The sequence below is a fragment of the Flavobacterium chilense genome, from assembly GCF_001602525.1.
GTDB classification, from domain to species: domain Bacteria; phylum Bacteroidota; class Bacteroidia; order Flavobacteriales; family Flavobacteriaceae; genus Flavobacterium; species Flavobacterium chilense.
Window position 1 is genome coordinate 115,343 of record NZ_LSYT01000010.1, and the last position, 57,671, is coordinate 173,013.

At 33.5% G+C, this 57,671-nt stretch carries 56 protein-coding genes, 3 tRNA genes and 1 pseudogene (2 of these 60 running past the window's edge); 34 read left to right on the forward strand and 26 right to left on the reverse strand.

Going from position 1 to position 57,671, the window contains the following annotated elements; translation table 11 throughout:
* The 10 genes and pseudogenes from A4F88_RS21040 to A4F88_RS21085 form a co-directional block, all read left to right on the forward strand.
* Positions 1 to 76: the final stretch of a glycoside hydrolase family 13 protein gene (locus A4F88_RS21040; protein ID WP_068844738.1), read on the forward strand. 1,802 nt of this gene lie to the left of the window's left edge; 76 of the gene's 1,878 nt are visible here — the last part of the coding sequence; its start codon lies beyond the left edge, outside the window; it ends in the stop codon at positions 74 to 76.
* 108 nt (positions 77 to 184) lie between these two features.
* Positions 185 to 1,851, forward strand: a pseudogene (locus tag A4F88_RS21045) (alpha-amylase family glycosyl hydrolase).
* Positions 1,852 to 2,029: 178 nt separating this feature from the next.
* Positions 2,030 to 2,707, forward strand: coding sequence for a glycerophosphodiester phosphodiesterase (locus tag A4F88_RS21050; RefSeq protein WP_068844739.1), 678 nt, complete (start codon positions 2,030 to 2,032; stop codon positions 2,705 to 2,707).
* A 236-nt stretch (positions 2,708 to 2,943) separates the two neighbouring features.
* Complete coding sequence (locus A4F88_RS21055) at positions 2,944 to 4,245, forward strand: AAA family ATPase (RefSeq protein WP_068844740.1); 1,302 nt, start codon at positions 2,944 to 2,946, stop codon at positions 4,243 to 4,245.
* On the forward strand, positions 4,246 to 4,893 hold the full coding sequence (locus A4F88_RS21060) for an HNH endonuclease (protein ID WP_068844741.1): 648 nt from the start codon (positions 4,246 to 4,248) through the stop codon (positions 4,891 to 4,893).
* A gap of 86 nt (positions 4,894 to 4,979) precedes the next feature.
* A complete protein-coding gene (locus tag A4F88_RS21065; RefSeq protein WP_068844742.1) occupies positions 4,980 to 6,188 on the forward strand; it encodes a BaiN/RdsA family NAD(P)/FAD-dependent oxidoreductase in 1,209 nt (402 codons plus the stop codon).
* A 6-nt stretch (positions 6,189 to 6,194) separates the two neighbouring features.
* Complete coding sequence (locus A4F88_RS21070) at positions 6,195 to 6,842, forward strand: HAD family hydrolase (RefSeq protein ID WP_068844743.1); 648 nt, start codon at positions 6,195 to 6,197, stop codon at positions 6,840 to 6,842.
* 3 nt (positions 6,843 to 6,845) lie between these two features.
* On the forward strand, positions 6,846 to 7,418 hold the full coding sequence (locus A4F88_RS21075) for a Crp/Fnr family transcriptional regulator (RefSeq protein ID WP_068844744.1): 573 nt from the start codon (positions 6,846 to 6,848) through the stop codon (positions 7,416 to 7,418).
* Between the two features lie 60 nt (positions 7,419 to 7,478).
* A complete protein-coding gene (locus A4F88_RS21080) occupies positions 7,479 to 8,147 on the forward strand; it encodes an MBL fold metallo-hydrolase (protein WP_068844745.1) in 669 nt (222 codons plus the stop codon).
* An 83-nt stretch (positions 8,148 to 8,230) separates the two neighbouring features.
* Positions 8,231 to 8,965, forward strand: a complete 735-nt coding sequence (locus tag A4F88_RS21085; RefSeq protein WP_068844746.1) for a hypothetical protein — start codon at positions 8,231 to 8,233, stop codon at positions 8,963 to 8,965.
* Here the strand turns inward: A4F88_RS21085 and A4F88_RS21090 are convergent.
* Both A4F88_RS21090 and A4F88_RS21095 read right to left on the reverse strand, forming a co-directional pair.
* Entirely contained in the window at positions 8,949 to 9,926 is a 978-nt protein-coding gene (locus A4F88_RS21090) for a tetratricopeptide repeat protein (protein WP_068844747.1), read from the reverse strand. The two genes, A4F88_RS21085 and A4F88_RS21090, sit on opposite strands and share 17 nt — an antisense overlap.
* A gap of 50 nt (positions 9,927 to 9,976) precedes the next feature.
* A complete protein-coding gene (locus tag A4F88_RS21095) occupies positions 9,977 to 10,453 on the reverse strand; it encodes a TspO/MBR family protein (protein ID WP_068844748.1) in 477 nt (158 codons plus the stop codon).
* Positions 10,454 to 10,605: 152 nt separating this feature from the next.
* On the opposite strand from A4F88_RS21095, the gene A4F88_RS21100 reads away from it, so the two are divergent.
* The 6 genes from A4F88_RS21100 (at position 10,606) to A4F88_RS21125 (ending at position 15,978) form a co-directional block, all read left to right on the forward strand.
* Positions 10,606 to 11,712 (forward strand): diphosphomevalonate decarboxylase, encoded by a 1,107-nt coding sequence (locus tag A4F88_RS21100; protein WP_068844749.1) that lies wholly within the window; start codon positions 10,606 to 10,608, stop codon positions 11,710 to 11,712.
* A gap of 28 nt (positions 11,713 to 11,740) precedes the next feature.
* Positions 11,741 to 12,091, forward strand: coding sequence for a four helix bundle protein (locus A4F88_RS21105; RefSeq protein ID WP_068844750.1), 351 nt, complete (start codon positions 11,741 to 11,743; stop codon positions 12,089 to 12,091).
* A gap of 30 nt (positions 12,092 to 12,121) precedes the next feature.
* Positions 12,122 to 13,060, forward strand: coding sequence for a mevalonate kinase family protein (locus tag A4F88_RS21110; RefSeq protein ID WP_068844751.1), 939 nt, complete (start codon positions 12,122 to 12,124; stop codon positions 13,058 to 13,060).
* A 65-nt stretch (positions 13,061 to 13,125) separates the two neighbouring features.
* Positions 13,126 to 13,716: a DUF502 domain-containing protein gene (locus A4F88_RS21115; RefSeq protein WP_068844752.1), complete on the forward strand. Its 591-nt coding sequence runs from the start codon at positions 13,126 to 13,128 to the stop codon at positions 13,714 to 13,716.
* Between the two features lie 62 nt (positions 13,717 to 13,778).
* Positions 13,779 to 14,735, forward strand: coding sequence for a geranylgeranylglycerol-phosphate geranylgeranyltransferase (locus A4F88_RS21120; protein WP_068844753.1), 957 nt, complete (start codon positions 13,779 to 13,781; stop codon positions 14,733 to 14,735).
* Between the two features lie 334 nt (positions 14,736 to 15,069).
* Positions 15,070 to 15,978 (forward strand): pseudouridine synthase, encoded by a 909-nt coding sequence (locus A4F88_RS21125; RefSeq protein ID WP_068844754.1) that lies wholly within the window; start codon positions 15,070 to 15,072, stop codon positions 15,976 to 15,978.
* Between the two features lie 63 nt (positions 15,979 to 16,041).
* Here the strand turns inward: A4F88_RS21125 and A4F88_RS21130 are convergent, their stop codons facing one another.
* Positions 16,042 to 16,644 carry a DUF937 domain-containing protein gene (locus A4F88_RS21130; protein ID WP_068844755.1) on the reverse strand — a complete coding sequence of 201 codons (603 nt, stop codon included), beginning with the start codon at positions 16,642 to 16,644 and terminating at the stop codon, positions 16,042 to 16,044.
* A gap of 283 nt (positions 16,645 to 16,927) precedes the next feature.
* Positions 16,928 to 17,428 carry a DUF456 domain-containing protein gene (locus A4F88_RS21135; protein WP_068844889.1) on the reverse strand — a complete coding sequence of 167 codons (501 nt, stop codon included), beginning with the start codon at positions 17,426 to 17,428 and terminating at the stop codon, positions 16,928 to 16,930.
* Between the two features lie 107 nt (positions 17,429 to 17,535).
* On the opposite strand from A4F88_RS21135, the gene A4F88_RS21140 reads away from it, so the two are divergent.
* Positions 17,536 to 17,859, forward strand: a complete 324-nt coding sequence (locus tag A4F88_RS21140; protein WP_143155073.1) for a hypothetical protein — start codon at positions 17,536 to 17,538, stop codon at positions 17,857 to 17,859.
* 47 nt (positions 17,860 to 17,906) lie between these two features.
* Positions 17,907 to 18,392: a hypothetical protein gene (locus tag A4F88_RS21145; RefSeq protein ID WP_068844757.1), complete on the forward strand. Its 486-nt coding sequence runs from the start codon at positions 17,907 to 17,909 to the stop codon at positions 18,390 to 18,392.
* Between the two features lie 155 nt (positions 18,393 to 18,547).
* Here the strand turns inward: A4F88_RS21145 and A4F88_RS21150 are convergent, their stop codons facing one another.
* Positions 18,548 to 19,651 carry a glycosyltransferase family 2 protein gene (locus A4F88_RS21150; protein ID WP_068844758.1) on the reverse strand — a complete coding sequence of 368 codons (1,104 nt, stop codon included), beginning with the start codon at positions 19,649 to 19,651 and terminating at the stop codon, positions 18,548 to 18,550.
* On the reverse strand, positions 19,648 to 20,592 hold the full coding sequence (locus A4F88_RS21155) for a lysylphosphatidylglycerol synthase domain-containing protein (RefSeq protein ID WP_068844759.1): 945 nt from the start codon (positions 20,590 to 20,592) through the stop codon (positions 19,648 to 19,650). The genes A4F88_RS21150 and A4F88_RS21155 overlap by 4 nt, the downstream gene beginning before the upstream one ends.
* 147 nt (positions 20,593 to 20,739) lie before the next feature.
* Here A4F88_RS21155 and ruvC point away from each other — a divergent pair, with 147 nt between their 5' ends.
* From ruvC to A4F88_RS21190, 7 genes are all read left to right on the forward strand, one after another.
* Entirely contained in the window at positions 20,740 to 21,294 is a 555-nt protein-coding gene (gene ruvC / locus A4F88_RS21160; protein WP_073075455.1) for a crossover junction endodeoxyribonuclease RuvC, read from the forward strand.
* Positions 21,295 to 21,377: 83 nt separating this feature from the next.
* Positions 21,378 to 22,514, forward strand: coding sequence for a radical SAM family heme chaperone HemW (hemW, locus tag A4F88_RS21165; protein WP_068844760.1), 1,137 nt, complete (start codon positions 21,378 to 21,380; stop codon positions 22,512 to 22,514).
* Between the two features lie 79 nt (positions 22,515 to 22,593).
* A complete protein-coding gene (locus tag A4F88_RS21170; protein ID WP_068844761.1) occupies positions 22,594 to 23,361 on the forward strand; it encodes a cyclase family protein in 768 nt (255 codons plus the stop codon).
* 128 nt (positions 23,362 to 23,489) lie between these two features.
* Positions 23,490 to 23,888: a GNAT family N-acetyltransferase gene (locus tag A4F88_RS21175; protein ID WP_068844762.1), complete on the forward strand. Its 399-nt coding sequence runs from the start codon at positions 23,490 to 23,492 to the stop codon at positions 23,886 to 23,888.
* On the forward strand, positions 23,885 to 24,235 hold the full coding sequence (locus A4F88_RS21180; RefSeq protein WP_068844763.1) for a DUF4260 domain-containing protein: 351 nt from the start codon (positions 23,885 to 23,887) through the stop codon (positions 24,233 to 24,235). Before A4F88_RS21175 ends, A4F88_RS21180 begins: the two co-directional genes overlap by 4 nt.
* An 8-nt stretch (positions 24,236 to 24,243) precedes the next feature.
* Positions 24,244 to 24,615 (forward strand): MmcQ/YjbR family DNA-binding protein, encoded by a 372-nt coding sequence (locus A4F88_RS21185; RefSeq protein ID WP_068844764.1) that lies wholly within the window; start codon positions 24,244 to 24,246, stop codon positions 24,613 to 24,615.
* Positions 24,616 to 24,686: 71 nt separating this feature from the next.
* A complete protein-coding gene (locus A4F88_RS21190) occupies positions 24,687 to 25,397 on the forward strand; it encodes a PH domain-containing protein (protein ID WP_068844765.1) in 711 nt (236 codons plus the stop codon).
* A 144-nt stretch (positions 25,398 to 25,541) separates the two neighbouring features.
* On the opposite strand, the gene A4F88_RS21195 is transcribed toward A4F88_RS21190, so the two are convergent.
* A complete protein-coding gene (locus tag A4F88_RS21195) occupies positions 25,542 to 26,642 on the reverse strand; it encodes a DUF4407 domain-containing protein (RefSeq protein WP_068844766.1) in 1,101 nt (366 codons plus the stop codon).
* A 235-nt stretch (positions 26,643 to 26,877) separates the two neighbouring features.
* Here A4F88_RS21195 and A4F88_RS21200 point away from each other — a divergent pair, with 235 nt between their 5' ends.
* On the forward strand, positions 26,878 to 29,688 hold the full coding sequence (locus tag A4F88_RS21200) for a TonB-dependent receptor (RefSeq protein WP_068844767.1): 2,811 nt from the start codon (positions 26,878 to 26,880) through the stop codon (positions 29,686 to 29,688).
* A 76-nt stretch (positions 29,689 to 29,764) separates the two neighbouring features.
* Positions 29,765 to 30,820, forward strand: a complete 1,056-nt coding sequence (locus tag A4F88_RS21205; RefSeq protein ID WP_068844768.1) for a phytase — start codon at positions 29,765 to 29,767, stop codon at positions 30,818 to 30,820.
* Between the two features lie 112 nt (positions 30,821 to 30,932).
* Here the strand turns inward: A4F88_RS21205 and pckA are convergent, their stop codons facing one another.
* Positions 30,933 to 32,537 carry a phosphoenolpyruvate carboxykinase (ATP) gene (gene pckA, locus A4F88_RS21210; protein ID WP_068844769.1) on the reverse strand — a complete coding sequence of 535 codons (1,605 nt, stop codon included), beginning with the start codon at positions 32,535 to 32,537 and terminating at the stop codon, positions 30,933 to 30,935.
* Positions 32,538 to 32,837: 300 nt separating this feature from the next.
* Positions 32,838 to 33,224 carry a DUF423 domain-containing protein gene (locus tag A4F88_RS21215; RefSeq protein ID WP_068844770.1) on the reverse strand — a complete coding sequence of 129 codons (387 nt, stop codon included), beginning with the start codon at positions 33,222 to 33,224 and terminating at the stop codon, positions 32,838 to 32,840.
* Positions 33,225 to 33,415: 191 nt separating this feature from the next.
* Here A4F88_RS21215 and A4F88_RS21220 point away from each other — a divergent pair, with 191 nt between their 5' ends.
* Entirely contained in the window at positions 33,416 to 34,780 is a 1,365-nt protein-coding gene (locus tag A4F88_RS21220; protein ID WP_068844771.1) for a saccharopine dehydrogenase family protein, read from the forward strand.
* Between the two features lie 143 nt (positions 34,781 to 34,923).
* Here the strand turns inward: A4F88_RS21220 and A4F88_RS21225 are convergent, their stop codons facing one another.
* The 5 genes from A4F88_RS21225 to A4F88_RS21245 all read right to left on the reverse strand — a co-directional run bounded on the left by A4F88_RS21225 (position 34,924) and on the right by A4F88_RS21245 (position 39,491).
* Positions 34,924 to 35,361: an energy transducer TonB gene (locus tag A4F88_RS21225; RefSeq protein ID WP_245179188.1), complete on the reverse strand. Its 438-nt coding sequence runs from the start codon at positions 35,359 to 35,361 to the stop codon at positions 34,924 to 34,926.
* A 41-nt stretch (positions 35,362 to 35,402) separates the two neighbouring features.
* Positions 35,403 to 36,629 carry a M56 family metallopeptidase gene (locus A4F88_RS21230; RefSeq protein ID WP_068844773.1) on the reverse strand — a complete coding sequence of 409 codons (1,227 nt, stop codon included), beginning with the start codon at positions 36,627 to 36,629 and terminating at the stop codon, positions 35,403 to 35,405.
* Positions 36,626 to 36,997, reverse strand: a complete 372-nt coding sequence (locus A4F88_RS21235; RefSeq protein WP_068844774.1) for a BlaI/MecI/CopY family transcriptional regulator — start codon at positions 36,995 to 36,997, stop codon at positions 36,626 to 36,628. Before A4F88_RS21235 ends, A4F88_RS21230 begins: the two co-directional genes overlap by 4 nt.
* A gap of 170 nt (positions 36,998 to 37,167) precedes the next feature.
* On the reverse strand, positions 37,168 to 37,599 hold the full coding sequence (locus tag A4F88_RS21240; protein WP_068844775.1) for a toxin-antitoxin system YwqK family antitoxin: 432 nt from the start codon (positions 37,597 to 37,599) through the stop codon (positions 37,168 to 37,170).
* 500 nt (positions 37,600 to 38,099) lie between these two features.
* Complete coding sequence (locus tag A4F88_RS21245; protein WP_068844776.1) at positions 38,100 to 39,491, reverse strand: dipeptidase; 1,392 nt, start codon at positions 39,489 to 39,491, stop codon at positions 38,100 to 38,102.
* 109 nt (positions 39,492 to 39,600) lie between these two features.
* Here A4F88_RS21245 and A4F88_RS21250 point away from each other — a divergent pair.
* Both A4F88_RS21250 and A4F88_RS21255 read left to right on the forward strand, forming a co-directional pair.
* Positions 39,601 to 39,682 (forward strand) — tRNA-Leu (locus tag A4F88_RS21250).
* 224 nt (positions 39,683 to 39,906) lie between these two features.
* On the forward strand, positions 39,907 to 40,662 hold the full coding sequence (locus A4F88_RS21255) for a hypothetical protein (protein ID WP_143155074.1): 756 nt from the start codon (positions 39,907 to 39,909) through the stop codon (positions 40,660 to 40,662).
* A gap of 195 nt (positions 40,663 to 40,857) precedes the next feature.
* Here A4F88_RS21255 and A4F88_RS21260 read toward each other — a convergent pair whose 3' ends face one another.
* Positions 40,858 to 41,091, reverse strand: coding sequence for a hypothetical protein (locus A4F88_RS21260; RefSeq protein ID WP_068844778.1), 234 nt, complete (start codon positions 41,089 to 41,091; stop codon positions 40,858 to 40,860).
* An 86-nt stretch (positions 41,092 to 41,177) separates the two neighbouring features.
* Here A4F88_RS21260 and A4F88_RS21265 point away from each other — a divergent pair, with 86 nt between their 5' ends.
* On the forward strand, positions 41,178 to 41,408 hold the full coding sequence (locus A4F88_RS21265; RefSeq protein ID WP_068844779.1) for a helix-turn-helix domain-containing protein: 231 nt from the start codon (positions 41,178 to 41,180) through the stop codon (positions 41,406 to 41,408).
* Between the two features lie 182 nt (positions 41,409 to 41,590).
* The gene (locus A4F88_RS21270) at positions 41,591 to 41,905 is read left to right on the forward strand and encodes a YcxB family protein (RefSeq protein WP_162268806.1); all 315 of its coding nucleotides are present in this window, start codon (positions 41,591 to 41,593) and stop codon (positions 41,903 to 41,905) included.
* 504 nt (positions 41,906 to 42,409) lie between these two features.
* Here the strand turns inward: A4F88_RS21270 and A4F88_RS21280 are convergent.
* The 11 genes from A4F88_RS21280 to A4F88_RS21330 form a co-directional block, all read right to left on the reverse strand.
* A complete protein-coding gene (locus A4F88_RS21280; RefSeq protein WP_068844782.1) occupies positions 42,410 to 43,072 on the reverse strand; it encodes an HAD family hydrolase in 663 nt (220 codons plus the stop codon).
* Positions 43,073 to 43,337: 265 nt separating this feature from the next.
* Positions 43,338 to 44,921, reverse strand: coding sequence for an MFS transporter (locus tag A4F88_RS21285; protein ID WP_068844783.1), 1,584 nt, complete (start codon positions 44,919 to 44,921; stop codon positions 43,338 to 43,340).
* A 1-nt stretch (position 44,922) separates the two neighbouring features.
* Positions 44,923 to 45,972: an HlyD family secretion protein gene (locus tag A4F88_RS21290; protein WP_068844784.1), complete on the reverse strand. Its 1,050-nt coding sequence runs from the start codon at positions 45,970 to 45,972 to the stop codon at positions 44,923 to 44,925.
* A 69-nt stretch (positions 45,973 to 46,041) separates the two neighbouring features.
* Positions 46,042 to 47,397, reverse strand: coding sequence for a TolC family protein (locus A4F88_RS21295; RefSeq protein ID WP_068844785.1), 1,356 nt, complete (start codon positions 47,395 to 47,397; stop codon positions 46,042 to 46,044).
* A 378-nt stretch (positions 47,398 to 47,775) separates the two neighbouring features.
* Positions 47,776 to 48,600 carry a helix-turn-helix transcriptional regulator gene (locus tag A4F88_RS21300; protein WP_068844786.1) on the reverse strand — a complete coding sequence of 275 codons (825 nt, stop codon included), beginning with the start codon at positions 48,598 to 48,600 and terminating at the stop codon, positions 47,776 to 47,778.
* A 263-nt stretch (positions 48,601 to 48,863) separates the two neighbouring features.
* Positions 48,864 to 48,937, reverse strand: a tRNA-Asp gene (locus A4F88_RS21305).
* 704 nt (positions 48,938 to 49,641) lie between these two features.
* Positions 49,642 to 49,715, reverse strand: a tRNA-Asp gene (locus A4F88_RS21310).
* A gap of 86 nt (positions 49,716 to 49,801) precedes the next feature.
* The gene (locus tag A4F88_RS21315; RefSeq protein ID WP_068844787.1) at positions 49,802 to 50,728 is read right to left on the reverse strand and encodes a DUF58 domain-containing protein; all 927 of its coding nucleotides are present in this window, start codon (positions 50,726 to 50,728) and stop codon (positions 49,802 to 49,804) included.
* Entirely contained in the window at positions 50,725 to 53,301 is a 2,577-nt protein-coding gene (locus A4F88_RS21320) for a M1 family metallopeptidase (RefSeq protein ID WP_068844890.1), read from the reverse strand. The genes A4F88_RS21315 and A4F88_RS21320 overlap by 4 nt, the downstream gene beginning before the upstream one ends.
* Before the next feature lie 252 nt (positions 53,302 to 53,553).
* Entirely contained in the window at positions 53,554 to 54,138 is a 585-nt protein-coding gene (locus A4F88_RS21325) for a DUF4082 domain-containing protein (protein WP_068844788.1), read from the reverse strand.
* Between the two features lie 34 nt (positions 54,139 to 54,172).
* Positions 54,173 to 54,709, reverse strand: a complete 537-nt coding sequence (locus A4F88_RS21330) for a hypothetical protein (RefSeq protein WP_068844789.1) — start codon at positions 54,707 to 54,709, stop codon at positions 54,173 to 54,175.
* 204 nt (positions 54,710 to 54,913) lie between these two features.
* On the opposite strand from A4F88_RS21330, the gene A4F88_RS21335 reads away from it, so the two are divergent.
* Positions 54,914 to 55,618: a LytR/AlgR family response regulator transcription factor gene (locus tag A4F88_RS21335; protein WP_068844790.1), complete on the forward strand. Its 705-nt coding sequence runs from the start codon at positions 54,914 to 54,916 to the stop codon at positions 55,616 to 55,618.
* Positions 55,619 to 57,671, forward strand: partial view of an ATP-binding protein gene (locus A4F88_RS21340; protein ID WP_068844791.1) — the 5' portion only. It continues 35 nt past the right edge of the window; 2,053 of the gene's 2,088 nt are visible here — the first part of the coding sequence; it begins with the start codon at positions 55,619 to 55,621; its stop codon lies beyond the right edge, outside the window.

Sequence of the window (57,671 nt, forward strand, 5' to 3'; positions counted from 1 at the left end):
TTCAGGAAAAACATTCGATTTAGCTACTGAAATTACTTTAGAACCAAAATCAGCTTTGGTTTTAGAACTGGAATAAAAACGAAATACGTTTAATTTTTTTCCGCCACGAATTCACGAATTTTTATTGTAAAAGATTGTAAAAAAATAATTCGTGAATTCGTGGCGGAAATTTATAGACAATATTATGAAAAAATACACTTTCCTTTCTCTATCTTTAGTATACTTAATCATGAGTTGTTCTGGCTCAAAATCAGTTACAATGAATAACGAAAATACTTCGAAAACACCTTTCGTTTGGGAAGGAGCAAATGTTTATTTTTTACTTACAGATCGTTTTTATAATGGAGACACTTCAAACGACATCAATTTCAACCGAACCAAAACCCCGGGAAAATTACGCGGTTTTGAAGGCGGTGACATCATCGGAATTACCCAAAAAATCGAATCCGGATATTTTGAAAAATTAGGAATAAATGCCATTTGGCTTACGCCGATTGTCGAGCAGATTCACGATGGCGTTGATGAAGGAACTGGATTGAGTTATGGCTTTCACGGTTATTGGGCAAAAGACTGGACGGCTCTCGATCCAAATTTCGGAACCAAAGAAGACTTAGCCAATCTGGTCAAAAAAGCCCACGAGAAAGGTATCAGAATAATTCTTGACGGCGTAATTAATCATACAGGACCCGTAACTCCGGAAGATCCCGTTTGGCCTTCTGACTGGGTGAGAACTGGTATTGTCTGCGATTATAAATCTTTCGAAAATTCTACTATGTGTACTTTGGTTGAAAATCTTCCAGACGTAAAAACCGAAAGCACTCAAAATGTAGAATTGCCTCCTTTTTTAATCGAAAAATGGAAAAAAGAAGCTCGTTACGAAAAAGAAATTGCTTCACTGGATGAATTTTTCAAAAGAACAGGATACCCAAGAAGCCCAAAATATTACATCATAAAATGGCTTACAGATTACATTCTGGAATTCGGAATTGACGGTTATCGTGCCGATACGGTAAAACATACCGAAGAAGGCGTTTGGGCTGATTTTAAAACACAATGTGATTACGCATTCGAAACCTGGAAAAAACATCATCCGCTGGAAGTCTTAGATCAAAATCCGTTTTACACCATTGCCGAAGTTTACGGTTACGGAATCAGTGGCGGACAGGATTATGATTTTGGAGATCGAAAAGTAAATTATTTCCAAAATGGTTTTAACAGTATGATCAATTTTGAATTTAAATGGAATGCGCTCAAAACGATTACGAAGGTTTATTTTCTAAATATTCGAATGCGCTGAATAATGATTTAAAAGGATATTCCGTCCTTAATTATATGTCTTCTCACGACGACGGACAGCCTTTTGATGCTAATCGAACAAAAGGTATTGAAGCAGGAACTAAATTATTGCTTTCTCCGGGAATGTCTCAGGTTTATTATGGTGATGAATTGGCGCGATCCCTAGTTATTGAAGGAACTCAGGGCGATGCCACTTTACGCTCGAATATGAATTGGGATGTTATTCAAAACAATCCTGAAACGCAGAAAACACTTCTGCATTGGCAGAAATTAGGACAATTTAGAAGAAATCATCCTGCGGTTGGAGCTGGTATTCATAAATTAATTAATCCGTATCCTTATACTTTTTCAAGAACCTTTACCAAAGGCGCTTTTACAGATAAAGTTGTTATGGGTGTAGATTTACCAAAAGGCAGAAAAGAACTTCCCGTTGGCGACATCTTCCCAAACGGAACTAAATTAAAAGACACCTATTCCAATCAAGACGTGGAAGTTATTGATGGTAAAGTAATTATTGACAATGATTTTGATATTGTTTTACTGGAACTAATTTAACCGCAAAGATTTTTTTAGCCACGACCCGAGCGATAGCGAATAGGCGAAGCAATTCACGAATTATTTTTCTACAATCTTTGAGAATAAAAAATTCGTGAATTCGTGGCTATTTAATTTCACAAATTATTTGTGCACCTTGTGTAAAACTTTGCGACCTTTGCGGTTAAACTCACAACAAATGCTGAAGATTGCACATCGAGGCGCCAAAGCCTACGAACCTGAAAATACTTTGCAAGCTTTCCAAAAAGCCTTAGACCTAAATTCAGACGGAATTGAACTTGATGTTCATCTAAGCGCTGACGGACATATTATAGTAATTCATGACGAAACCATCGACAGAACCACTAACGGTAAAGGTTTAGTTAATGATTATTCTTTAGCTGAATTAAAATCATTTCTGATTGATGAGAAATATCAAATCCCAACTTTAAATGAGGTTTTTGATCTGGTTGATAAAAAATGTCTCATCAATATCGAATTAAAAGGGTTAGGAACCGCCCCTAAAGTTGTCAATTTAATTGAACAATATATCTCAGAAAAAAACTGGAATTATAATCATTTTATTATTTCAAGTTTCGATTGGAATATGCTGGAGGAAACATCAAGCCTAAATCCAAATATCCCAATTGGTGTTTTAACAGAAGAAAATCTTGATACTGCTTTGGCTTTCGCCGAAACTATAAAAGCAAAAGCCATTAATCCTGATTTTAATTTATTGAATGAAGAAAATGTTCATCAAATGCAGGAAAAAGGATTCTTAGTTTTACCCTGGACAGTAAACTCTAAAGAAGATATTCAAAAAGTAAAAAGTTATAAAGTAAACGGAATTATCTCTGATAATCCAGATCATATTTAATTTGATTCTTCAGAAAATAATATTCTTTTTTTTAATAAAAATAAAAATTATTTCATAATATATCAATTCGAAAACAATATCAAATAAACTACCTCGGTGCAGAGTCCACGAGGTATTAATTGGAAATTATTTTTTCTTCGAAGTAGAGCTTCGAGGAATTAAACCTAAAGAGATTAAAGCTTATCAAATCTTCTTTGGTTTTTAATTATATTTACTAAGTTAATTTTTTTATCAAAATGAAAATAAAAGATATTCACATAAAAAACTTTAAAGGAATTGAATCAATTGATTTAATATTCAATGAACAGTTTAACGTTTTAATAGGGGAAAATGGAGCCGGGAAATCTTCAATTCTTGATGCAATTTCAATTGGATTAGGTACATTTTTAATGAACACTTCTGCATCTTTTGGATTAAAAGGGACAAAATCAAGACCTTTACTTAAAGATGAAATACGAAAAATAATAGTTTCTGATGATAACATAGAACTTTCCAATGTTGTTGTAAGCGGTACATTTTGTATTGACGCAATCAATGATTGCATTACATGGAAAAGGGAACAAAATATAGGCGCCAAACAGTTTACAGTTAGAGATGCTTCTCAATTAAAAAAATATGGACGAGAAATAATAGATGGCTTAAGAAATGACATCAATTTTCCTCTATTTGCCAATCATACAACAGGAAGATTATGGGGACAAATTTACGAAAAATCAAAAACAGAAAAGAAAATTGAATATGAAAAAATAGGTTCCAGATTGGACGGATATTATGCATGCTTGGATCCTCGCTCCATTGATCAAAAATTTTTAAATTGGTTTAAAACCTATGAAGATAATATATTAAAATTCAACAAAGATAGAGCATTATACGATGCCTTTACAAGGGCAATAACTTCAATGGTTAAGGATTGGAATAAAATCCATTTCCATTGGGGATTAGATGATATTTTGGGAGAAAACAAAGATGGAAAATGGATACAACTTCGCAGTTTAAGTGATGGTTATAAAGGAATTATTAGTTTGACTGCAGATATTGCATATCGAGCGATTAAATTAAATCCTCATTTAGGAGAAAGAGCCGTTTTGGAAACAGAAGGAATTGTATTAATTGACGAATTAGATATGCATTTACATCCAAAATGGCAACGTCATATTGTAGAAGATTTAAAGCGAACTTTTCCTAAAATTCAATTTATTGTTACTACACATTCACCTTTTATAGTACAATCTTTAAAAAGAGAAGAAGTAATTAGCTTAGATGTTGAATTTATTAATGAAGATCCGTTTACAAAGAGTATTGAAGAAATAGCGGAGCAAGATATGGATGTTGTGAACGTTCAAAGAAGTCAAAAATTTATTCATTTTCAAGAAGTAGCTTCACAATATTTCAATTTAATCGAGGAAGGTAAAAATTCAGAAAACGATCAAACAACGCAACGCTTAAAAGAAGAATTAGATTCTTTAGAACTTGAATTTAATGATGACCCTGTTTATGTGGCATTAATGCAAGCTGAACGTAAAACTGAACTTCCTTAAATGAGACCAGTAAATAAATTAAGATATACTACAAATCAAATTGAGTATAAACCGTATGGTAATGCAAAACCTTTTTTAATTGATGCAATTGGTAAATACTGCTCATTTTGTGAAAGAGAAGGTTTTAGTTCCTCTTTAGATGTTGAACATATAGAATATAAAGATACCCATAGAGACAAAGAGTTCTTGTGGAGTAATTTCCTATTGGCTTGCAAAAATTGTAATTCTATCAAAGGCACAACAGAAATAATCTTTGAAAATATTATATTACCTCATTTACAAGATACTTTTTCCCCATTTGAATATTTAGAAAGTGGATACATTAAGATTAAAGACGAAGTCAGTGATCCTTTAAGAACAAAAGTTATACAATTGATTGATTTAGTAGGATTAGACAGACGTCCTGGAAGTCCTAAATACAGCACCAAAGATGACCGTTGGCAAGAAAGAAAGCAATCATGGGAATTAAGTCAGAAATATTTAAAAAAATATACTGATAATAAATGTGATATTGAAACAATCGTTGACTTATCAAAAAATGTTGGATTTTGGTCTATCTGGATGAACACATTTAAAAATTTCCCTATAGTTCAGAAAGCATTAATTGATAATTTTTCAGGCACAAATTTGGCTTTTTTTAATCAATAGTAACTATCAAAAATACTTAAAAAATAGTGTCTTTTATAACTTCAACTAAAGGATAAAAACGTCAAATTCGTGGCTAACAAAAAAATATGATCAAAAATTTCGACATAATCATCGTTGGCGGAGGCGCAGCTGGTTTTTTTACCGCAATTAATATTGCAGAGAAAAATCCGAAACTAAAAATTGCCATTTTAGAAAGAGGAAAAGAAGTGCTTTCTAAAGTGCGTGTTTCCGGAGGCGGAAGATGCAACGTAACACACGCCTGTTTTGAACCTAATGAATTAGTAAAATTTTATCCTCGCGGCGAAAAAGAACTTCGAGGTCCGTTTCATCAATTCTGTTCAGGAGATACAATCGAATGGTTCGAAAAACATGGCGTAGAATTAAAAATCGAAGAAGACGGCAGAATGTTTCCCGTTTCGAATTCATCACAAACCATAATTGATTGTTTCTTAAAAGCAACTGAGAAATTAGGCATAAAAGTATTGACAGGACAAAGCGTACAATCCATTTTCAAAAAAGAAAATCATTGGAAAATTGATACACAAACTGATAATTATGCTACCGAAAAATTAGTAATGGCAACGGGAAGTAATCCAAAAATTTGGGAAATGCTTCAGGAACAAGGACACGCCATTATAAGCCCTGTTCCTTCTCTATTTACTTTCAATATCAAAGATTCTCGAATTAAAGAATTGCCAGGCGTTGCTGCACAAGTTACTGTTCATGTAAAAGATACCAAACTAGAATCGACAGGACCTTTATTAATTACCCATTGGGGAATGAGCGGTCCTGCAATTCTGAAGCTTTCGGCTTGGGGCGCACGTATTTTGCATGACAAGAACTATCAGTTTACCATTTTTGTCAATTGGTTAAATGATGTTGATTTTGAAGATGCCGAAAAAATCCTAAAAGAATTAAAACAAGAACACGCTAAAAAAGCCGTTTCTAAGAAATCTCCTTTTGACTTTCCGAATCGTTTATGGGAAAGTTTGGTTTTGGCTTCGGGAATAGATTCAGAAACCAAATGGGCAGATTTATCTAAAATTCAATTGCAGAACCTTGCTTCACAATTAACAAAAGCAGAATTTAAAGTCAACGGAAAAAGTACTTTTAAAGAAGAGTTTGTAACGGCTGGTGGAATCGATTTAAAGGAAATCAACTTCAAAACCATGGAAAGTAAAATTCACGAAAACCTTTATTTTGCTGGTGAAATTGTAAACATCGACGCTATTACAGGCGGATTTAATTTTCAGAATGCCTGGACAAGCGGATTTATTCTGGCTCAAAATATTTAATACAACATGAAATTTAAAGGAATTATTTTTGATTTAGACGGAACTTTAGTCAATTCTTTAGAAGACATCTCAGATGCGATGAATAAAGTACTTACCGCTTTAAATTATCCTACACATACTTACGACACTTATCAATATTTTATTGGGAGTGGTTTACGAAATCTGGTAAGTAAAGCTTTACCTGCTACAAACAATTCTGATGATGAAATCGAAAGTTGTTTTGAATGTATGGTCGATGAATACACTAAAATCTGTACGCTGAAAACAAAACCTTATGAAGGTATTGTAGAATTGCTAGAAAATCTGACTTCGCAAAACATCAAAATGGCTGTTTTCTCTAACAAAGCGGATGAATTGACGAAGAAAATAGCTTATGAATTGTTTCCAAAACAATTTGACACAGCGGTTGGATTGAGTACAGAAGAACTGAAAAAACCAAATCCTTTTGAAGCGATTGAAATCAGTAAAAAATGGAATTTAAAACCAGAAGAAATCCTGTTTGTAGGCGATTCTGATATTGATATGAAAACGGCAGTAAACGCTAATATGTTTCCTGTTGGCGTTGCTTGGGGCTACAGAACCGAAGAAGAATTGAAAAACAGCGGTGCAAAAGCGGTTATAAACAATGCTTCGGAATTAATCGAAATATTGTAAATCGTGAATGCTGAGTTACAAAAACAAATCCTATCAATCGCTTCGTTTTCTGAAAATGAAATTGAAACAATTGCTTCTTGTTTTGAATACGAAAAGTTTAATGCTAGAGAATACCTTTCGTCGATGGGAAAAATAAGCACCAAGATTTTCTTTATTGTTGAAGGTTTAGCAAGAGTTTATTATCTCAAAGACGGAAAAGAAATTACGACTTATTTAAGCTCTGATGAAGGTTTTATTGCTTCTTATTCCAGTTTCATCAACCAATCTGTTTCTTTTGAAAATATTCAATGTATTGAAGATTGCGAAGTGCTTTCGATTACTTTCAAAAAAATGCAGTTTTTATATAACGAAATTCCGAATTGGGAACGTGTTGGAAGAATTTTAGCAGAACAGAATTATCTGTGTATGGCTGATCGCGTTTTAAAACTCCAAATGATTCCGGCAAAAGAAAAATACCAGACTTTTTTAGCTTCGGCTCCAGCCAAAATAATTCAGCGAACGCCTTTAATTTATATCGCTTCTTTTCTGGGAATTACGCCAGAATCGTTGAGCAGAATCCGTCAGGACATTTCTTAACATTTATCAAGTGAGTTGAAAAACAGATTTCAAATCTTTGCCAATATAAAATTCAAGAAAATGAAAACTATTGCCAAAGACGTTTATCAAATACCTTTATTCCCAAGAAATGCTATCAATTGTTATTTGATTGAAGATGTTTTAATTGATGCCGGAATTCGGAGTTCTTCAAATACCATTTTAAAAGCTTTAAAAGACAAAACGGTAAATAAACATGTCTTAACGCACGCCCACGCCGACCATCAGGGAAGCAGCAAAGTAATCTGCGAAACTTTAAATATTCCGCTTTTATGCAGTGAGCCTGAAAAAGAATTCGCAGAAAACGGAAATGTAATTACAGAATATCCAAATCCTAATCATCTCATTTCGAAGTTTCAGAAAAACTTCTGGGCAGGAAAAGGATATACCGTTTCTCAAACCTTAAAAGAAGGCGATCAAATTGGTGGATTTATTGTAATTGAAACCCCAGGACATTCAAGCGGACATTTGTCTTTTTTCAGAGAAAAAGACGGTCTATTAATTGTAGGTGATGTGATGACCAACATGAATTTGTTGACTACAAAAGTTGGTCTGCATGAACCTCCTCATTTATTTACAACAAATCAGAAAACAAATAGACAATCAATTCAAAAACTGGCTTCTTTAAAACCTAAAATACTTTGTTTTGGTCATGGGCCTGTTTTATTAAATAACGGAGAATTTGAGATGTTTGCTAAAAGTATCCAATAATATAATTAACAAGAATTTACAGGTTTTGTAAGTTTTCGTTAAGACAATTCTAATAATTTTACCTTCAGTTAAAAAACTATTAAATGAAGGTAAAACTACTTACAACGATTTCTTTTTTCACTTATCAGCTTACTATTTCTCAAACAGAGAAGTTACTTCACGGAAAAGTGCTGTCTAACAATTTCCCTCTTACAAAAGTAGAGGTTATCAATAAAACAGCCATGACCAGCACTACAACAGATTATTTAGGAGACTTTTCAATTATGGTTAAACCTAAAGATAGTTTGCTGTTTTTTCATAAGGATCACTTTTTTACAAGATTAAAAATAGCTCCGGAAAATATTGACAAAAATAATATTGTTGTAAACATGATTCCAAGACCAGAGGAATTAGACGAAGTTGTAATAACCAATATGAAACTTCAGTCATTTAAAATTTCCCAAAATGATATTGACACAATAAAGTTCACAAAAGATGCCGCATCTTTGCAAAAATATACTGGCGTTTATGATGGAACAATCACAAATGGAATGGACTTTGCCCGAATGGGAACTGGAATTTTAAACTTATTTAAAAACGACAAGAAAGAAGATCTCAAAAAGAAAACAGAAGATAGCAGTTTTAAGAAACTCGTAGGAGCATCAATTCCTTCCACTTTTTACACCAAGGATTTAAAATTGTCATCTGAAGAGGTTGAACTATTTCTGGATTTCTGTGATGCTGATCCAAGATCTAAAAACCTTTTACAAAACAATAATATATTAACTACAATGGATTTTTTGTATACTAAAAATGAAGAATTTAAGAAACTGAAATAGATTTTTTCAGGTTTTTCCATTTTATAAGAAACACGATAAAAGCAATTAATAATATAACAGCAATTATTGATATGATTATTAAACTTGTTTCAATTTGATAAACATAATAATCAATTGATTTGTTATTTTCTCTCACAGCTTTAATTTGCCTGCTATAACTCCTGCTTTTCTGAAGATCATATGCATAGTCACTTATAGCAGTGTTGATAATTCTCGAAATGAGCAGATCGTCTTCATAGCCATATACTCTCGCAAGTTTAAAAACTCGAATAGCGTTTTTATGTTCTCCTTTAAGCTCCACAAGATTTCCTAGCTCGAAAAGTAGAATTGAAATAATTTTATCTTTAGGTTCAATAAATGACATTCTCTCATTTACTTGAAAATAGACCGCTTTTGCTAATTTGTCAACTTCTTCATTTGATAATTTCGTTTGAGGGAGGCCTATATTTCCAAAACTTGTATTAATTAAAAACTCACCAGATACATCTTTTAAATTTTTAATTTTTGCTTCTAATATTTTTAAATGAAGCCATTCAGAACCATTATGAGATTTAGGATTGATTTCAATAGATTTTTTAATCCAGGTATATGCTTTTTTATTGTCACCCATCAATTCATAAAGAGTTCCAAGATTAGAAGCTGTTGAATATCTATTGGGATTTGTTTTTTCAATATTCAAATACAAATTTAAAGCTTCAACATATTTTTTTTGAACGATTAAAAGATACCCTTTATCCGACAAATAATCTATATCTTTTGTTTTATTATATGCACTGTCAAGTTCTTTTATAATTTTAGGATAATCACGAGTAAAAAAATTATGACCATGAGGAACCAGCCCCCTGTAATCAATATAAGCATAAGCTCCATTTTTCAAAATTTTAGTTTCACCATTCAAACAAGCAAAAGTTTTAAAAGTGATTAAAACCAAAACAACAACAAAAAACTTCAATTTATTCATAAAAGAATTTTACGTAAAGGATTAAACCTGAAACAAAGAAAAACCTGAAACTATTTATTTAACCACCAAATACTAGCATTTAAAACAGCTGCAAATCCAACCCACGCCATATATGGAATCAATAAATAACCTGCAGTTTTATTGATTTTTAAAAACTTCAAATACGTTTCATAAATAAATAGCCATAAAAGAGCAATTTCTATTAAAGCTAAAAGAGGATTTTTTAATCCGAAGAATATGTAAGACCATATTGCATTTAAGGTTAGCTGAATCAAAAAGAAACCCAAAGCTTTTTTTACTTCTTCATTTTGTTCTTTTATTTTATCCCAGACTAATCCCGCAGCGACAGCCATAAAAATATAAAGCACAGTCCAAACCGGCATGAAAATCCAGTTTGGCGGATTAAAACTTGGTTTTATAAGCGTTGGATACCAGCTTTCAACACTTGGTCTTGTTACTGTACTGGCAGAATATCCTACTGCCAAACAAACGATTAAAGCTATGGCGATCTTAGTTAACTTGTTCATTTTATCAAATTTTGTAGTCAAAAATAGTCAAAAGAAAACGTTTCACCATATAAGTCATATAAGTTCATTTTGGGAAACCCTACTTATAATTTCTTATATAACTTATATGGTGAAATATTATAAAAACTATCTTTGCCAAAATTTTATAATTCATGTTTACAGCAACTGATTTTATTCCTAAAAAATATACTTCAACAATCGAAAACGGAAACTTTGAGTGGAGTGCTCCAAGCAATATTGCATTAGTAAAATATTGGGGGAAAAAAGACAATCAAATTCCGGCAAATCCTTCAGTAAGTTTTACTTTGAATAATTGCAAAACGATTACAAAATTAGGGTTTTCGAAGAAAAGCGCTTCGACTCCGATCAGCATGACAGATGGATTTTCTTTTGATTTACTTTTTGAAGGAAAACCGAAAGAAGATTTCAAGCCAAAAATTCAGAAGTTTTTAGAAAGAGTTGAAGTTTATCTTCCATTTTTAAAAGACTATCATTTTACAATTGACACACAGAATACATTCCCACACAGTTCCGGAATTGCATCTTCGGCATCTGGAATGGCAGCTTTGGCAATGAATTTTATGAGTTTGGAAAGATTGCTGAATCCGGAAATGACCGATGAATATTTCTATCAAAAAGCCTCTTTTCTGGCACGTTTAGGTTCAGGAAGTGCTTGTAGAAGTGTAAAAGGTAATGTTGTCGTTTGGGGAAATCAGGCCAACATTGAAGGAAGTACAGATCTATTTGGAGTTGAATTTCCGTATACTATTCACGAGAATTTCAAGAATTATCAAGATACTATTTTATTGGTTGATAAAGGCGAAAAACAAGTTTCGAGCACCGTTGGGCATGATTTAATGCACAATCATCCTTATGCCAAAAGACGTTTTGCACAGGCACACGAAAATCTGGATAAATTGATTGCCATTTTTGACAATGGAAATCTAGATGAATTTATCAAAGTTGTCGAAAGTGAAGCTTTGACTCTGCATGCTATGATGATGACCTCAATGCCATATTTTATATTGATGAAACCAAACACCTTACAGATTATAAATGCGATCTGGAAATTCAGAAACGAAACACAAATTCCGGTTTGTTTTACGCTTGATGCCGGTGCAAATGTACATGTGCTTTATCCCGAAAACGTTAGCGAAAAAGTATTACAATTTATTCAGGACGAATTAGTTGTATTTTGTCAGAATGGTCAGTACATTTGCGACAAAATTGGAAGCGGTGCAATATTAATTGATAATTGATAATTGTCAATTAATAATTAGTAACTTTATGGAAAAGAAAAACATTATTAAAGAAAAATCTTTTGCTTTTGCAATTGACATTGTAAATCTTTATAAAGTTTTGATTGAAAAGAAAGAATTTGTTTTATCCAGACAAGTTGTACGTTCAGGAACATCTATAGGTGCAAACGTAAGAGAATCTGAACATGCTCAAAGTAAGGCAGATTTTATACATAAATTATCCATTTCATTAAAAGAAGCAAATGAAACAGAATATTGGTTAGATTTGTTGTACGAAACAAAATATCTATCTGATATAGAATTTCAGAGTATTAAACCTAAAATCATTGAGTTATTAAGATTACTTACCAGTATCCTAAAAACCTCAAAAAACACATAATTATCAATTGTTAATTATTCATTTTCAATTATGAAAGGACCGTTATTTTACTCAAAAATATTACTCTTTGGAGAATACGGAATTATCCGCGACTCTAAAGGACTTTCTATTCCTTATATTTTTTACAATGGTGCTTTAAAGAAATCCGAAGAACCTTCGGCAGAAGCTATTGCATCAAACAAAAGTCTAAAAAGTTTTACTTCTTATCTTGAAGTTTTGCAAACACAACAACCGGAATTGGTTACTTTTGATTTAGACACGCTAAAAAATGATGTCGAAACCGGAATGTATTTTGACTCCAGTATTCCGCAAGGATATGGTGTTGGCAGCAGCGGTGCGCTTGTAGCAGCAATTTATGATAAATATGCTACAAACAAAATCACCGTTTTAGAAAACCTAACCCGCGAGAAACTATTACAATTAAAAAACATATTCTCTCAAATGGAAAGCTTTTTCCACGGAAAAAGTTCTGGTTTAGATCCGTTAAACAGTTATTTGAGTATTCCGATCTTAATTAATTCTAAAGATAATATTGAAGCAACCGGAATTCCGACACAAAGTTTTGACGGAAAAGGCGCTGTCTTTTTGTTAGACTCGGGAATTGTAGGCGAAACTGCTCCAATGGTTAATATTTTTATGGAAAACCTAAAAGACAAAGGTTTCCGTACTATGCTTAAAAACCAATTCGTAAAATATACAGATGCCTGCGTGGAGAATTTTCTACATGGCGATATGAAGTCTTTATTTACCAATACTAAAAAGCTTTCTAAAGTTGTTTTAAACAACTTTAAACCAATGATTCCGGAACAATTTCACGGAATCTGGCAACACGGAATTGACACAAACGATTATTACCTAAAACTTTGTGGTTCTGGAGGCGGCGGTTATATTCTTGGTTTTACTGAAGACCTTGAACGCGCAAAAGCTTCTTTAAAAGACTATAAACTGGAAGTCGTTTATCAATTCTAACATTCTTAAAAGCCGAAGTTATTTGAGTACATTTTCATAAGTTTTCATCCTAAAAAGTTATTATTATGAAAAGCATTTTAAAAATAATCAAAGCAACTTTTTTAGGAGGAATTTTATTTTTAGTACCATTAGTTGTATTACTTATTATTCTGGAGAAAGGATATGGCATAATTCAAAAAGTCACATTACCTCTTGTGAGTCATATGCCAAGAGTACATGTTTTAGGAATTGCTATTCAGGAACTTACCGGAACAATAATCATAATTCTTATTTGTTTCACAGCAGGTTTACTGGCCAGAACTGCCAATGCAAAAAAGCTAATCCAGAAATTAGAAAACGGAGTTTTAAGTTTTGTTCCTGGATATTCATTTATGAAAAACATGAATGAAAACATTATGGGTTTTGAATCTAATCAGGATTTAAAAGTTGTTCTAGTTCCTACAGATGCCGGCTGGCAATTTGCCTTTTTAATAGAACAGATAGACGAAAATAACTTTACTGTTTTTGTTCCTGATGCACCAAATCCGTGGAGCGGTTCAGTTTGTTTTGTAGAAAAGAAAGACATAAAAGAAGTTGGAATTACACAAAAACAAGCCTTAGCCTGTATTAGAAAATTAGGTTTTGGATCCAAAGAATTGTTAAAAAACAAACTATAACCTTTTACAATCAAAAAATATCCTTTAACTTCCCCTAACAAATCAATCCCAATTTATAATTTATGTTAAGCAGACAGCACAAACTTTTAGTCATGAAAATTGTTAGTTTGTTCTCTGTGGTACGCGGTTATAACATTCCGATTATTGTTTTGGCACAATATTTATCTGCCATATTTATTTTAGCTCCTGAAAAAAGAGCATTGGATATTTTACTCGATTTTAATTTGTTTCTGATTGTTTTTGCTTCTGCAATTACCATTGCTTCAGGCTATATTATTAACAATTTCTACGACAGCCAAAAGGATCTCATCAACAGACCCAACAAATCGATGCTGGACAGACTGGTAAGTCAAAAAACAAAACTTTCGGTTTATTTTACACTCAATTTTATTGCCGCTTTAATGGCTTTAATTGTTTCCTGGCGCGCTTTTTTATTCTTTTCGGCTTATATCTTTTTAATTTGGTTCTACTCTCATAAAATCAAAAAATACCCAATTGTAGGCAATCTAACAGCTGCTTTTATGGCGGTTATTCCGTTTTTTGCCATTTTATTGTATTTCTACAATTCAATTTCGTTTGAAGAAATTGAGAATCACCGAAGTCATTTTGCTGTAATTTCTGCGCATGCTATGTTTTTGTTTTTGCTGTTGCTGATTCGTGAAATGATTAAGGATCTGGAAAATCTAAAAGGTGATCTGGCAAATGATTATCACACGATTCCAATTGCTTATAATGAAAAGGTATCCAAACAAATTATTACTGTTTTGACGTTTTTAACAGTAATTCCGGTTTATATTTTAGTAAACATCTATGATGTGGGCTATATGGACATTTACTTTTATGTCTGCTTTATTGTTTTACTTTTTTTCCTTCTCTATTTATGGAGATCCAATTCTAAAGAACAATTTTTATTGCTGCATAATGTTTTAAAATTCCTGATTGTTTCAGGAGTATTTTGCATTGTTTTAATTAATCCCAGTGTTTTATGGCACGGACGTGAATTGATCTCTAATTATTAAAAGTTCATTCCACAAAGATTAACGGAGATTTCTCAGAGACTCACAAAGTTTTTTATTCTTTTTTTGTGCATCTCTGTGTGTGCTTTGCGAATCTTTGTGAAACAAGAGAGTTCAAAATGTATAAAAAAGTCCAATTGTTTGAATCTAGCCCCGATAGAGGCGATATCCTTGTGAAGTTTACGGAGCAAGATAAAGCCGAAAGCGGGAACTTTACTCAAAAAAAGCCTATTGTGATGCTCCTTCATCTTTAAAAAACAAGAGCTATTAATCTAAGAACAATCAACTTAGGATTATTTAGCAAGAATAAACTATCTTTGCACAAATTACAGAATTTATGAACAATAAGGAAGGCAATAATAAAAGAGGCGGATCAAGACCAAATAGCTCAAGATCAAACTCCAGCAAGCCAAAACCTCCTATGGCGAAGCGCGCTCAGGGGCCAAAAAAAGTAAAACCTGCTGTTAAAGCGGCTCAGGAAGAAGCGGAGCAAAAACTTAAAAAACAAAACCAGCCACCTAAGAGACAAAAAGCTTCAGACGAAATTCGTTTGAACAAATACATCTCAAATTCAGGTGTTTGTTCACGTCGTGATGCTGACATATATATTCAGTCCGGAAACGTTAAAGTAAACGGTGTTCCGGTAACTGAAATGGGTTATTTAGTAAAAATTAATGATGTTGTAAATTTTGACGGGGTTAATTTGACGCCAGAGAAAAAAGAATACATTTTATTAAACAAACCTAAAAACTTTACAACAGCTCTTGATGAAGGTCAGGAATACCGTAACGTTCTGGAATTGGTTCGTGGTTCTACCACAGCAAAAATTGCTCCTATTGGAAGAATGGACAAAAACACAACTGGTTTGTTATTGTTTACTAATGATACTGATATGATTCGTAAATTTACTTTACCAAGTCAGAAATCTTCTAAAATCTATCAGGTTTCTTTAGATAAAAACCTAAAGTTTGAAGACTTAGAAAAAATCAGTAAAGGTTTGGTTATTGATGGACACCGTGTGTTTATTGAAGAAGTAAGTTATATCGAAAAAGAAGCTAAAAGCGAAGTAGGTCTTAAGCTACGTTCATCAAATGTAAAGGTAGTTCGTGCTATTTTTGAAAGCCTTGACTATGATGTTTTACGTATTGACCGTGTATCTTTTGCCGGATTAACCAAAAAGAATTTACCTAGAGGAAACTGGCGCTTTTTGACAGATCAAGAAATCATCAATTTGAAAAACGTTTAAGAAACGCTTCAAAATTGATTTAATACAAATCCTGTTTTACTTTTGTAAGATGGGATTTTTTATTTAGAAGCTGAAAAAGTTGTGACCGAAAAGGGTGAATATTGATCTTCCGATGGATTGGTTTTTTTCTTCAACGGTTTCGTAGCATGAGAATCCGAGGATAATTTTGATTCCGGGCGGAATACTATTTAAAATATCTCTTTTTTGATCGTCCAGAAGTAATTTTAGACTCTCCAGAATTTGGATATTATTTTTAAGGTAAGAAAGAACTAATAAGGCTGAAAAGTTAAGAATCTCTCTTGCTGTCTCACTTTTGATTCCGACTTCGTTAGAAATCATTTCAGAAATTCTTCCTTTTTTGTTGGTAAAAATTTCTTTGAGCAAACTGTTTCCTTCTAAACGATAACAATCATCTACTGATAAAATTCGACCGGATGAAAAATCAACTTCCTGATAAAAGGTCGAATCATCTTTGACTTGGGAGACGATTCCTTTATAAAAATCAGATTCTTCGGCCCTATTGTATAAACCCATTAAAACTGTACCTATCGAAACATCAATTCCCTTTATTAAAAGTGCATCATTTTCAAAATAAAACTTGTTTAGCTTTGAAACAACATTAGAAGAAATAAAACGTCTAAGTTCAATTTGTAGGTTTGGGGTCATACTGAAATTGTTTAAAAAATTATTTAAATCCACTCAAAATAATCGACAAAGTGAGGCTTTTCATCGTTTATCGGGATAAAAATATAAAATATTTTAACATTTCCAAAAAATAAGTTAAAACGTCAATTGTAGAATTAACAATTGTTAAGATGCAAAATCTCAAAGAGCCAGTAAACATAACACCTTCGTTATCAAAACAAACAAAATATACTGCCAAAAAATATTTAACAATTTTGCAAAAAAAATCGAAATATAAGAAAAAGCTTAAATGTGTGTTACACAATTAAAATAAAATTGTTCGATATTCCCATATGATATTCAGGAAAATACCGAAAAAAATAATACAGAATAGAAAATTTATAAAACTGGAAGCGAGAAAACCAAGTAAAGATCCTGTAGCTGCTTTTAGTGCTCGCTGATGGTTTTTAGAATCATAAATTAACTCGCCCACAAAAGCTCCTACAAAGGGACCAATTATAACCCCAAAAGGTATTGGAGCAATAATTCCAACAATCAAACCAATATTAGTTCCCCAGACTCCGTAAGAGCTTCCTCCAAATTTCTTCGTTCCTTTTGCCGGAATAATATAATCCAGAATGGTGATGATTACGGTAATTAAAAGTGTGATACCCAAAACCCAATAGTTGTTTTCGACAGCTCTGGTTAAGTACAATAATAACAATCCCACCCAACAACTCGATAATCCGGGTAAAACAGGCAGAAAACTACCAAAAATGCCAATAATCATGCATATAAAACCAAGTAATACCAATAATAAATCCATAACTTTTTGTAATTTTGCACCTACAAATACATTAGCAATAAAAGTCAATGCGCAGGTTTTTGCAATTTATATTATATTTTTTTCTGATTGTTTTGATCGATAGCAATATGCATGCCCAAGCCAAAAAACTTCCAATTAATGATCAGTTATTGCAGGACAGCATCTATAAAAGTAACAAGAAAAAAGTATTAAACTTTTCGATGAAAGATTTTGATGCGCTTTTCTTTGATTTTTTTAATCGTAAAAATGATCCGAATATTGTCCTGACTAAAGTTGAGTTTTACAGTTATACGGTTCAGATTGCTGCTTTTTCAGACAGACTGGCATCTTTATATCCTGATCAAAAGCAAGTTGCGGCTCAAAATAAAGAAACATGGCTTTCAGAAAGCTACGAAGATTATTTACAATACAAAGCATCTCAAAAAAAATAATCGTATTTTTATACCATAATTAGTTTATTCAATTCAACATCAAAATCTTGAAGCAGTTTTTCCTCTTTTTAATTCTTTTATCTTTCCATTCTTGTCAATATTTTGAGAAGCAGGTTCCGTCTGAAAAAGAGTTACTTCAAAAAGAATTAAAATCAATCAATTGGAAAGAAGTCGATGAATATCCGTCTGTGGCAAATTGTGAAAAAATTGCAGATAAGAAACAGCGTCAGCAATGTTTTTTTCAGGTAATGTCGCAATTAATTCAGGAAAAATTAGACATTGACACACTTTCAATCTTATATCCCGAACTTGACACCATCGAGGTAAAAGTTACCGTTTTTCCAAATGCAACCATGAAATTCGAACCGCAATTTCCTAAAGATTCTGTTGCTTATGATACGATCAAAATCGATAGTATTTTGCATGCCCGTTTGGTTGATTTTCCTAAAATAAATCCGGCTCTTAAACGCGGACTTCCGGTAAAAACCCAGTTTATTTTACCTGTAATTCTTAAAGCAAAAGGCAAAGAATAGATCTTTTTATTCTAAGCAGGATAAAGTAACGAAGAAGCTATTTCCTGCTATTCGCTTGTATCTTTTCCTTGCTAAAGGAGCAAGAAAAAGGATACCGCTTCTATCAGGGCTAGGGCTTTCGTTTTCAGAAACCCTTTTTCAGGCTTACTTAAAATTTATTTCCCAAACCTTCTGTCTTTCCACTCATAAGAACCAAACAAACTATATAAAGCTACAGTTGTGCTAAAAAAAGGATATAACAAACTGCTTAAAAACAAACTCCTTATATTCTTTTTGGTCAGGAATTCATTCGTCATAAAAAGCAAACCACAATCAATCGTAAATTTAAGAGCAATAAAAAAAACTAAAAGCTGCCAATTTAAAAGTCCGAAACCAAAGAAGAAGAATCCTATTATAAAATTCAGGTTTCCAAAGAAAACGATCAATCCTAATACCTTTCCAAAATTACTTTGATAAGAGCTTGTTTTTGCCGCCCAGCGCACTCTTTGATGAAACAAAGATTTCCAGTTTTCAGTTGGTTTTGTTACTACAATTGCTTCTTTTGCTTTTAAGTAATGTACTTTATCCGGAAATAAATTGGCTGCTTTTTGCAGTAAAAAAACATCATCACCACTCGCAATTTTGTCATTCCCTTCAAATCCGTTTAAGCTTTCAAACAATTCTTTTCTGTAGGCAAAATTGGCTCCATTACACATAAAAGCCTTTTCGATCCCAAAACTGCCAATCGTTGCACCTTGTAAACTCATTAAATCTAATTGTTGAAAATCATGCAAAAACAAATCCTCACATTGATACGTAACTGCTCCGGCAAGCATTGAAATATTGTTTTGCTGAATGTAATTGTCAAATGTTAACAGCCAGTTTTCAGGTACCAGACAATCAGCATCTGTAGTAATTACCCAACTCGTTTTTACGTGTTTCATTGCTGTCGAAATAGCATCTTTTTTAGGAGAATTTGAAACCCGGATATTATCCATAACCGAAACCTGAAATCTGAAACTCGAGACAAAAATTCTCTCATGGGAATTATCATCTACCAAAATCACTTCAAACAAATCATTTGGGTAATTGAGTTTTGAAAAACTTTGTAAAAGGTTCGGTAAATTATCAATTTCATTCCTAAACGGAACTATAATAGTAAAGCTGGTTTTGGGTTTTAAATTTGCATGCTCAAAGGTTTTAACTTTAGTAAAACCATAAATAAGTACCATTATAGCAATTATATAAATACCTAATATGGCAAACAAAACCCAACTCATTCTGTTGCTCTGGTTTTAAAATTCAACACAAAATAGGCTCCAATAATTACCGGCAAAACCACATTTAGAAACCACATCAAAGTGCTGATAAAAACAACAATCCATTCGTTTACACCTAAAATCCCAAAGAAATAAATCGCAACACTTCCTTTTACTGCAAAATCTAAAAACTGAAAAGTAGGTAGCGAAGAAGCTAAAAAGTAAACAACAGCAATTGTAGCAATTAGGGTGAAATAAGGTAAATCGACATCAAAAGCCAAAAACAAAAAGTAATACTGATGTGAGAAAACCAAATATCTTAAAACTCCTAAAACAATATTTTTTCTATGAACTGGTTTTGGGATTTCATTAATCTTATGAATTAATTTTTCAATCGAATATCCTTTAATTTTTATTTTCTTCAACGAAAATAAAACCGCAAAAAGCAACACAAAAATTCCAAATAAAACAGCAACCGTTTTGGCTGTAATGATTTCATATTTAGCATTAAAGTACAACAAGCCAAAAACTCCAAAAATCACTGTTAGAATCATCTGGATTCCGTTACAAATGAGGTTTAGGAAAACCACTTTTTTAGCCTCTGTTTTCGGGTAATACAATGCTTTTCCTGCATACTCTCCTACTCCGTTTGGCGTAAAAATCCCAGCAGTTAAAGCTGCCAGCACTTGTTTTGTTGCTTCTACCAAAGAAATCTCCCGAATTACGCCTGCCAGATTTTGCCACTTTAAGATCTCGAAATAGCGATTGAGAACACTCAAAAGCAATATAAAGCCAATTCCTAAAACCGACTGATTTTTACGAAACAAAATAATGAACTTTTGCCAGTCGAGTTTGTCGTTGTGTGCTAACTGATTATAAATAAAATAAAATGCACCGCCAACAATTAAAAGTTTGACCAGAAGAACAAGGAATTGCTTAGCTTTGTGAGGAATTGAAATCATGCCGCAAAAGTAACACAAAGTATTGTAATAATGCTATTTCACAAAGATTCGCAAAACAAACACAAAGACACACAGAGAAATTCAAAAAAACTTTGTGAGCCTCTGTCGTAACTTGGTGTAACTTTGTGTAATTCAAACAAAAATCACTTGACAAAAGAACGCATCATATTAGGTATTGACCCCGGAACTACGATTATGGGTTTTGGATTGATTAGGGTCATCAATAAAAAAATGGAATTTCTGCAACTAAATGAACTGCAACTTTCTAAGTATGACAATCATTACCAAAAACTAAAGATCATTTTTGAGCGTACCATTGAGCTAATCGAAACGCATCATCCGGACGAAATTGCGATTGAGGCACCTTTTTTTGGCAAAAACGTACAGTCGATGCTAAAATTGGGACGCGCACAAGGCGTTGCAATGGCAGCCGGACTTTCAAGAGATATTCCGATTACTGAATACGAACCAAAAAAGATAAAAATGGCGATTACCGGAAACGGAAATGCCAGTAAAGAACAAGTAGCAAAAATGCTGCAACAGCTTTTGGGCTTAAAAGAATTACCCAAAAATCTCGATTCAACAGATGGTTTGGCGGCAGCTGTTTGCCATTTCTTTAATTCAGGAAAAGTCGTTGCCGGAAAAAGTTATTCGGGCTGGGATGCTTTTGTGAAACAGAATGAGGACAAAATTAGAAAATGAGATAATTAGTCAATTAGATAATTTCTTTTCGGTCTAATAATCATTATCTAATTATCACATTTACACATTATCTAATTAAAAAAATGAGCGGTATCTACATTCATATTCCTTTTTGCAAACAGGCTTGCCACTATTGCGATTTTCATTTTTCGACTTCGATGAAGAAGAAGGATGAAATGGTTTTGGCTTTAGCCAAAGAAATCACTGTACGCAAAAACGAGTTTGAAAATGAGATTGTAGAAACCATTTATTTTGGTGGTGGAACTCCTTCTGTATTGTCAAATGAGGAAATAAACTTTTTAATTTCTGAAGTTTACAAAAACTATAATGTTGTTGAAAACCCCGAAATTACTCTTGAAGCCAATCCGGATGATTTGTCTGCAGAACGAATTTTCGAATTATCCAAAAGTCCGATCAATCGATTAAGCATCGGAATTCAGTCTTTTTATGAAGAAGATTTGAAGATGATGAATCGTGCTCATAATTCGGCGGAAGCCATAAAATGTTTACAGGAAGCAACCAAATATTTCGATAATATTTCATTGGATTTGATTTACGGAATTCCGGGATTAACCGATGAAATGTGGAAAAAAAACATCGAAACAGCACTGTCATTTGGCATTCCGCATATTTCAAGTTATGCTTTGACAGTTGAACCGAAAACTGCTTTAAGTAAATTAATCCAAACCGGAAAAATTGCTGAACCGCAAGATGAAGTAGCTTCTAATCATTTTATGATTTTAGTTGATATGCTTCAGAAAAACGGATTTATCCATTATGAATTATCCAATTTTGGAAAAGAGAATTATTTCTCCAAAAACAATTCGGCATATTGGTTAGGGAAAAAATATATTGGTATCGGACCTTCAGCGCACAGTTATGACGGCGTAAAAAGAGGCTGGAATATTGCGAATAATTCGCTTTATCTTAAAGCAATTCAAAACAATGAACTTCCTATTGAAACTGAGGTTTTAACGATTTCTGATCGTTATAATGAATATATTATGACAGGATTACGAACAATCTGGGGTGTTTCTTTAGACCGAATTGAAAACGAATTTGGAGCAGAATATTTGAAATATTTATTAGAACAATCTCAAAAGTTCTTAAACGACGATTTACTTTTTATTGAAAACAATATCCTAAAACCAACTCCAAAAGGAAAATTTTTAACGGATGGAATTGCTTCAGATTTATTTTATCTAAATTTGGAAGACTAAAAATTAGCCACAAAGGCTCAAAGGCGCAAATCAATTAAACTTTGTGACTTAATGTCTTTGCAGCATAAAACCCAAATTTGTGTTAGCAAAAATCAACAACTTCGAAATCGACTTATCAAAACCTATTGATATTTCGATTCCATTAACCAATACAGACGAAAACCCAATTGCCTGGTATATCGAAAAACCGGTTATTGAACCTGTAGTTTTTGGCGATTGGATCGGGAAAGTTTCGGAAGGAAAATCATCAACAAATTTTAATAATATTTTCTTCAATCCACACGGACATGGAACGCACACGGAATGTTTAGGACATATTACCAATGATTTCTACAGTATTAATCAGTCATTAAAGCAGTTTTTCTTTTTTGCTAAATTGATTACGGTTGAACCTCAAGAAACTGAAGGGGATTTCATTATTACAAAAGAACAAATTCAAAAAGCATTGAGCGCTTTGACTTCGCTCAGCGTAACAAACGAAGCTTTAGTAATTCGAACTCTTCCAAATCAACAAGCTAAAAAATCAAAAAAATATTCGAATACAAATCCACCTTATTTGTCTGAGGAAGCTGCGATTTTCATCCGCGAAAGCGAAATTCAGCATTTGTTAATCGATTTACCAAGTGTTGACAAAGAGCATGACGAAGGTAAATTATTGGCTCATAAAGCATTTTGGAACGTAAAAGACACCATTAATTTAAATGCTGATGCAAGATTAAATGCCACAATTACTGAAATGATTTATGTACCAAACGAAATTGAAGATGGAAATTATATACTAAATCTTCAAATTGCTTCGTTTGAAAATGATGCAAGTCCATCAAAACCAATATTATACAGGATTTAAAATTTTACCACCAATTACACTAATTTATATTAATTTTTACATGCCTGAAGTAAAGAATTAATTCGTGAAGATTCGTGTAATTCGTGGTAAAAAAATCTAAAATGTGAAATCTAAAATCTAAAATTAAAATGATTACCATTTCTACAGACAAAACCAAACTCGATGTTCCGTTTATACAAAACTTTTTAAAAGATATTTACTGGGCTGCGGGACGAACCATAGAGGAAGTACAAACTACAATCGATGCTTCGGTTTGTTTTGGAATTTATCTCAATGACAAGCAAATTGGCTTTGCGAGAGTTATTACAGATTATGTGGTTTTTGGATATGTTATGGATGTTTTTATTACCGAAGAACATCGTGGTAAAGGATATTCGTCTGTTTTAATAGGAACAATGATGAATGAACCTATTTTAAAAGACATTAAGATTTGGAGACTGGCCACAACTGATGCGCACTTTTTATATAAGAAATTTGGTTTTAATGCTTTGGAATATCCGGAAAAAATGATGGAAAAGAAAATATGAAAACAATTATCAAACTTGAAGAACTAGCCTTATTCGCTCTCGGAATCTTTTTATTCAATCGTTTAAATTTTGATTGGTGGTGGTTTCTGGTTTTAATTTTAGCACCGGATTTGTCAATGCTGGGTTATTTATCTGGCAATAAAAGTGGTGCGTTTTTTTATAATGTATTTCATCATAAAGGAATTGCACTTTTAATTTACGCTTTAGGATGTTATTTGAGTATCGAAACGATTCAATTAGCCGGAATTATTCTATTTTCACATTCAGCAATGGATCGGATTTTTGGTTATGGATTAAAATATGAAAAGGGTTTTAAATACACTCATTTAGGTGAAATTGGTAAATAAAAAATAAGATGAATTTAGAAACGTATTACGAATATTGTCTTTCAAAAAAAGGTGTTAGCGAACATTTCCCTTTTGATGAAGATACTTTGGTTTTTAAAGTAGGCGGAAAAATGTTTGCTTTATCATCCTTGTCTCAATGGGAAAAAAATGAGCCTTCGGTCAATTTAAAATGCGATCCTGAAAGGGCTCAGGAATTACGTGTCGAATATGATGAGATAAAACCGGGATTTCATATGAGTAAAGTGCATTGGAATACAATCTCCTTAAACGGTACTTTATCCAATACGCTGATCAAAGAATTAATCGATCATTCGTATGACTTGGTTTTCAAAAGTTTGACCAAGAAAATTCAAAATGAAATTATTGAATTAGAAAATTAGGCATTACATTTGTAGCGTAAGACATAAAACTTAACAACTCAATTAATTTGCAACTTAGCAACTTATAGAACATGAAAGAACAATTTAAAAAATTTCTGAACGAAGAACAAGATCCAAAAGCGATTGAAAAAATCACTTCGAAACTCAATGATTTATTGATGAAAAACGAAGAAATTGGTTATATCGCGGTTCAAAAAAAACCGGCAATTACTGTTTTTCCAGATAGCATAATTTTAACCAACAAACGTATTATCATTTGCAAACCTAAAAATTTAGGGCTTTCAATGGATTTTACAGATTACACTTGGGATGATATTACAAGCACTTTTGTAAAAGAGAATATTTTAGGTTCTGAATTTTCATTTGGTACTACTACAGACCTGACTATTTCTATAGATTATATTCCGAAAACTCAGGCCAGAAAAATTTATACCTATGCTAAAGAGCAGTTAGATTTACTTAAAAATCCAATTGTTGCCGAAGCTCCGGTCGCAGAACCTGTTCAGACTACTGAACCGGAAAACAATGCTGAAGAAGAAGTTGAAGAAGTTGAAACTGAAGAAGTAACAAACTATGCAGAAATTATACCTGCAGCGACACCTTACGAAACTTTTGAACCAATTCAGCCGGCACAGCCTTCAACAGGAGAACGTAAATTAAGTGATTTATCTAAAGAAGAACTTTTTGATAAATTACAGAATTACAAAAAACTGCTTGATAACGGATTAATCATGCAAGGCGAATATGACACTTACAAAAAAGAAATATTGAGTTATATGTAAATTAGTCTTAAAGTTGGAAAGTCGAAAGTCATAAAGTCTCTTTCCTATTAAATATAAAAAGCCAAAATAGTTATTTCTCTATTCTGGCTTTATTTTTTAACACAATCTAATTGACTTTCAAACTTTCGACTTTATGACTTTCGACTAAAGCGTAGCTTTCTGCTTTTCTACAAAACTATTAGATTGTAGTTCCAATAACTCTTTTGCATTTTTACGTTGTAGATCGTAAAGACTTTTATCTTCTGCAATATCTGCATAAACCCTGTCGTGCATTTCAGCACTGGTTTTTACCAATAATTCACGTTGGTATTTATTTTGTGACAAAGTAGCTTTCATTGCTGTTTCGGCTTCTTCTTGTTTGAAATCGAATTCCCCTTTTGGCGCTAATAATTTAGCAATAATTGGAGAGGTTTCAATGGCCAGAAACAATAACATTATAAAAAATGACGGCAGCCAGGGCAGTTTATTTAATGCATTAATACGAGCCATTAAACCGTCAAAACCTTCAATAATAGGTTGCGTTTGTGATACCTTTTTATCTAAATCGGTTTGTAGTTGATTACCTGCTTTTTCTTTTTCGGCAATCTTCGCTTCGTTTGTGGCTTTTAAAGTTTCAAATTCTTTTAGAGCCGCATCGTGTTTTTCACGTTTCTCTTTATAAACCGGACCTTTTCCAAGTTTTTTAGTTCCTGAAGTTCCTTCAGCTTCGGTGATATAAGTGGAGTAAAGTGCATTTACTTCTTTCTCTTTTTTCAGAATATCTGCTTTTAAAGCTGCAATTTCTGCCTTATTTTTATCCAAATCCGATTTGAAATAATTACCAACTTGTTTTTTATTGGCCAATTCCATTTCATTTTTTTCTTTTAATAAAACAGTATTAATTTCTTTTTCAAAAATTTTAATTTCTAATGGTTTAGAAATGACAATAGCAATAATAATTGCCAGTATAATTCGAGGCGTCGCTTGTAGAAATTCATCCATAAAACGATCTCTTTTTTTGATCGTTGAAACGATAAAACGGTCTAAATTAAAGATCAGCAAACTCCATACAAACCCGAAGATTAAAGCAGGATAAATAGAATCGAAAACGGTAAAAAGCGCATACGCACTGGCTAAGAAAGCCATAACAGCAGTAAAAAAAACGGTGGCACCAATACCAACATATTTGGTTTGTTCGCCTTCTGAACAGCCTTCGAGTACATCTCGGTCAGCTCCAGAACATAGGATGAAAAATTGCTTTAACATGATTGATGATTTTTGATTGTGATTGATAGGGCAAATTTAGCGCCAAAAATTTAATTCTGAGATAAATAGTTGATTTGTTTTTACTTGCGTCTATAAAAATTCCTTTTTTATTAAATGTTATTTTAACATTAATCTATTTTTAATCTTGAAGGGAATCATAACACTATAGTAATTTTTTTTAACTCCTTTAATAACATTAAGGTTCTAGTTTCGCAATAAATCAAACTAAAACACAATGAAAAAAATTTATTTAGTAGTAACATTTATGCTATTAGCCTTTTCAGGTTATGCCCAAAAAGCCATAATTTCGGGAAAAGTATTAGATATTGACGACAAACTTCCTTTGCCGGGAGCGATGATTCAAATTGTAGGCGAAAACAAATACACCGTTTCAGATTATAACGGTCGTTTTGAATTACTTAATATAAGTGTTGGAACATACAAAGTAGAAGTAAAATACATAGGATATACTGCCATAACTCACGAAATAACAGTAGAACAGGGTAAAAACAATGTACTCGATTTTGCTCTTAAAACTTCAGGAACTGAGTTGAATGAAGTTGTGGTTGGAGACATTTTAAAAGGTCAGGCCAAAGCTTTAAATCAGCAAAAAAACAATAAAAACATTGGTAACGTAATTTCATCTGATCAAATGGGACGTTTTCCGGATGCTAACGTTGGAGATGCCTTAAAGCGTGTTCCGGGTATTACGATGCAAAACGATCAGGGTGAAGCGCGTAATATCATCATTAGAGGTTTAGCGCCATCATTGAACTCCGTAACGCTAAACGGTGATCGAATTCCGTCTGCAGAAGGCGACAACAGAAACGTACAAATGGATTTAATTCCATCTGATATGATTTCTACTATCGAAGTCAACAAAACCCTGACTTCAGACATGGATGCTGATGCTATTGGAGGTTCAGTAAATTTAGTAACCAGAGCTACTCCAAATGGCGAAAGAATCTCAGCAACTCTTGCGGGTGGCTATATGCCCATTCGCGAACATGCAACTTATACAGCAGGTTTAGTGTACGGTAATCGTTTTTTAGACAATAAATTAGGTGCTGTAGTTAGTGGTTCTTACAATAATGTAAATTACGGATCTGATAATATCGAAAACGAATGGGTAAAAGATGAGTTCGGGAATGAATATCTTCAGGCCTCAGAAATTAGAAAATATGATGTACAGCGTATTCGTCGCAGCGGATCTATAGCTCTTGATTATAAATTTGATGAAAACAATACGATTTTTGCCAATGCGATTTACAACTGGAGAGATGATAGAGAAAACCGTTTCAGAACGACTTATGATGATATCGAACCTATTTATAACGGACAACAAATAACAGGTTTTGAAGGTCGTGTAAAACGTCAGACAAAAGGCGGAATTGATAATGATCGTGATAAAAACCGAAGATTAGAAGATCAGCGTGTTCAGAACTATTCGATTCGCGGAGAGCATTTAATCAACTCAAAACTTGATTTAGACTGGTCTGCCAATTATGCAAAAGCAAGAGAATATCGTCCGGGAGAACGTTATATAGAATACCGTCAAAAAGGTTTGGATATTGCTCAGGATTTATCCGATATCAGATTTCCATTAATCACAACAACTGGAGAAGCTTTAAACAAATTCAAATTTCAAACCGTTACTGAAAACACAGATGAAACGAGCGAAAGTGAATTTGGTGCCAAAGTAAACATCCGTTTTCCTTTTACTATTATTCCTTCTGAAAAAGGAAGATTGAGAACCGGACTTAGACTTCGACTGAAAGAAAAAGAAAGAGATAATAATTTCTATGCTTACGAACCAATCAATAACGATATGGCTTTATTGTCGCAAATTCCGAACAGTTATTACGACGGACAAAACTTTAATCCGGGAAGTAAATATGTTCCGGGAAGCTTCGCATCTGCCAATTTTCTTGGAAGTTTAGATTTAAATAATGCTGCTTTATTCAACAAATCAGCAGATCCTGCAGAGTTTTTAGCAGTAAATTATAATGCAAAAGAAAGTATTTATGCGGCGTATGTAAGATGGGATCAGGATTTTAATGACAAACTTTCGATGGTTTTAGGATTTCGTGTTGAAAATACCCACATTGATTATACCGGAAACCGTGTTTTGGACGAAGAAGAATTAGAGAGTCAGATTAATACTAAAAACTCCTACACTAACTTATTACCAAGTATTTCTTTTCAATATAATGCCACTAAAGATTTAGTTTTAAGGGCAGCAGTTACAACTGCTTTAGCAAGACCAAATTATTACGCATTGGCTCCTTATGTAAACAATATTGCTGCTGACAAAGAAATTACTGCCGGAAATCCTGATCTTGATGCTACTTATTCATACAATTACGATTTCATGGCCGAGAATTATTTTAAATCTGTTGGTTTAATTTCCGGAGGGGTTTTCTATAAAAAATTAGATAACTTCATTTACAATTACAGCGACAACCAATATACTGCTGCAAAATTTGCTGCTGATTTTCCAAATCAGTCAAATCCAATTCCGGCAGGAGAAAACTGGTCTTTTTTACAATCAAGAAATGGAGATACAGTTGATGTTTACGGTTTTGAAGTGGCATTTCAACGTCAGTTAGATTTCCTTCCGGGTAAATTTCTAAAAGGATTTGGTATCTATCTGAACTATACGTATACAAAATCTAAAGCAAAAGGAATTGCTGACGAAGATGGAAATGAGAGAAATAATATTAGCCTTCCGGGAACAACTCCACACATGTTTAATGGATCATTATCCTGGGAAAACAAACGTTTTTCTGCCAGAATTTCAACTAATTTCACTTCAGATTATTTAGATGAATTGGGTTCAGAATCATACAAAGACAGTTATTATGACAAACAGTTTTTCTTAGATGCAAATGCTTCTTTCAAGATTACTCCAAAACTTCGCCTTTTTGCCGAAGCTAATAACTTAACAAATCAGCCTTTGCGTTACTATCAGGGAGTTACAGCACATACCAAACAAGCAGAATATTATCAGGCACGATACAATTTTGGTTTGAAACTTGACTTGTAATTAATCCATTTATAAAATACTTAAATTAGACAGAGCTTTTGCGGTTCTGTCTAATTTCATTCAAATAAACATCCTAATGAAAAATAAATCTATAATCGCTTTTTTACTTTTAAGCACTTTATTTATAGCCTGTAAAGATGATAAACTAGCACCGGTTGCAGCAAATGCAGTAAAACCAACCATAGTAACACAAGCTTTACCTCACGACACAGATGATCCATCGATTTGGATTCATCCAACAGATCCTTCTAAAAGTATTATTGTAGGAACTGATAAAGATACTGATGGAGCTTTATATGCTTTTGATTTAAAAGGAAAAATCATTGCAAAATCAGAGGTTTTAAAACGTCCAAACAATGTTGATATCGCTTATGGTTTAGTAATCGACGGAAAAAAAACAGACATTGCTGTAACTACAGAACGCGAATCAAACAAAATAAGAATCTTTAGTTTGCCTGATTTAAAAGCGATTGACAACGGCGGAATCTCTGTTTTTGATGGTGAAGAACTACGTGACCCAATGGGAATTGCTTTGTATACACGCGCAAGTGACAAAAAGATTTTTGCGATCGTAGGAAGAAAATCAGGACCTTCCGGAAGTTATTTATGGCAATATGAGCTTTCAGGAAATGGAAAATTCGCTACAGCAAAAGTGGTGCGCAAATTTGGCGCGTATAGCGGAAAGAAAGAAATTGAAGCCATTGCAGTTGATAACGAACTGGGAACTGTTTTGTATTGTGATGAACAATTCGGAATCAGAAAATACAAGGCTGATCCTGCTTTAAATGATAATAAAGAACTGACTATTTTTGGAAAAACTGGCTTTAAAGCCGATAATGAAGGAATTGCCATTTACAAAAAAACAGATTCTACCGGATACATTTTAGTTTCGAACCAACAAGCGAATACTTTTATGGTTTACCCAAGAGAAGGTGCAAAAGGCAATCCGAATGATTATCCTTTATTGGCAGAAATACCAACATCGACTATTGAATGTGATGGTGCTGATGCAACCAGTATAAATTTAGGAGGAAGTTTTAAAAACGGACTTTTTGTAGCCATGAGCAACGGAATGACTTTTCATTATTATGCATGGGATTTGATTCAGAAGCGTATTGACGCTAAGAAATAGTTGTTTTTTTGTTTCACGTTTTAGTTTGGACTTGAAACCTGGAACAAAAAGCTTAAAACAAAAAAGCTGTTCATAATGAACAGCTTTTTTTAGTTTGAATTAGTAATCTTCCTTATTCTGTAATCGGTGCTCCGGCTAAGATTTCAGCGTTTGCAAATTCTTCAAATTTGGCAAAATTAGCTTTAAATTTCTGAGCTAATTCAACTGCTTTTTTATCGTATAACTCAGGATCTTCCCAAGTATTTCGTGGATTTAAAATTTCACTTGGAACATTCGGGCAAGATTGTGGTTTTGCGATTCCAAATACTTTATGATTTTTATATTCTACATTGTCCAGTTCTCCTTTTAATGCAGCAGTAATCATGGCACGGGTGTATTTCAATTTCATACGGCTTCCTGTTCCGTAAGGTCCACCAGTCCATCCTGTGTTAATTAACCAAACTTTTACATCGGCATCTTTCATTTTTTTGCTTAACATTTCAGCGTAACGAGTTGGGTGTAACGGCATAAACGGTGCGCCAAAACAAGCCGAAAAGTTAGGTTGTGGTTCTGTTACTCCTGCTTCTGTACCAGCTACTTTTGCAGTATAACCTGAGATAAAATGGTAAGCTGCCTGACCTGGAGTTAATCTTGAAATTGGAGGCAGGATTCCGAAAGAATCTGCCGTCAGGAAAAATATATTTTTAGGATTATGTCCAATAGATCCCGGTTGAATATTGTCAATATGGGTTATTGGATAACTTACACGTGTATTTTGTGTGATCGAAACATCATCATAATCAACTTCGTTTGTTCCCGGTTTGAAAACAACATTCTCTAAAAGAGCTCCTTTTTTAATTGCTCTAAAAATGTCTGGTTCATTTTCTTCGGTTAAATTGATCACTTTTGCATAACAACCGCCTTCAAAGTTAAAAACAGTATTTTCTGCAGTCCATCCATGCTCATCATCACCAATTAACTTACGTTCCGGATCTGCTGATAAGGTTGTTTTTCCTGTTCCTGATAATCCAAAGAAAATAGCTGTATCTCCGTCTTCACCAACATTCGCACTGCAGTGCATTGGTAAAGTATTCTTGAAAACCGGTAAAATGAAATTTAAGGCAGAGAAAATTCCTTTTTTCATTTCTCCTGTATATCCTGTTCCGCCAATAAGGGCAATTTTTTTAGTAAAATCTAAAATAGCAAAATTAGACTGACGTGTTCCATCTACAGCAGGATCTGCCATAAAGCTTGGAGCACAGATTACAGTCCATTCCGGAGTAAAGTTTGCTAATTCTGATTCTTCCGGTCTTAAGAACATATTGTAGCAAAACAAGTTTGACCACGCTGTTTCTGTAACCACACGAACGTTCAATCTGTAATTTGGATCTGAACAAACGTAAGAGTCACGAACAAAGACCTCTTTATTAGATAAAAACTGAGTAACCTTATTATATAATTTTTCAAAAGCCTCAGGTGAAAAAGGAATGTTTACATTTCCCCACCAAACCTGATCTTCGGTAATACTGTCTCTTACAATAAAACGATCTTGTGGAGAACGTCCTGTAAATTCGCCCGTATTAATTGCCAATGCGCCTGTAGAGTTCTCAACACCTTGGCCTGATTGCAAAGTGACCGCATGCAATTCATCAGCAGATAATTGGTAGCGAACTTTTGCATTTTCAATTCCTAGTTCATTAAGCGAAATCGATTGCGTGAAAACTGTGTGACTGTCCATAAATTTTAAGTTGTGTTGATGTTTAATACAAAGCAAAATTATAGAATTTATTGTTAATCCTTTAAAAATATTTTAATTTCACTTTTATTTATACAAATTAAGTAAAATTTAACCTTTAAAATTAACAAAAGAAAAAAATAACTGCCTCTTAATTATTTTACTATAATCCACTAAATGAATTTGTTATATAATTTACGTATTAAAGTAAAAAACAGAATAAATTCACATAAATAAGATTATATGTTATTTATGAGACAAAATTAAAGATTAATTTTTAGATAGAATTTTTTATTCGGTATTTTATGATTTTCTCTTCAAAATCGTAACAAATAACGCTGCCCAGGCAATAATTAATAAAAAACCACCCAAAGGTGTTGCGAATACGATAATTTTAAAATCGAAAACTGTAAGACTTTTTGTAGCTAATAAATAGATCGATCCGCTAAAAAGAACTACACCTGCAACAACTAAACTATAGATTGTTTTTAAGGTTTTTTCGGCAATGTCTTTTCGGGTAGAAAGAAAAAGTAAAAACAAGGCATGATACATTTGATAACGCACGCCAACTTCAAAAGTATTTAACTCTTCTACAGATAAATATTTTTTCAGTAAATGAGCACCAAAAGCACCCAAAATAATAGCTAACATTCCCATAAAAGCTCCTGCTAAAACAAATTTTCTTTTCATAGTTTCTATACTTTTCAAATTTTACACAAAAATACTTTAAACTGAATTAAAAAGCTTTTTTGTTTTCAAAAAAATTTCGGAAAAAGATATCCGTTACATTTTAGCTTCAAAATAAAAAATAGTGCATTTTTTAGAAATTAAAATTGTTATATATTTAACAATTTAATATATTTGTGTTATATATTTAAAACATGAGAAGCATTTTAATAATTGGAGCAGGCAGATCTGCATCGTCATTAATACGTTATTTACTATCAAAATCAGAGAGTGAAAATCTACATCTTATTGTAGCCGATTTATCTTTGGCCCTGGCCGAAAAAAAGACGCAAAAACATCCCAACGCAACTCCAATTGCTTTAAATATTTTTGATACCGAAGAAAGAAAAGCAGCAATCGCAAAAGCTTCAATCGTGATTTCGATGCTGCCGGCACATTTGCATATCGAAATTGCTAAAGATTGTCTGGAATTTAAAAAACATCTTGTTACAGCTTCTTATATAAGCGATGCAATGCAGGCATTAGATGAAGAAGCCAGAAAAAACAACTTAATTTTCATGAATGAGATTGGTCTTGATCCCGGAATCGACCATATGAGCGCCATGAAAGTCATTGATGAAATCAGAGCTAAAGGCGGCAATATGTTGCTTTTTGAATCATTTTGCGGCGGATTGGTCGCTCCGGAATGCGACAACAACCTCTGGAACTATAAATTTACCTGGGCTCCCAGAAATGTAGTTTTAGCAGGACAAGGCGGCGCGGCGAAGTTTATTCAGGAAGGCACTTATAAATATATCCCTTACGGAACTGTATTTCGCAGAACAGAGTTTCTGGAAGTTGAAGGTTATGGAAAATTCGAAGCCTATTCTAACAGGGATTCTCTTAAATACAGATCGATTTACGGTTTAGATGACATCCTGACTTTATATCGCGGAACGATTAGAAGAGTGGGCTACTCGAAGGCCTGGAACATGTTTGTTCAGCTCGGGATGACTGATGACAGTTATATCATGGAAGATTCAGAAAACATGAGCTATCGCCAGTTTGTAAATTCGTTTTTACCGTATCATCCAACTGATTCTGTAGAAATCAAAACGAGACTGATTTTAAAAATCGATCAGGATGATATTATGTGGGATAAGCTTTTGGAATTGGACTTATTTAATCCTAACAAGAAAGTAAATTTACCCAATGCAACTCCTGCTCAGATATTAGAAAAGATATTATCTGACAGCTGGACTTTAGAACCTGATGATAAAGATATGATCGTGATGTATCACAAATTTGGATACGAACTGAATGGTAAAAAGCAGCAAATCGATTCAAAAATGGTTTGTATTGGCGACGATCAGACTTATACTGCGATGGCAAAAACGGTTGGATTACCAGTTGCAATGGCAACCTTATTGATTTTAAACGGAAAAATAACAACTCCTGGTGTACAGCTTCCGATAAGAAAAGAAGTGTATTTACCCATTTTAGAAGAGTTAGAAGAATACGGGGTGATTTTTAACGAACAAAATATGCCCTATTTTGGATATAATCCGGACTTGTTCTAAGGTTCGGTTTTGTTAGTTTTTTAGATTTTTTTTTTAGTTTTTAATTTTATCCGCTTCTAAAATTTAGAAGCGGATTTTTTTATTTTTAAAGGTTTATTTTAAATCAAAGTTGCAAAGGCTTTGTAACGTTGTTTCTTTATCACCTATTTATCAGTATTAACCATAATTGGTAAAGTATACATCACACGAACTGCTTTTCCCTGTAGAGTTGCAGCTGTCCATTTTGGAGAAAGCTTCAAAACACGAATTGCCTCATTACCTATTCCGTAACCCAGATCTTTTAGTGTTGTAACATCTGATAAACTTCCATCTTTTTCAATAACAAAACGCATATATACTTTTCCTTCTATATTGTTTTTTCTCGCTTCCAATGGAATTTTAAAATTTTTACCAATAAACTTATAGAACTCTGTCATACCGCCCGGAAATTCAGGCGATTTTTCAACTTCTGCCAAGACATAAATATCTTTCTCTTTAAACTCAGCTTTATTATGACCATTTTGCGCACCACTTTTACCAGAAATAAAAATCATTGCAATCATGATCATTATCCTTAATTGCCGATTTATATTAATTATCATAATCGAATTATTAAAATTATTATTTACTACACTAAAAAACATTATTTGTCCGGTCTAACTGTTACCGGTAAACCATAAGACACTTTTACCGGATTTCCATCCTTAGAAGCCGGTATCCATTTTGGAGAAAGTTTCAATACACGAATTATCTCGTCTCCTATCCCGAAACCACTATCTTTTACAACTTTAAAATCTGACAGACTTCCATCTTTTTCAACCGAAAATGACATTTGTATCTTTCCGTCAATATTGTGTTTTGATGCTTCTGAAGGCATTTTAAAGTTTTTACCAATAAATTTATAGAATTCTTCTATTCCACCCGGAAACTCAGGCTCTTTTACACTTGCTGTATCATAACTAACAGTGAATCCATCAGATTTTTTGGGTCCGTTTTTTTCAGTTTGAGCCATTGTTTTTGTACTGAACATAAACAATAACAAAGCATAAACTACACCTACACTAAATACTTTTAATACAATTTTAATCGGAGATTCTTTTTTGGTCATCATAAGTAATCGTTTTTTGGTTATTAAATAATTGATATTACTCGCCAGAGCAATTGTATTTTTATTGGAAGCAAAATCCAACAATAAATTCTGATATGTTTTAACAGAATCAAACTGTTTATTTACAGCTTCATCAGCCAGAAATTCATGGTTGAGTTTGATTGCTTTTTTATAAAGTAAAAGCAATGGATTAAACCAAAACACAATTTGCAAAACTTCGATAAAAAGGATGTCCAAAGTATGTTTTTGATTTAAATGTGCTTTTTCGTGCGCAATTAATTCTAATGGTATTTCCCCCTTTTCGAATGTTTCTTTATGGATAAAAATAGATTTCCAGAAAGAATGCGGCAAAATAGACTCATTGATTAAAACTACTTTTTCGCCTTTTATAATTTGTACTTCATTTGTTTTTATGCGCTTGTAAAACGAATACAATCCAAAGAAAAAACGAGCTGTTAATACTAAAACTACTACAGCATAAACAATAACAATTAAAATCATAACAATATCATTGAATGAAATAGCAGCTAGACTTTCATTACTTTTTTGAATCACCAATTCATTCAATTGAATTAATCCTGTTTTATTGGAAAAAGCAGATTGAAACGAAATAATTTGCAGCGGAATTACAAAGCTAAAAACCAAACTCCCCAACAAATAAGCACGATTAAAACGAAACATTTTTTCGTTCTCCAGCCATAATTTATATACTGCATAAAAAATCAAAAGCAGTATTCCTGATTTTAAAAGATAAAGTATCATTTTTTCTTTTTTTGAATTTCCGAATCGATTATTTTTCTAAGTTCTTCCAGTTCCGAAGTCGATAAATTGGTTTCTTTTGTAAAAAAAGAAGCAAATTGGGAAGCCGAATTATTAAAGAAATTGCTAATTAATCCGTTGACATGTTTCGAGAAATAAACCGTTTTTTCGACTAGAGGATAATATTCTCTCGAATTCCCGAATTCATTATAGGCTACGAATTTCTTATCGATCATTCGTTTCAAAAGCGTGGCAACGGTTGTTGTTGCCGGTTTTGGTTCCGGATACGCTTCAAGCAAATCCTTCATGAAAGCTTTTTCAAGTTTCCATAAATGTTCCATTAATTGTTCTTCTGAATTTGATAGTTGCATTTTTTTGAGGTTCTAAGTTGCTAGGATTCTAAGGTTCTGAGTTTTTTTCTCACAGATTAAAATAATTTTCACTGTGTATTTAACACCAATTCTTTATTCTTTATTCTTTATTCTTTATTCTTTATTCTTTATTCTTTATTCTTTATTCTTTATTCTTTATTCTTTATTCTTTATTCTTTATTCTTTTCAGAAATCAACTCGCCGTTATCATACTTTTTAATTTCGGTTAGTTTTCCTTTATCGGTATAAAATTTCCAATCTCCAAAATAAAACCAATGCGTTTCTACGGCATTCACTTCGATTTTTGTTTTTCCTTTTGATTGTACTTTTCCGTTTTCATAATAATATTTCACCATACAGATTCCGTTTTTGTATTTTTCGGTTTTGTAGATTTTTCCGTTAATGTAGGATTTCCACTTTTTTACCGGAAGATCTTTTTTGTAATATTCATACGATTTATAATCAGTTCCGTCTTGCGAATAGGTATCAATCCAAACACCTTCTTTTTTCTTTTCAATTTTCTGATTGACAGGTTTGCTTTTACAACTCAAAAGCATTGAACAGCAAATAAATAATAAAAAAAGTTTTTTTAAACTCATCATTGCTCTACAATTATAGATTTGTTTCTACAAATGTAGAGTTAAATTTTAAATACGCAAGTTTTTTTTTAAAGGTTCTAAGATTCTAAGTTACTAAGGGACTAAGGTTTTAGGTTCAAAGAGGCAGAGATTCAAAGAAACAAAGGTCTTTTCCTTCTTTGTCAAAGCTTAAAACTTTGACAAAGATTCTGAAAATAAAATTCCAAGAAACAGAGAATAATCCTAAATAAATTGCCCCAAGCTAAAGCTGGAGGCAATTGAAAAAACCTTTGAACTTTTCAAAAAAAATCCGCTCATTTCTGAACGGATTTACACCTTAAAAAACTTGTCACTTCTTTGTGGTCATTTTATTTAACTGCAAAGAACGCAAGTTTTTTTTAGGTTAAGTTTATAAACGCAAAGTTCGCAAAGCCACCTGATGAAGCTTTGCGAACTTTTATAAAATCTCGCTAAAAAACATAGCGAACTTTGCGTAAACCTTTGTATTCTTTGCAGTTAAAAAATTACTTAGAAGAAAGCTCTACAAAATATTTGTAAAATAACGGAATAGTTTCTATTCCTTTTAAGTAATTGAAGATTCCAAAATGTTCATTTGGCGAATGGATGGCATCGCTATCTAAACCAAAGCCCATAAGGATTGTTTTGCTTTTTAATTCTTTTTCGAATAAAGCTACAATTGGAATACTTCCGCCTGAACGAACCGGAATTGCAGGAACTCCAAACGTTTCTGTATAGGCTTTGTTTGCTGCCTGATATCCAATACTGTCAATTGGCGTTACATAACCTTGTCCTCCGTGATGTGGTGAAACTTTTACCTTTACTCCTGCTGGTGCAATACTGGTAAAATGTTTTGTGAACAATTCTGTGATTTCTTCCCAATCCTGATTTGGAACTAAACGCATGGAGATTTTAGCAAATGCTTTACTTGCAATAACGGTTTTTGCTCCTTCTCCCTGATATCCGCCCCAGATTCCGTTTACATCTAATGTTGGACGAATTGAGTTGCGTTCGTTTGTTACATATCCTTTTTCGCCATAAACATCGTTTAAATCTAAGGCTTTTTTATATTTTTCTAAGCTAAAAGGTGCTTTTGCCATTTCGGCTCTTTCCTCAGCAGATAATTCCTGAACTTTGTCATAGAAACCCGGAATAGTAATGTGATTGTCTTCGTCATGAAGTGAAGCAATCATTTTTGCCAAAACATTAATTGGGTTTGCTACTGCTCCACCGTATAAACCTGAATGCAAATCGCGGTTTGGACCTGTAACTTCTACCTCTACATAACTTAAACCACGTAAACCTGTTGTGATAGATGGTTGCTGATTAGAGATCATTCCGGTATCTGAAATCAAGATAACGTCATTTTTTAGTTTTTCCTGATTGCGTTCTACGAACCAGGCTAAACTTGCAGAACCTACTTCTTCTTCTCCTTCGATCATGAATTTTACGTTACAAGGCAAAGTATTGCTTTGTACCATATATTCCAGTGCTTTTACATGCATGTACATTTGTCCTTTGTCGTCGCATGCTCCACGGGCAAAAATAGCGCCTTCAGGATGAATTTCTGTAGTTTTAATAACAGGTTCAAATGGTGGTGAAGTCCATAATTCTAATGGATCTGGCGGTTGAACATCGTAGTGTCCGTAAACCAAAACAGTTGGTAAATTTGGATCGATTATTTTCTCTCCGTAAATAATTGGGTAACCCGGAGTATCGCAAACTTCGACTAAATCGCAACCTGCTTTAGATAAACTTTCTTTTACAGCTTCGGCTGTGTCGATAACATCTTGTGAGTATGCAGTGTCAGCACTTACCGACGGAATCTTTAATAATTCGATCAATTCATTGATAAACCGATCTTTATGTTGTTGAACGTAGGACTTAATATTTTCCATTTAAATTATTTTTATAGAAAACCAAAAGTACAAAAAAGAGAATTAATAATTTTTTTGAAATTTTTCTTTGAATATTCGAAAGTATGCTTATCTTTGCACCCACAATTGAGCGGATATGGTGAAATTGGTAGACATGCCAGACTTAGGATCTGGTGCCGCAAGGCGTGTAGGTTCGAGTCCTATTATCCGCACTGAAAAAGCTTCTGAGAAATCAGAAGCTTTTTTGTTTTAGACTCGATTCTTATCGAAATTACTAAACAAAATGGATCAAAACCCATCCCTACAATATAATTTATTCCTCTGCAACTCTTTATAAAACCTTCAAAGAATCATTTACTTTATCGTAATAACAAAATTTAGTTTGTCATTCTTTTTTAATTTAGATTCGTGACACAAAAGAAGAACTAAAACAATTATGATAAAATATCTTTCAAGTTTCTTTAACAGCTGGTGGAAACCAATACTCTTTTGGATTACTTCTACCATACTATTAATAATATCTAACACTTTCAACAATCCCACCTTCGAAGATATCTCTTTTACAATATTCTGTTTCGGATTATTAAGTTTATTAATTTCAGCATTTTACCAATTATCAAAAAAGGAATGGCTTAAAACAATCTTTACTTTATTATTATTCGTTGGGACAATATTTATTGGTATCATTTTCGTCATTATGATATCTTTTATTGAGCAAGACAAACCCGACACTTGGGCAGAAAATCTAAAAATCCCAAAAAACATACAAATTAGCAATCCTGTTGACATGGAATCTGGTATAAACCAAGACGAAAAAAAGCCTGACAGCATTACAAATAAAATTGTAAAAAAAACAGAATTTCAATTGTATAATTCATTTCAACCCGGACTTTATGAATATGATTTTTGGATTGGAAAAATAGAAAGTGGTACAATTTACCTGAAAGCTTTTGAAATTACTCAAAACATATCACTCTCGGATGAAAGTCTTCCAAAACGAACTGCAATTAGCGTTTACAACCCTACAGACAATATAAAAAAGTATGGCACTAGCAATCATTTTACAATCTACGAAGGCGATTGGGGACAACCATACGCAGCAAGATTTGAAGTTTGGTTTAAACCTGATAATGGCAAAAAAGAAATAAAATTATTTGCCAAAAATTATAAAATTGAAGGATGGATGCGATAGTTACAACTTAAACAAAAGCTTTTTAAATTTCCTAAAGCTTTCGCCGAAAACCACACAGATTAACCTCAATCTTGTCATTCCGAGGAACGAGGAATCTCACGCGCAGATAGGCAAAGATTGGCGCTTTTCTTTATGGAATTTCTTGCGAAGATTCCTCGTTCCTCGGAATGACAAACTAAACGTAAAAACCTCACTTCACTCAACATCTAAATAAGGATCAAGAAGTTCCGCGAATTTATTGAGCCAATAATAATTATCTTCAATGTTTTTCCCTTCAGATGCTAAAGTTTCACAACCTCGCATAGAACATAATGAAAGCGTATAATTTACTTGTCGTATCATCTTTGCCAAATCTTTTGGCTCAATAATATTGATTAAAAAATCTTTTAGTCTGGCTTCAACTTCTTTTGAAAGGCTTTCTGTAATCATTGTCTTATTTTTTAGATGTGTCAAATATAGTAAATTACACCCATACATGGGTGTAATTGAAAAATAAATCTTATCACTTTTGAAATATGAATATTTCAGAAGAAACTTTTATTGCAAATCTAGGAATTCATGTTAGGCAATTACGTGAAAAGAAAGGCATGTCTCAACAAGACTTAGCTGATGATTGCAGTATCACTCAAAATCAAGTAGGAAGAATAGAAAGAGCTGAAATAAATACTACTGTAAAAACTCTTATAAAAATTGCAAACGCTTTAGATGTTGAGCCTAAAGAATTGTTTGATTTTCCTTTAAAATAGAAGCTTAATTTTGCAAACTATCAATGATTAAAACCAAAAAATTTCAACTTACTAAAAAAGAATACTTTTCGTTTATTCTTAGAATTTTATTAAAAAAACAATGGCTTTCATTTGCTTTTATGTTAACACTTTCTGTTGCTATTCTTTTTAGTAACAACAAAAATTATCTTAACTCTTCTGTTATGGTTTTTGGTTTTCTATTTCCTCTTTACATGATTTTTATATATTGGAGATTTGCAAATTCAAAAGAAAACAAGATTTTTTTTACTGAAAGGCAATATGAAATTTTTACTGATAGAATCATTTCAAACATGGGAGAAATATCTGAAGGTACAGTCGCTATAAAAAGTTTTATAAAAGTTTTAGAATTAAAAGATCTTTACCTCTTGTACATTTCAAAAGCTCAATGTTTATACTTTCCAAAGCGAATTTTTGAAACTCAGGAAGATGAAAATTGGTTTAGAAATGAAGTGTTTTTGAAGATTAAAAACAGCTAAATTTCAGTTAGAATCTTTTTGCTTTAAAACAAAATTAACCCAACACTACATTGAAAAAGTTCAGGAATCTTGATGAAACACAAAAATTTGCAATTGCAATTCCTGCTTTGTTTATTTTAAGCTGTTTAATAAAACGTTATCTTGAGAATTTTAGAGGTACCTGGATATATGCCTATGGAAGTGTTGGTTGTATAATTGTTTGCTTTTTAATGTTCTTTTTTTCTTTAGCCAATTCAATTTCAATTATCAGGTATTTAAAAATAAAACTTCTGCCAAAAATATTATGGTTTCTCTTAAGCGCATCCGTTTTCCTTTTAATTGCAGGATTAATGATTGCAATAGCACTAGACATTGCATAATTTTCGGCTAAAGCCTTTCTCTTTCAAACATAAAAAAAACCTTTATCAAAGTTTAAAACTTTAACAAAGGTTCTTCCTGTTTAAATGAACTTATATTTCTTATATGGTTTTAAAATTTCTCCATTCGCTTTTTATTTTTCAAAAATCACTTTTCACCCAAAAGCTCCAGAATCTTATCGACATTAATTTCACTATAATCATTAATATAAAAATCACATGGCGGAAGTTCCTCTTTTGTATGTGTACTCAAAACACCAACCACCTTCATTCCGGCATTTAATCCTGCTGTAGCACCCGAGAAAGAATCTTCGAAAACCACACAATCAAACGGAGAAACTCCCACACGTTCTGCTGATTTTAGATATACTTCGGGATTGGGTTTATGAAACGTAACATCTTCGCTTGACATCATCGAATCCATTTTGTCGGCAATTTTCAGGGTATTGATGATCAAATCCAAATTTGCACGTGGTGCCGATGTTGCTACAGCTGTTTTAAATCCGCGAGATTTTAATTCGCTTAAAAAATCCAGATAATGCGGAATCGTATCGACTTTGTCTTTGTAAATTTCACGAAACATTCCTTCTTTTTCGTCTTCTAGTTTTATGAGTTCTTCTCCCGCAATTGGACGCTTGAAGAAATGTGACATGATATAACTGTTATGTTTTCCGTACATATGTTCTTCAAACTCTTCGTTGGTATACGGAACATTATATTTATCGAAAAACGCCTCAAAAGCCTTGACATGATGCGGATTGGTATGCGAAATCACGCCATCCATATCAAAAATTACACATTGCTGTTTCATTCTGTATTTTTTGTTTTTTTAACGGTTGCAAGATAAGTTTTTCCGCAGAGTTGCACAGAGATTTTTCGTAGAGTTTTTTTTGAATGCCGCAAAGTCGCGAAGTCGCAAAGATTTATTTTAAAGCCACAGATTAATAAGATTTAAAGGATTTTTTAACGCAGATTTTAAAAAGATTTTAGCAGATTCAATTTTAATAATTATCTGCGTTTATCTGCTTAAATCTTTTTAAAATCTGCGTGAAACAAAACTTTGCGAGATTAATTCTCTACCCAATCCAAATTTTACTTTTAACCAAAGTCATTGTTTGTCTTAAATGTTGGTTACAGGCAATCAGAACAATCAAAACCAGCAAACCATAACCTACAATGGTATAAATCTCCATATCGGCTAGTAAAGTGGCTTGTTTAGCAACTGTTCCGAAGACTTTTTTCAAGGCCAGAGTATTTGCATTATCTGCAGAATATCCTTTTGCCATAAAACTCTGAGCTGTTGCAGTTATTGTTTGTTGTGCTTCGGGATTTTCGCCGGTTACAAACTGACTTAATTTTAAAAAGTGTTTTTTGTTCAAAAATACGGTTGCATTTTGCATCACACAAAACCCAATTGTACTTCCCCAAAAACGTCCCGAAACTCCAACAATTCCCGAAGAAACCGCCATTTTTGCCGGAACCGATGATGTGGTAAACAAGATTAACGGAACGAATAAAAACCCTACTCCAATGCCTTGTAAAACATACGGAATGATGATATCTGACAAAGCCACATCGGGCACAAACAGAAACGTAAACCAAAAATGAAACAATGCAATGAGTGAAAAACCAATCAGAAAAATAACTTTGGTCGAAACGGATTTCATCAGAAAATAAGCTGCCAGAATTAACCCAATTACATTTCCTAGTCCGTTAATATATTGTACGCCCGCAACACGCGACGGATCCCAGTTCCAGATCGAAAACATCGCCGAATGACAAAGACTCAGCGTTGCCCTGCTGATGTAAAAAAGGAAGAACAATAAAAACCCGATTCGAAGATTGGCGTATTTAAAAACTTCAAAATCAAAAGTAGGTCTTTTTACCAAAAGTTCTTTAAAGATGAATAATCCGCCTGTAATCAGGGCAATCATCAACATTACAACCATGTGTGAAGACTCAAACCAATATTTTTTTTCGGCATAAACAAAAAAATAAGCACCGCAAAGAATGGCAGTTAAAACCAAAAAATAACTGATCCAGTCGATTTGATACAACGGGATTTTCTTTGTAATGCGGTGCCCACGAAAAGTAACTAAGATTAAAAAGACATTCAGAACCTGTAATCCGCCCGAAACATACAGCATGTATTTCCAGTCGTAATGATCAAGAAACCAAACCGCAATATTCATGATAAAAGGCGTTGACAATAAAAGCGAACCATAATAAAAAGAGAAACCAATGATAATGGCATTTTTAGAATGAAACTGTTCGATCAATAATTGTCTGATTGTGATTACCGGAAGCGCCATTAAGATTCCCTCGGCCACTCTCAGCAATAAAAAAAGATAAAAATTGGTAATATACGCCGATGAAATAATTGTAATTCCAATTAAGGAATACACTGCCATCAGGTAATTTTTTGCAGGAAAAAAACTCGAAAATCGACTTTCGATCAAAATCGTTGCCAGCAAAGTTCCGTATGTAACGCACATCGCAAACTGCAAATCTTCGGGTTCAATGTCCAGAAAACTTGCCGCATACGTTACGTTTGAAGTATAAACTCCCAATAAAATCATGGAATGCAAAAGGCAAACAAACAAAATAATAATGATTGCCCATTTGGGAACCCAGGATTTAAAAATACTTTTATCTTCCATTTTAGTGTGCTGCGATCACAGTGATATTCATTCCCGCTCTTAAAAAATCGGTTTGTTTGTCGGTTTCTTTTAACTGAATTCTAACCGGAATTCTTTGTTCGATTTTTACGAAGTTTCCGGTTGCATTGTCCGGAGGAAGCAGTGAGAATCTTGCCCCGCTCGCAGGCGATAAAGAAGCAATTGTGCCTATAAATGTTTTGTCGCTCAAAGCATCGGCTTTAATTTCTACTTCCTGCCCAACGGTTAAATACTGCAATTGCGTTTCTTTAAAATTGGCTGTAATCCATTTTTCTTTGCTTACTATCGAAAGCAGAGATTGTCCTTCTTTTACCAATTGTCCCGGTTGTAAAGTTCTTTTTCCAACCCAGCCATCATAAGGTGCTGTAATAATTGTGTACGAAAGAAACAATGCAGCATTATCTGCTACAGCTTGTTTTGATGCAATATTGGTTTGTGTTGTAGGCACATTCGCTTCGGCAACAGAAGTACTTAAAGTTGCAGAATGAATTCTGTTTTTCATTTCTTCAAAATGCGCCTGTGCCGATTCGTAATCGGCTTTTACTTTCTCTAATTGTTGAGAAGTTGCTGCTTCGTCTTTTACCAAAGCTTTATATCTTTCGTATTCGAGTTTTGTTTTCCAAAGATTCGATTTTGCGCCTTCTAACTGCGATTCGTTAATGGCTGTTGCACTTGCTGTTGTAACTGCATTTTTTTGCGCCACAACACTGCTTTGTTGTGCGTTTTGAACATCGGCAAGAGCCACATTCAATTTTGATTTGTACTCACGATTGTCAATCACAACCAAAGTATCTCCTTTATGCACAAACTGGTTTTCGTTAAAACGAACTTCCTGCACATAACCCGTAATACGCGACATAATTGGCGTAACATATTGTTCGACCTGAGCGTCATTAGTTTCTTCGTGGTTTCTGTTGAACACATAAAACCAAATCCCTAAAATAACCCCGCTTACCACAAGCGCACACGCAATAATTGTTATTAATATATGAAACGTTCTGTTTCTTCTAGTTTCATTTTTTATCTTAACCATAAACTCTATATCTTTTGTCTATTTTCTATTTTCTAAATCTTGTCTCTTGCTTCTTTCTTCTAAAAACTCTTAACTCTGAGGCATAATCCCAGCCGTATGAAGCAGCTCGTAATGTTTTAAAACAGCATCCAATCGCGTAGAAATTTTATTGTATTTCGCCTGAAGCAAAGCATTATCAGCATCAACCATTTCGGTAATTAAAACCAGTTGGTTTAAGTATTTCAGTTTTACAATTCGGTAATTTTCATTGGCTAAATCCAATGCTTTGTCGACTACTACAAACTTTTCAAGGATTTCCTGATATTGTGTATGTTCTTTGTATAGCTTGTCCTGAATTTCCTCTTTTACAATTTCCGACTGCATTTCCTGCCACTTAATTCTGGTATTTGCCTGATCCATTTTGGTTTTGTTTTTATACAAAGACGAAAGATCAAAAGTGGCTTCGATACCTACTTGTCCTAAAGTGTACAAATACGGATTTGGCGGGAAAAATTTGTAGTTAGGATAATAAAACCCATAATTCCCGAAGAAATGAACACTTGGCAGATAATTTCCTTTAACCAGTTTAAGTTCAGTTTTACGGATATTTAATTCCTGGCTGGCAATTCGCATTTCTTCGTTTTGCAAAGCCTTATTCATATAAAAATCATATGGATCCAAACCATTCATTTCGTCCAGATTAGACGTTGTATCAATCGCAATTTCTTCGTTTTCCGGAATCTGAATCAGCGTTTTCAGATCGTGAAGCGCAATTTTTATGTTTTTGGAGTTTGTAAGCGCATTCAACTCACGATCCGAAAGCTGTAATTCGGCTCTAATGACTTCATTTTTGGTAACCGTTCCGTGTTTTTGAAGCGATTGTACTTCTTTCAGTCGGCTTTTTTCTTCTTTAATGTTTTCTTCAAAAATCTTCTGAAGCTCCATCATTTTATAAATCGCCAGATAGTTTGCCACTACTTCAAGCTCGACATCATTTTCGGTCTTTTCTGTTTTTATTTTGGCAATTTCACTTTCCTGATTGGCAATTTTAATAGCGTTATTAATCTTATTTCCGGCATAAATTGGCATTTTAAAGGTCGAATTCACCTCGTAAATTTCAGGAATAGCCGGAGTTACTTCTTTGTCTTTTAAGAATCCGCTTCCTTTAAATTCGGTAATGTTTGTAATTCTGGAATACATACCATTTAGCTGTACATCCGGAAGTCGGAGGTCTTTTCTTTCTTTGATGTTTTGCTCCGAGAGCGTAATCTCCAATTGAGATCTAAGGATTTTTTTGTTGTTTTCTTTGGCAAGTTTCATTGCTTCTTTTAATGAAACCGAATGAACTTCCTGCGCTTGTAAGCCATTGAATGCTAATACAATTAAGAATAACAGCAGGATTTTGGGAAAACAATCGTCTGTAGAATTTGTTGTTTTAAGGAACATGAATACATTAATATTTGATGATGCAAAGTTCCTTCATTTTTCTATTGACTGATAATTCTAAAAAGTCAATAACGTATTCATTTCGGACAAATGTTAAAATAGTGTTTTCCGAAAACGTTATATTAAAACACTAAGATACAATTAATTACAAAAAAAAGTTTGATTATGATATTTCACGCAGATTTTAATAGATTCTAGCAGATGCGTGCAGATTTTTCTTTTTACTCTTGCAGATTTGTCAGATTGTGCAGATTATAAAGCATTTAAAAAAATCTCTCAAATCTGCGGAATCTGCGAGAATTTTTTTTTTTACGCATGAAAAAAAAGAATCTGCAAAATCAGCTAAAATCTATTAAAATCTGCGTGAAACAAAAATATCTATTTACCTCGTTCTAAAATTTCTTCTCCGTTTAAATAATCGGAAGGTCTTTGGCCTAAAATCTTGAAGAAAGTATTGCTGAAAGTCGGAACACTATTATAACCAACTTCTTCGGCTACCTCTTTTACCGAAAGTTTTCTTTCTAATAAAAGTTCGATTGCTTTGAGGATTCTTCGAATGGTATAGTACTGAATGAATGACATGCCCAGATCTTTTTGAAACAAGCGGTACAAAGAGCGTTCGCTGTATCCAAATTCGTGGGCAACATCGGCAAACAGAATCGTTTCGCCCAGATTGTTCTCGATATAACGCAGAATTTTACTAAGTCGTTTGTCTTTGGGCTGTGGTAATTCTAAAGGTAAATTATTGGTGCAAATTTGAGGCAGAATCGCTTTTATAGCTTTGGCAATGGCAAAATTTGGAGTTCCTTTTTTAAGGTCTCCATTCCATCGATTGGTAAAAAGCATCATTTGCAGCAATAAATTATTGACTGGATAGATTCCTTCTACTTTATAAAAGTCATCTTCGTCTTTTTCGACCGGAAAATACAAATTTCGCATGGTCACACTTTCCGACTTCGGTTCAATACTGTGCTCTACTCCACTCGGAATCCAGATAAAATGTCTTGCCGGTAAAAAATACGTTTTGGTTTCGGTGGTTACAAAAACAACATCGCCTTCGGCATAGAGCATTTGTGCTTTATCATGTTTATGTGGCGGCACAAATAATTCTCCCATCAAATCGTGGTGACAATAAATGCTTTTTTTATCAGCATCTACTTTCTTAATGTAATACTTGTCTAATTTCTGACCGGAATGTTCCATTGAAGTAATAATGACGTATAAATATAAGAAGAAATAAATCGTTAAGGATATAAAATAGCGCTGATTTAACCGCAAAGTACACTAAGATTTTAAAGCATACTTTTAAAAAATACAAAGTTCGCAAAGCTTTGTGTTGATCTAGCTTTGCGAACTTTGTGTTTTCTATGCATAAAGTAAAATTAAACCTGGCGTACTTTGCGGTTGAACTTTAAAATATAAAAACAAAAAAGCCTTTCCGTTAAGAAAGGCTTCTTTCAATATTGCGGTCTGGACGGGACTCGAACCCGCGACCCCATGCGTGACAGGCATGTATTCTAACCAACTGAACTACCAAACCTACTGCGTTATTGTGAGTGCAAAAATACAACAGAAGTTGGATTCTGCAAGGGTTTTTAGGAATAAAAATTGAGAAATTTTTAATTGGTTAAATTCCAATATTTTAAAAATTGACAAGCAAACCAAAAAAGAAGAACTTTCTTTCTTTTTCTTAATCACAAGGTACATAAAGTAAAAATGCAAAGGTTCGCAAAGCTTAAATATAGCTTTGCGAACCTTTGCGTTAAAAACATCAAACATCTATCATATTACTAAACATAGCCCGTGGTTTCAACCACGGGAGACGTATTTATATACATTGTGTTCCCGTGGTTGAAACCACGGGCTATGTTTTAATATTATAAATAGAAAATCTAGAGTTACTTGTTGAGATTCTTCGTTCCTCAGAATGACAAACTGTGCTTTAGAATAGAATTAAACAAAAAAAATCGCAAAACTTTCTAAATTGAAAACTTTGCGAACTTTGCATTCTTTAAAAAATACCTTTTCAAACTTTGCGTAAATCTTAGTGTTCTTTGCGGTTAAACAAAAAAACCGATATGTCTTAAATCAAAAAAGCCATCCACAAAAGTGGAAAGCTTTTCATTGGTCTAACTACTAAACCAGCTACGAGTTACAAAGTCGTAGCAAAACAACACAACTAATCTTAGATACCGTATTTGGGCAAAAAAGCCTTTCTTAACAGAAAGGCTTTTCCCAATATTGCGGTCTGGACGGGACTCGAACCCGCGACCCCATGCGTGACAGGCATGTATTCTAACCAACTGAACTACCAAACCTCTGCGTTATTGCGGTTGCAAAGATAGTACAGAATTTCGTTTCTGCAAGTGTTTTTGTAAAAAAAATTAAAATTTTATTTAAAATATTATCCAAAGTTTTGTTTTTCAACTAAATATGTCGTCAATATTTTTTCAAAATTATCACCCACATTTACCGGAACGTACTTAATTTGGTTCTTTGCACAGGTTAAAGCCAGATTTTTAAAATAGGCTTCTACCCTTTTTTCGTATTCAACTTTTACATTATCAGCAAAAATAGACACTTCCTCACCGGTTTCTAAGTCAATAAACTTTCTTGGCGTGTTATCAAAGTCGAATTTCAATTCGGTTTCATTATCGACTACATGAAATAAAACGACTTTGTGTTTGTTGTGTTTAAGATGCTGCAAGGCATTAAAAAGCTTTTCGTCATCTTCTGACTGAAACATATCAGTAAACAAAATAATCATCGAACGACGATGCATTTTCTCTGCTATTTGGTGCAGATAAGTAATTGTATCGGTCGTTTTTTTGACTTTTGGCTGTTGTAGTAATTCTTCCAGTTTATTCAAAAGCATTCTATGATGGCGATCACTTCCTTTTTCGGGAGCATAATATTCATAACTGTCCGAGAAAACGCTTAAACCAACTGCATCACGCTGTTTCTTTAAAATATTCATTAAAACCGCCGAAGCCAAAACTGCAAAACCAATCTTCTTTTCATAAAAAGGCTGATTTGATTTCAGTTCAGGATAATGCATCGATGATGAATTATCGACAATAAGATGGCAGCGTAAATTGGTTTCTTCTTCAAAACGTTTCGTGTACAAACGATCGGTTTTGGCAAATAATTTCCAATCGATATGTTTGGTGCTTTCGCCTGCATTATAGACTTTATGTTCAGCAAATTCAGCCGAAAATCCATGAAACGGACTCTTGTGCATTCCGGATATAAAACCTTCTACAACCTGATTAGCCAGCATTTCAAGATGTTGAAAACTGGAGACTTTCTCTATTTCCGATTCGATTTTCATTCGGTTTCTTTTTTAATTTTTTGTGCACGGTATAAACCGTCTGTCGCCTGCAATAATTTTCTTTTTAGAATGGGACTAAAATTAGGGTTTTCTTTTAAGAATCGCTGTACCTCATCAAAAGCATATTTTGACGAGTATTTGCCAACAGTATTATTCAGCCAGTCTTTTGGAAAGAAAATATCTCCCGTTCTCTGAATTTCTTCTACCAAATCTAACGAAAATCTAATATATTTCTGAGCGCTTTCCTGACGCAGCGGATGATGAATATTCGCCAGTCCTACAGCAACCCAGGATTCTTTTTCTCTGTTTTCATCGTCTTTCAATGACTTAACAAAGGTATCACGAACCAATTCGTCTTTTGATAAAGAAGGAAGCAAAAACTCAAATCGCTTTTGTTTGTCCGGATTTGTAATTGTTGTTCTGGTTTTATTTAAAATTTCATCTGCCTTTTCGTGTTTAAATATCGCCAGATTCATTGCCATATTGGTATAATCATCTTCGTTTAATTTTAAACCTGAAATCACCGTTTCTTTATTCCAAATCGAATATAATTTTGCTTTTCCGGAATCTGAATATGCAATCGAGCCAAATAAGTTAAACAAAGTCTTTTTGATATTGCCAGGCAAATTAGCCTGTAAACGCTCGTACAAAACATCTTCCAGTTGTTTTTGCGCTTTGGCTTGTTGTTTTTCGGTTAGGAATTTCCAAAACACAGCATTGGTCTGATTGGTAATTATTTTTAGAACCAACTCGTTTTCTTCCTGTTGAATCCCTTTTACAAAACAATCAAATGCTTTATTTGGCGCAACAGTTCCAGTAAGTGTATTTTCATAAATATTAATATACGCCGAAGCCCTTGCTACCTCATCTTTCAAAGACAAAACAGATTCTATATTATTTCCGTCAAGCGGAAAAACACCGTAACCAAAACCATTATAATTGTAAATAACAGCAACAGGTTTTTCAAGTCCGATTGCCTCCTTTACGACCAGGTTTTTGTCTTTAATATTCACATTGATCACTTTTACCTGATCCGGATAAACCAAACCAATCTCAAAAATCTGAGGCCATATATTAGCTGATTGGTCTTCGGCTTGCTGGCTTATTTCAAAATTTTTGATTCGGTTTTTAGTATCATATTCTATCTTATCTGTAAAAATAGCTCTGCCTGATTGGTTTACCCAGACTTCACTCCATTTTTGCATATCAAGTGGCGTTTCGGCATCCAGAATCTCAACCAGATTATTCCAGTCGGCATTGTTGTAGGCGTATTTTTTAATGTATTTTTCGATCCCTTTCTGAAAAGCTTCCTTTCCCATCGAAGCTTCCAACTGGCGCATCATAATAGGTGCTTTATTGTAAATAATAGCTCCGTAAAGCGAACCCGCATCTTTTAAGTTCGCTAAATGTTGTTTTATCGGATGTGTTCCCAACGAACGATCTTCCGCGTAAGCGTTAGGATAATGCGCGGTCAAAAATTGTAAATTATGATTGACTTTTGGGAAAATCGGATTCATAATTTTATCTGCCATAAAATTGGCAAATACTTCTTTCATCCAAACGTCATCAAACCATTTCATGGTAACCAAATCCCCAAACCACATATGCGAGGTTTCGTGTGCAATGAGTTTCGCCCGGTCTAATTTCTCGCTGTCGGTTGCGCTGTTGTCCAGAAACAAAGTCGATTCTCTGTATTGAATCGCGCCTACATGCTCCATTCCGCCATACTGAAAAACCGGAATTGAAGCAAAATCTAATTTCTGAAAAGGAAACGGATAATTGGTATATTTTTCCAAAAAGTCTAATGATTGACGGTGTAAGTTGAAAATGGTATCGGTACTTACTCTTATTTTTTCTGCATTGTTTTCGCGATACAGCATCGTCATTTCTTTAAGCTCTGGTTTCTTTGTTACCGTTTTGAATTTTCCTGCAACAAAAGAAAATAAATACGTACTCATTTTGTCTGATTCTCCAAAACGATAAGATGTAAAATCTCCTTTTTCAACTTTCTCTTTAACATCGGCTCCTGCCAAAACTGTCCATTCTTTAGGAACCCTTAAACTCAATTGATAAGTAGCTTTAATATCCGGCTGATCTAAACATGGAAATAATGTACTCGCACGATCCGGAACTAATAACGTATATAGGAAATCATCATTTCGGTTTAAAGATAAATTTCCTGCTATAAAAGAAATGGCAATTGTATTTTTTCCTAAAATCAAGTTTTTAGCAGCAATAACAATATGACCTTTCTCGTGAACAATCGCAGCAACCTTGCCATTAACCTTAATCGATTTTATGTTTTGGGTTTTCTCCTTAAAATCTAAATACAAAGGTTCACTCAGGTCTGATAGGGTTAGTTTCAAACGAAGATCTGAATTGATTTCCTGCTGTTTTTTATACGGAATTTCAAAATTAAGTGCATAAGTAACATCTGAAATTTGTTTTTTTCGAAAATGCGCCAGTTGTTCTGAAACACCGTTTTCTAAAACAAGATTCTCTTTTTGTACTGATTGAGAAAAACCAATGGTAGTAAATATAAAAAAGCAAAGAAAGCTATGGGAGATTTTCATTTTTAAAGGAATGTTAGATCTGTAAAAATAAAAAAAGTTTGCCACGAATTTCATGAATTTACGCTAATTAAAATAGAATATAATTTTTTGCGATAGATTGAAAGAATTAAAAAGTATTCTTTAATGGTCGAAAATATAAGAATTTATAATTCGTGAAATTCATGACGAACTTTTTTAAATATAAAACAAAAAAAGGCCTGACGAATGCCAAACCTTTCCAAACATACTAATTCTAACTATCCAAAAATAAAATTATTGTGTTTGCTGAAAATCAAAACTTAAATCACCTGCATTATAGTTTGCAGAAACATTGGTAGGATATGTTTGCGTCGCTCCTCCAATCCATCTGTACTCAATAAATGTTATGTTTCCGGCAACAATAGGATAAGTAACATTACTGTTATCTGCTTTTGCTTTTTTATACCAATCATTAGAATTCATGGTAATCATGTATTTTTTGTCTTTTTCGAGATCTAAAGCACTTATTTCTTTTGAAACCTGAACATCTGCTGTCGCCACATTAAGAGTCTCTGAACGAAGTACCGCTTTTGATGTATAATCCCAAATGGTCACACGAACTGTTGGATTTGCTGCAGGCAATTTTAAAGTAATGGCTTTAATTTTTCCTTTTACAGTTGGCGTAAATGCCAGTCCAAATTCGTAATCTCCTGAATTGATAAAATTGGTTGACACTGAAAATCCGGTTTGCGTATAATACGCTGCCAGTGGGTTTTCTGTACTAAACTGTGGTGTATTGTCTTTATCATCATTACTACTGCACGATACGGTTAATAATGCAATTGATAAAAGGGTAAAAATGGTTTTTAAAGTCTTCATGATAATCTTGATTTATTTGGTTTATTTTGAAGAATTACGGCTGAATATTAAAACGTGCACATACCTCTTCATAAGTCATTTTAGAATAATCCGGCTGTGTCTGTTTTGATGTCGCAGCGGCAACTCCTCCAGGGATCAAAATATAGCGCCAGCTAAGCGATGTTGGAAGTCCTACCGTTCCTACTCCGTCATGTCTGAATCTGAAGAGTTTAATTTTTTGCAAACTGGAAATAGCAGTAACCGTATTAACAAATCCACCGGCTGTTGATGTGTAAGGCAGTGTATAAGTCCCTGATCCAAAAGACATATATACTAATATGGTTCCTTTAGCCAGGATATCTGCTGATAGTTCCGGTGCATTGATAGAAGTTGACAATCCCGAAGTTCCATCGATTGTTTCTGCAACTGCCGTTGGCGCTGTTAGCCAGGCACTATAAATAACATTTGCGGTTCCTGCCGGTCCTGTTGCGCCTGTTGCGCCATCGACTCCGTCTTTTCCGTCATCGCTACTGCATGAAATGGCAGAAATTGCAACAAATAAAAGGCTAAAAATGGTTTTTAAAGTTTTCATAATAATTTTGGTTTTAAATTGGGCTAAATGATTCTTATTTAATTCAATAACATTATTTTTGCAAAAGTCAGCTGATAGCGAAAGAACGTTTCTTTTTAGCAGAGGACTTAATTACGAGACAAATTTGCAGGATTAAAATGGGCGGAAAAACCATTAATAGACAGACGACATTTTAAATAGACAGACGACATAAAACCGAATTAAATGACGCATAAATACACTTGTATTATCATCGACGATGACGAAATTGACAGACTTACGGTATTATCGTTTGCCAAAAAATTTCCTATTCTAGATATTCTGGGTGTTTTTGAATCGGCAGAAGAAGCGCTTCCGTTTATTGAGAAAGAAAAAGTCGATATTTTATTTCTGGATATTGATATGCCGGGTTTAAGCGGAATTGAGTTTAGAAAAAAAACACTGGAAATTCCAGTTTGTATCTTTATAACCGCACATCCGGAACATGCTGTAGAAAGTTTTGAAATAGAAACGCTGGATTTTATCGTAAAACCCTTAAAACTGGATCGCTTCGCACAAACAGTAAGCCGGATCGAAGAGTTTATGGAAATTAAACTGAAAGCTTCTCTTTTTGAAGCCAGTATTGGCGGTGATACTATTTACATCAAAGAAGGTCACGAGCAAACAAAAGTCAAATTGCATGAAATCCTGTATCTCGAAGCGCTGAAAGATTACACTCTTGTCATAACCGATAAAAAAAGACATTGCGTGTTATCGAGTATTGGTAATCTTTTAAAAGAAGATCATTTTCGGTCTTTTATCAGGATTCATCGGAGTTTTGCGGTTCAGAAACAATTTATTCAGAAAATCAATTCAACCGAAATTATCCTGAATAACAACATCACAATTCCTGTTGGCAGAAGTTATAAAGAAAACCTAAATCTGTTCTAGATGAAAAAAGTCTGGATTTTGTTTCTTTTTTTCAGCGTTGTTTCTGTCTTTTCTCAGCAAGAGCCCAATCTCGCACAATATAAAACTTCAAACGAAAAGCTAAAAGCCTGGCTAAAATATACTAACGAAATATTAAACCTCGAAGATTACCCTAAGCTTATCGTCGTTGCACAAAAAGGAGTTGAACTTTCTAAAGATCATCCTGCCTACAAATCAAGGTTTTATTTCTTAAAGGGAAATGCCTATGAATTCAACAATAATCAAAACAAAGAAGCAGCAACCAATTATGAACTTGCATTAGAATATGCCCAAAAGGCACGGCATCTTAAAAACGAAACTTCGGCTTTGATGCGACTGAGTTATGCCTATTATGCGCTTAACGAAACTTCAAAACGAAAACAATTAATAACATACATTAAACAGGTTCTTGATACTACCAAAAGTACTTATACTAAATCTGTTCTCTACGGCAGTCTTGGCGAATATTACCTCGATAATGCCGAATATGAAACCTTTATCAGTTATCAGCTAAAAGCGATTAACTATAAAAAACTGCTTAAAAAAAGTGTACCCAACGATGAGACAATTGGTGTTTCGTACAGTCAGATTGCTGCCGCATATACCAAAATGAAACAATACAATAAGGCTATTGAATATTTAAATTATGCCCAGCCTTATATCAAAACCTCTCCTTATGTTAGCGCCTTTTTGTGCAACTATTATCTGCAATGTTTTGTTCCATTACAAAAACCGGACAGTATTCAAAAATACTACCAGCTAATATATACCTATCCTTCTAAAAAAGATTCGCTGTTTCTTAACCTGAGTTTTGCCAACCGAAGCGTATCCGAATATTACGCCAATACAGGTAAAATAAACACTGCATTTAATTATGCTAAAAAAGCTGTTACACTGGCACAAAAATCTAATGACGAGGATATTATCATGGAAGCAAATGCCGTAATGGGAAGGGTTTTATATGAAAAAGGAGAATATAAAAAAGCAATAGAAACACTCCAAAAAGCATCAAAAAATGCTTTGACCTACGATAAAGAATCGTTTGTAAACATTAATAAAAAACTATCTCAAAGTTATGCCGCATTAGGAGTTTGGAAAGAAGCTTTTTATTATAACGAAATCTATACCAAATCAAATGACGAAATGATGCAGGAATCAGCTAAACAAAGTATTGCCAATGCCGAAGCCCGTTATCAAAATAAAACCAAAGGACAGGAAATCAAAAATCTTTCGGCTCAAAACACCATCAAAAACATTCAGATTGCCGAAGCCAAAAAGCAGCGTTTCTATTTGATTTCAGGATTGATTCTGGTTGCGATCATTGGATTATTATTGTTTAAACAAAACCAGAACCGAAAGAAAACCAATCAGAAATTGCAGGTATTAAATCAGGAATTAGACGAAGCCAATAAAATAAAAGCTAGATTTTTTAGTATCCTGAATCACGATTTACGAAGTCCGGTTTCGAATTTAATTCACTTTTTACATCTTCAAAAAGAAAATCCGGAATTGATTGATGAAGAAATGGCTGCACGAATGCAAACCAAAGTCATTACCGGAGCCGAAAATTTATTATCCTCTATGGAAGATATTCTATTGTGGAGTAAAGGACAAATGGAAAATTTTAAACCGCACTTTAAAGAAATACCTGTAGCCGTTATATTTAATGAAACGAAGAAACATTTTTCGGGTATCGAAAACATAGAAATTTCATTTGAAAACTCACAGAATGTCATTTTGAATACAGACGAAAATTACCTCAAAACCATCATCCGAAACCTAACCGGAAATGCCATAAAAGCACTCGACAAAACCACAAACGGAAAAATAATCTGGAAAGCCTGGCAGGAAAACGAAGTTCAATATCTTTCGATTACAGATAATGGCCCGGGCGGAACTCAGGAACAATTTAAGGCACTCTACGACGACTCAGAAGTCATTGGTATCAAATCCGGTTTAGGATTACACTTAATCAGAGATTTGGCAACAGCCATCAATTGCAAAATCGAAGTAAAATCTCAGCAAGATTCAGGAA

Coding starts and splice junctions, on each gene's coding strand:
- A4F88_RS21175 (WP_068844762.1), top strand. CDS start 23,490: ATGATTACCATTTCTACAGACAAAACCAAACTCGATGTTCCGTTTATA.
- A4F88_RS21180 (WP_068844763.1), top strand. CDS start 23,885: ATGAAAACAATTATCAAACTTGAAGAACTAGCCTTATTCGCTCTCGGA.
- A4F88_RS21265 (WP_068844779.1), top strand. CDS start 41,178: ATGAATATTTCAGAAGAAACTTTTATTGCAAATCTAGGAATTCATGTT.
- A4F88_RS21315 (WP_068844787.1), bottom strand. CDS start 50,728: ATGAAAATCGAATCGGAAATAGAGAAAGTCTCCAGTTTTCAACATCTT.
- A4F88_RS21125 (WP_068844754.1), top strand. CDS start 15,070: ATGAACAATAAGGAAGGCAATAATAAAAGAGGCGGATCAAGACCAAAT.
- A4F88_RS21335 (WP_068844790.1), top strand. CDS start 54,914: ATGACGCATAAATACACTTGTATTATCATCGACGATGACGAAATTGAC.
- A4F88_RS21290 (WP_068844784.1), bottom strand. CDS start 45,972: ATGGTTAAGATAAAAAATGAAACTAGAAGAAACAGAACGTTTCATATA.
- A4F88_RS21255 (WP_143155074.1), top strand. CDS start 39,907: ATGATAAAATATCTTTCAAGTTTCTTTAACAGCTGGTGGAAACCAATA.
- A4F88_RS21325 (WP_068844788.1), bottom strand. CDS start 54,138: ATGAAGACTTTAAAAACCATTTTTACCCTTTTATCAATTGCATTATTA.
- A4F88_RS21235 (WP_068844774.1), bottom strand. CDS start 36,997: ATGCAACTATCAAATTCAGAAGAACAATTAATGGAACATTTATGGAAA.
- A4F88_RS21110 (WP_068844751.1), top strand. CDS start 12,122: ATGAAAGGACCGTTATTTTACTCAAAAATATTACTCTTTGGAGAATAC.
- A4F88_RS21270 (WP_162268806.1), top strand. CDS start 41,591: ATGGTTTTTGGTTTTCTATTTCCTCTTTACATGATTTTTATATATTGG.
- A4F88_RS21065 (WP_068844742.1), top strand. CDS start 4,980: ATGATCAAAAATTTCGACATAATCATCGTTGGCGGAGGCGCAGCTGGT.
- A4F88_RS21260 (WP_068844778.1), bottom strand. CDS start 41,091: ATGATTACAGAAAGCCTTTCAAAAGAAGTTGAAGCCAGACTAAAAGAT.
- A4F88_RS21215 (WP_068844770.1), bottom strand. CDS start 33,224: ATGAAAAGAAAATTTGTTTTAGCAGGAGCTTTTATGGGAATGTTAGCT.
- A4F88_RS21190 (WP_068844765.1), top strand. CDS start 24,687: ATGAAAGAACAATTTAAAAAATTTCTGAACGAAGAACAAGATCCAAAA.
- A4F88_RS21200 (WP_068844767.1), top strand. CDS start 26,878: ATGAAAAAAATTTATTTAGTAGTAACATTTATGCTATTAGCCTTTTCA.
- A4F88_RS21050 (WP_068844739.1), top strand. CDS start 2,030: ATGCTGAAGATTGCACATCGAGGCGCCAAAGCCTACGAACCTGAAAAT.
- A4F88_RS21135 (WP_068844889.1), bottom strand. CDS start 17,428: ATGGATTTATTATTGGTATTACTTGGTTTTATATGCATGATTATTGGC.
- A4F88_RS21245 (WP_068844776.1), bottom strand. CDS start 39,491: ATGGAAAATATTAAGTCCTACGTTCAACAACATAAAGATCGGTTTATC.
- hemW (WP_068844760.1), top strand. CDS start 21,378: ATGAGCGGTATCTACATTCATATTCCTTTTTGCAAACAGGCTTGCCAC.
- A4F88_RS21330 (WP_068844789.1), bottom strand. CDS start 54,709: ATGAAAACTTTAAAAACCATTTTTAGCCTTTTATTTGTTGCAATTTCT.
- A4F88_RS21090 (WP_068844747.1), bottom strand. CDS start 9,926: ATGAATAAATTGAAGTTTTTTGTTGTTGTTTTGGTTTTAATCACTTTT.
- A4F88_RS21240 (WP_068844775.1), bottom strand. CDS start 37,599: ATGATGAGTTTAAAAAAACTTTTTTTATTATTTATTTGCTGTTCAATG.
- pckA (WP_068844769.1), bottom strand. CDS start 32,537: ATGGACAGTCACACAGTTTTCACGCAATCGATTTCGCTTAATGAACTA.
- A4F88_RS21080 (WP_068844745.1), top strand. CDS start 7,479: ATGAAAACTATTGCCAAAGACGTTTATCAAATACCTTTATTCCCAAGA.
- A4F88_RS21155 (WP_068844759.1), bottom strand. CDS start 20,592: ATGATTTCAATTCCTCACAAAGCTAAGCAATTCCTTGTTCTTCTGGTC.
- A4F88_RS21095 (WP_068844748.1), bottom strand. CDS start 10,453: ATGAACAAGTTAACTAAGATCGCCATAGCTTTAATCGTTTGTTTGGCA.
- A4F88_RS21320 (WP_068844890.1), bottom strand. CDS start 53,301: ATGAAAATCTCCCATAGCTTTCTTTGCTTTTTTATATTTACTACCATT.
- A4F88_RS21185 (WP_068844764.1), top strand. CDS start 24,244: ATGAATTTAGAAACGTATTACGAATATTGTCTTTCAAAAAAAGGTGTT.
- A4F88_RS21300 (WP_068844786.1), bottom strand. CDS start 48,600: ATGGAACATTCCGGTCAGAAATTAGACAAGTATTACATTAAGAAAGTA.
- A4F88_RS21280 (WP_068844782.1), bottom strand. CDS start 43,072: ATGAAACAGCAATGTGTAATTTTTGATATGGATGGCGTGATTTCGCAT.
- A4F88_RS21130 (WP_068844755.1), bottom strand. CDS start 16,644: ATGACCCCAAACCTACAAATTGAACTTAGACGTTTTATTTCTTCTAAT.
- A4F88_RS21150 (WP_068844758.1), bottom strand. CDS start 19,651: ATGAGTTGGGTTTTGTTTGCCATATTAGGTATTTATATAATTGCTATA.
- A4F88_RS21085 (WP_068844746.1), top strand. CDS start 8,231: ATGAAGGTAAAACTACTTACAACGATTTCTTTTTTCACTTATCAGCTT.
- A4F88_RS21295 (WP_068844785.1), bottom strand. CDS start 47,397: ATGTTCCTTAAAACAACAAATTCTACAGACGATTGTTTTCCCAAAATC.
- A4F88_RS21195 (WP_068844766.1), bottom strand. CDS start 26,642: ATGTTAAAGCAATTTTTCATCCTATGTTCTGGAGCTGACCGAGATGTA.
- A4F88_RS21070 (WP_068844743.1), top strand. CDS start 6,195: ATGAAATTTAAAGGAATTATTTTTGATTTAGACGGAACTTTAGTCAAT.
- A4F88_RS21100 (WP_068844749.1), top strand. CDS start 10,606: ATGTTTACAGCAACTGATTTTATTCCTAAAAAATATACTTCAACAATC.
- A4F88_RS21055 (WP_068844740.1), top strand. CDS start 2,944: ATGAAAATAAAAGATATTCACATAAAAAACTTTAAAGGAATTGAATCA.
- A4F88_RS21115 (WP_068844752.1), top strand. CDS start 13,126: ATGAAAAGCATTTTAAAAATAATCAAAGCAACTTTTTTAGGAGGAATT.
- A4F88_RS21285 (WP_068844783.1), bottom strand. CDS start 44,921: ATGGAAGATAAAAGTATTTTTAAATCCTGGGTTCCCAAATGGGCAATC.
- A4F88_RS21120 (WP_068844753.1), top strand. CDS start 13,779: ATGTTAAGCAGACAGCACAAACTTTTAGTCATGAAAATTGTTAGTTTG.
- A4F88_RS21140 (WP_143155073.1), top strand. CDS start 17,536: ATGCATGCCCAAGCCAAAAAACTTCCAATTAATGATCAGTTATTGCAG.
- A4F88_RS21225 (WP_245179188.1), bottom strand. CDS start 35,361: ATGATAATTAATATAAATCGGCAATTAAGGATAATGATCATGATTGCA.
- A4F88_RS21230 (WP_068844773.1), bottom strand. CDS start 36,629: ATGATACTTTATCTTTTAAAATCAGGAATACTGCTTTTGATTTTTTAT.
- A4F88_RS21060 (WP_068844741.1), top strand. CDS start 4,246: ATGAGACCAGTAAATAAATTAAGATATACTACAAATCAAATTGAGTAT.
- A4F88_RS21205 (WP_068844768.1), top strand. CDS start 29,765: ATGAAAAATAAATCTATAATCGCTTTTTTACTTTTAAGCACTTTATTT.
- A4F88_RS21220 (WP_068844771.1), top strand. CDS start 33,416: ATGAGAAGCATTTTAATAATTGGAGCAGGCAGATCTGCATCGTCATTA.
- A4F88_RS21105 (WP_068844750.1), top strand. CDS start 11,741: ATGGAAAAGAAAAACATTATTAAAGAAAAATCTTTTGCTTTTGCAATT.